The sequence below is a fragment of the Bradyrhizobium sp. USDA 10063 genome (assembly GCF_054063735.1).
Map to the genome: position 1 here is coordinate 5,224,790 of NZ_JBSSGP010000002.1, position 57,039 is coordinate 5,281,828.

A 57,039-nucleotide genomic window follows, 5' to 3' on the forward strand; every position below is an offset into this window, starting at 1 on the left:
CACGTCAGGCCGTGAGCACCACGTTCTGCGACACGAAGTTCGCGAGCCGCTGGATGTTCTCCACGAACAGCGCGCGCCACTCGGCCTCGTCGATCGACAGGGTCCCGGGTTTGTCGTTCATGCTGCCTCTCCTCAGTGGAATCGATGGACCATCCTGAACGGTTTTGAAGGCCCAACGACAGACCGCAGGAGCTACCGGGCTGCTCTCACCCCGCAGTGATTGGAGCCGACTGCAGGATTCGAACCAGCCACCTGGAACCTTGCAGAAGCCGCGCTGCTACCGCTGAGCTCAGTCGGCGGAAACTATGCCTTTTAGAGTGGCTTCTACTGCGGCCGATGTTCCAGCGCAGGGTTATGAGCAACTAACTGGTCTTCCGTTGCTTCAGTCGTGCGGGTCGCATTGAGACATCATCCTCGAACAGGTATTTGAGTTCGGCATGAGACGCAGCCGCCGACGCCCCGTGTTGTCGTGTTTAGTTAGCCTCGTCCGGTTCAAGACGTGCCTGTTCGAAACCCAACACTGAGGCCCAAGTATTCAGCCTGACGCAGTGGACGCGGACCGTTTTGCTCCGCTTCAAGCAAGAGCTGCATGCCATATTTTGCGGCATGTCGATTGCAGGGACACACGGTGACGGCGTGGGTGCCTGAGTTGATTCACGTCGCCAGGCGACACCGCCTTCGCAGGGTCACGTTAAGCAACTCGATGAGGCACAAAATGGGTATCTATATAATTGAATACAAACAAGATCCGAGCTTCGTGCTCGGGGCGAAGGATCAGCAGTTAGATTCTCCGGTCGTACTCCGGAAAAAAGGCGCGCCCAATCGCTACGTTCTCTGGGACGTCAGCTATGACACCAGCGCCATTACGCTGAACTCAAGCGCTGGCAAGCTCGCTATCGGACCACAAGGCGATCGCGTCGCTCCGGAAGTTCTGCTCTCACTTAAGGTTTACAACCCTGCCGACGCGAAGCAGCGATGGGAATTGCTCAAGAGCCCAGGCTTCATCCTCAACGACGTCAACGAACAGCTGTGCGTCGATAACAAGAACCGCGGAACAAGTGACGGCAACCCGACCTGGCTGTACCAGTTCAACGGTTCAGTTGCTCAGCAGTGGAATTTTGTACCCCTGTCGACTCTCAGGGTTGCGGAGTAATCCTTATCTCGGAAAAGCGAACCCACTTAGTCCGCTGATGAGAGCAGAACAGATTAATTGGCGGTCGAATCGAGCGATCCGCCTCTTCGCGGAGGTGGATCTCCGATACCACAGCAACCATTAGGGGCGTCGCTGTCGACAAGGAGCGTTCACAACTGGAGTACACTGCCTTGAATTGGGCATCCCCAAAACAGACGGCGGCGCTTTCGGCGCCGTTCATTTTGGTACCCATCTCGCACAAACGCCGAAACTTTTCGCTCGTTCCAAAAGCGGCTTATTGCTGGTGTAGGTAGACGTCGTTAAACTCGCCGATCTCCACGAGCTTCTCGACGTTCCGCAGTTTCACCATGTTCTTTTGAATGTCGAGGACGCCCTGGGCGCGAAAAGACCGAAGCACCCGGTTGACATGAACCGCGCTTAGCCCCAGCGCCTCTGCGAGCTTCGATTGGGTGATTGGAAATTCGAACTCGTCGTCGGCCTCAATCCCAATCGCGGTCAACCGCTGGCGTAGCTCGGCGATGAGATGGGCCATGCGGCCTTCCGCCGTTCCCGTGCCTAGCCTTACAATCCGCTCCCTGAAAACCGCCGCGTCCACGAGCGTTTCGCGCCAAAGAGCCTGCATGATCGACGGCCGCGCTTCGATGAGTTGTTTAACCGAGCGATGCTCGATGAACCCTACACGAGCGCGCGACAGCGTCACCAGATCATGGCCCATTCGATCGAGGTAGAGACCCTGCAGATCCGGCATATCCCCTACAGGGTGGAACGAGAGGATCTGTCGTTTGCCCTTCTCCGTCACCTTGGCGCGATAAGCAAAACCACTCAAGATCACACAGCAGTGGGTCGCGCGTTCACCCTGGCGAACGAACACCGTTTTCTTCGAGAATTCTTTGACGTGACTAGACACGGAGCAAAGGACCGCTGCATCATCCTCGTTAAATTTGGAATGGACACGCAGCCTACGGATGATCATCTCACCGGGCATTTTGCTTACTCACGGGGGTGCGGGGTTGTTGCCCAAACTCCTTGGCTTCCTTCACTGTCTGCACTCCCGCACGAGGCCACCAGCGTCACCGTGCCCTAGCGTGTTCGTGAAAGCGCGCCATCAGTTAGCCTCATGCGACGTTTTCAAGAGCTTTGATTTGCCCCGGCAATTCGCACTCCAGCCGAGCCTTGGGATCGCTACGGCCGCATACGGTCGAGCAGATGGTCACGCCACACGTAATGATGTCCGAAGGCCGCCAAGGCGTGAACTGCCGCAACCAACATTAGCGCATTGGCCACGAGTTCGTGCCACTCGTTGATGCTATGACGGGTCGCCGCATCGCCGCTGCCGAACTGCGGCACTGACCACAGTCCAAACACATCGAAGCCGCGATACGATGCATTAACGATGCCGGTGAGGACTACGAGGCCAAGCAGGACGTACAATGCCTGATGCGTCAGTTTTGCGATCATTTGGAGAGCGCCGCTTTCGGTAGGCGGCAGCACGCGTCCAAAATGCGCTCGCCAAGCAACCCGCGTCACAAGAACGAACGCGGTGAGAACGCCTAACAGCACATGCGTGGACCACACTCCGGTGCGGAACGCCCCACGCGGAAACAGGTCCCCGGCCTGACCGATCCCCCATAGGGCTACGACAAGAGTGACGGTGATCCAATGCAGCCATACCGTCGTAGGATCATAGCGTTCGGCGTTTTTGACCAAGTGGCTCATGGCCACTCTATTGCACGCGGACAGGTAGAAAGTCTTTGATCTCGATCAACCAAGTGCAGGGCGGTTGCCCGTTTTCGCCGGAACTAGCGCAAGATCTATGCGTCGTAGAGCGACTTTTCCTTCGGCCGGGCTATCATCTGCTCGCGTATCTCAGCCGCAACCTCGTGGCTGAACACATCAGCCCATGCTTGCGGAGCCATGTGACTGCCTGTGTCGTCGAGTCCACCAAGTCCTTCGGTATCGGGTGCCCAGATGAGCCCCGCGGCGAATGACGGTTCAGCCGTATGGGCACGAGCAACCTTGTCCCTTGTCGGGGACGACAGCTCAATCACCCAATTCAATGCGGGTGCTCTACCATTTGAGCTAAGACGGCGAATTGGCAGAAGAGGCAGGATTCGAACCTGCGACCGGAGCATTAACAGCGCCCTGCACTACCGCTGCGCCACTCTCCAAGAATGGTATCTGACGGGACTGGACCGCTCGCTTCCCATCACGGCTCTACGGGCCATAGCCTCGTCCGCCCGCCCGTCAGACCTATGCATCGACGGCATCACCTCGCCGATGCAACGCTCAAATTGTCGACCGGCGAGAGCGCCTTTCGCGGCACCTACCAGCACGCCGGATCAGCATCAGGTCGCCACCACTGATCCTGCTTTGCATCAGAGGCGACAATGCTGCCGGCGGTCCTGAATTCCGGATAGTGGCCGTTCATCAGGACGAAGATGCTGGCATCGGCATCATTGGGATAGATGAACAGGTGGCCTTTCTGATATTCAGTCGCGCGGACTTCCAATTTGTTGGCGAACAGTGGACAGCGCGCCTCCCGAAAGATCGCGCTTATGGCCCCCTAGCTTATATGAGGGTTGGGCGTGTCAAGAAGCTTTTTCGCCATCAACATTTCTTCTCTTCCTACGTTCCAAGAGGGGCTGGCTCATGCAAGCGCAGTTCTGCATTGATTGCACCGCAAGCCCCTTTGCTTGGCCGCGCTGAGCGCGCCGAGCTACAATTGGTGTCCGCGGCTATTACGCTGCAAACGTAACTAGGCGTTTCTGTTGATCCTTTCCTTCCCCCCATTTTGATTCCGATGACGTTTGTTTAATTGACCAAGGCCGGAGCCCTTTTGCTATGCGGCGCTCGCCGCATCAACTTATATCCGGTCGGGACGAGACCCGTACCAAAGTCCCTCATGCAACAGTGCGAGGGCACAGGGCTCCAAGGAGGATGGGACCATTCTACTTTGCGGCGTATTGCAGCCAGGCTAGGCTACCGGTCACACATCCGCCTTGGAATCGGTAATGTTCCTTTCGTCCTCTTTCAGTGAATCTCATCACAGCTTCAGAGCGGCGCCTTCAGGCACCAGACCTGTCTCGAGATAGCGCCAGAGCGCAATCAGCAGCTTGCGTGCGACGGCGACGATCGTAATCCGCCGGATGCGACCCTTGAGTTTGCCAACTCGATCGCGGAACCAGATACTCAAGGGGCTGTCAGGCTGATGACGCAACCACAGCCAGGCGAGCTCAATCATGACCGTGCGAGCCTTGGCGTTGCCAGCCTTGCTGATCCCTTGATCACGGCACATCGCGCCGCTCTGGAAATGCGCTGGCGTCAGACCGACATAGCTCGCCAATTGTTTGCGATTGTCAAATGAGCGGTAGAACACTTCGCCAACAAGTGTGCTCGCAAATTCGGGCCCGATGCACTTAATTATTGCCAGATCCTGGATCTTCTTTGCGCTCGTATGCTCCGCCTCGGTCTTGGCCGATGCAATGGCATCGCGCTCCGCCTCGATCGTTTTGATCATTCCGATGACAAGCTCCAACCGCTGCAGTTCGCGCAGGATTTCCGCCATGAGCCGCAGCGGCAACGACCGAGCATCAGTGGTGCGCAACCGTTCCAGCTGCTGCATCCGATCGCGGCGCAGGGGTTGGTACTCATAGATACCATGGATCGCGAGCAGTCCCTTGATCCGGTTGACATGTTGGATACGTTCGTTAATCAACCGACCACGCTCACGATGGAGCCGACGGTCGTCCTCTTCGGCGACACTTGGCACGCGCACAACGCTCCAAACCTTCGGCTCACCCCGCAGATACGCCATCAGTGATCGGAGTAATCGCTCGACATCGACGTGGTCAGTCTTCGCGCGACGCGCCCGACGATCAACCTGCAGACTTGCCGGATCAATGACGTAGTTGCGAATGCCGTGTGCTTCGAGCAGGCGGTGGAGCCAGAAGCCGTCGTAGCCAGCTTCGTAGCAAGAAACGATTTCCACGCGCTGCTTTGTTTCTCTGGCAACTCGCGTCCGGATCCGCTCACACAGATCCAACAGCTCCTTCCCATCGCAGGGCTTCAACGTGTGGCGACTGACCTTGTCCGACAAGGGTGTGTTGACGGCAACAATCCAACTTTTCTTGCTTAATTCGATTGCAAGAAGACAGCGTACGGCGTCATCATGGGTTGCGGCGGGCGGCAGGTTGTTCACTGTCCGGGCTTCCATCAGCGTCTCTCCTATGCACACCTGGTGGGAAGGTAGAAACCGAAGCGGTAACACAACCCTCCTGTCCGTCGCGCCTGCATAGGATCTACTTTCCGGCGCAAAAATAGCTCGGCTTGGAGGGGGCCCAGAGTCGCGTAGTGGAGCGAAAACTGCAAGGTCGGACGGATTGGCGTTGACTTGAGGCGGCAACATTGATTCATTCTTATGAATGATTCGTGATCGAGCCCTTCAAACGCGCGAGAAGCTTGTCGGCAAGCTGCCGGTAACCGGCGAGCTACTGCGTGGTTCGCTGCTGGAGCGCACCGTTCGTCACAAGAGCGGCTGCCCGAAGTGCGCACGCGGCGAAGGGCATCAGGTGCATGTCCTCACGGTAAGCTATGGGGGCGGTCGGGTGCGCCAGTTCAGCGTGCGCCGTGAGCGCGTTGCCGAGGTGCGCCGCTGGCTGGAGAATTACCAGAAGCTGAAAGACGCGATCGAGGCGATCTGCGAGCTCAATCACGACCTGTTGCGCCCTGATGCGGCGGTTGCGCGGGGCGGGAGGAAGAAACGTGATTGAGATGCGCAGAGCGCAACTGAGCTTCGGTGACGGCTTGATCGCGGGAGAAGTGAGCGATCTTCGCGAAGGCTGGATGACGCATGCTGACCGGGTTCTCGCGGATGAACAGATCGTGGGCGCAGTATACGAGGCGCTGGCGATGCGTCATCCCAAGAGCCGCAGTCGTGGCCGGCTGGGCGCGCCGGCCGAGGTGGTGTTGCGATTGTTGATCCTCAAGCACGTTCGCAACTGGAGCTATCAGGTGCTGGAGCGCGAAGTGCGCGCCAATCTGGTGTATCGCGACTTCACCCGGGTGGGCGGCGGCAAGACGCCGGACGCGAAGACGATGGGGCGCTGGGGCTTGGCTTTGGATCCGGAGACAGTCAAGCAGATCCACGACCGGATTGTGCAAATCGCGCAGGAACAAGGGGTGACGCAGGGACGCAGAATGCGCGTGGATACGACGGTGGTGGAGACCAACATCCACTACCCGACCGACAGCACGTTGCTGGGCGACGGGGTTAGGGTGTTGATCCGCACCATGAAGAAGGTCACCAAGATCGTGGGCACGGCCGGAACCAAACTGCGCGACCGAACGCGAAGCGTAAAACTGCGCCTGCTCGATATCTCGCGAACCGCACGTGCCAAAGGACCGCTCAATCACGAGAAGCTCAAGCAAGGCTACCGGCGGCTGTTGAACTCGACGAGCCGTGTGGTGGGGCAAGCGAAGCGCTTCTCCCATGAGATCTCCGCAGGCGTGAAGCGGGCCAGGGGCATCTTGAAACGGCTGGCGCTGCAAGGCTTGCGGCAGGAGCTGGAAACGATGATACCGCTCGTGCGGCAGGTGATGCGGCAGACCCGGAAACGCATCTTCCGCGGCAACACGCGGGCAGAGGACAAGCTCTTCAGCGTGTTCGAGCCCTCGACCGAGATCATTCGCAAGGGCAAGGCCGGCAAGCCCAACGAGTTCGGCAAGATGGTCAAGCTGCAGGAAGCCGAAAACCAGATCGTGATCGACTACGAAGTCTATGATCGGCGGCCGAGCGATTCGGACCTGTTGGTTCCCGCCATCGAAGTCCACCAAGCCAAGCTCGGTCGCACTCCACGTCTGATCGCGGCAGACGCCGGGTTCTACTCCGCCAGGAATGAAGCCGCGGCGAAGGCGAGCGGCGTCAAACGCGTCTGCATCCCCAATCGCTCCACCAAGAGCGTCGCGCGCAAGCGCGAGCAGAAGAAGCGGTGGTTCCGCAACGGCCAGAAATGGCGGACCGGATGCGAGGGGCGCATCAGCGTGGCCAAACGGCGGCACGGGCTCGATCGCTGCCGCTACAAAGGTCGCACCGGAATGAAGCGCTGGGTCGGGCTCGGCGTTGTTGCTGACAACCTCATGAGCATCGGTCGCGCGATGGAAGAACGGTCAACAAAAACGTAGTCCACTTCCAGAGCAATCTCCTGGCATCTCATCGCCCCGCCCCCAAGGCGGAGCTTCCCGTTGCCTGCGCGGTTGACCGCGCCCTTCACAACCGCGATTTTTGCGCTGGAAAGTAGCTAGAATGGAAGACAGGTCACCCCGCTCAATCCGAGACGTTTATATCTAAAAAGTCCAGGATAGCACTTTCCATTTGATCGATCGTCACAGAAAGAACGTCCCACTCGTAATGTTTCACGGAGTCGTCCCTTCGGTTTCCGACATTCAGGATGAGCGCGCCATTCGGAAAGACGCGGTACTCGCATTTTTTAGATTCGGAGTCGTGAGACCTTCCTTCGAATATTACGACCACCAGATCGAGCAGCGGTCCTTGTGGTTTAACCGGTCGTAAGCCCAATTTTCTGCCCGACATGGAGGCGTTTGTTGTGGCGATGAATTTTGAGATGCAGGGCTTTAGCTCTGCCCACTTTGCCGCAACTTCGTTCGCTCGTACCTCGGCGACCCGCTTATCAGCTTCCAATTTCGCTGCCGCTTCTTTCTTAGCTTGATCGGCCGCGGTCTGTTTCGCGAGAATTGCCTTCAATCGCTCTTCGTTGGACATTGCCAAAGTTCCTGAACCCTAATTGCGGAAACGCATGCATTAAATCAACCGGACAGGGTAATGCAACCGCAAAGCGAGGAGCGCTTTGCGGCAAGTGAGTCCAGCATTCGTTCTACCGCGCTCGCGGCTGCCGTACACCGCGATTTACCCCGGCGCGGCATCCGGTCACGCGGGGGCGTCACGCCCTCTAAACCGACCCCGGGCGGGCCATCGGTGATCAACCAGCGGCTGTCCAGGCCAACGAATAAATTATCCACTGACAATCAGGCATTATCGGGTGGACGATGTGGGAGAGACCAAGCCCGTTGATCCAAATCAATGACGTCGAGATCCTGCTGGGCCATACTTGGAGAATGGGAGCCAAACGAAAGCGCAATCGATCCAAACCGATCGGCTCACTTCGAGAGCGGCTGGCCAGCACAGCCCAATAGGCTCGCGCTCGCGCCAGACGTCTGTCATTGGGTCCCGAGCTGGAGAAGCTCCTCCAGCAAGCGCGGCAAGCCGACCGGGCTGCTGAGTTGCTCGAAGCTCTAAGTGTAGGCCCGCCGAAATGAAAGACATGCAGGCGCACTTGAAGAAGCTTCGAAATGAAGCCGAGGAGTGCGAATTGATCAGCAAGCTCCCGACTATAGGCCCAAGATAGTTTGGTCTGCTGAATTTTGAGGATGCACAGATGAAACACACCTTGGTGGCGTTCACTGCCGTACTTGCGAGCAGCACCTTCGCGTTTGCTGCCACGCCAGTGACGCCGGCAGAGGCCGATAAGATCAAAGCAACCTTAGAAGCCATTGGCTGCACGGGAGGCAAGATGGAGAAGGAAACCGAGAGCAGCGGATACTTTGAAGTCGATGACGCCAAGTGCGAGGACGGGCCGTATCACATCAAGCTCGACAAGAACTTCAAGGTGATCGCGATCGTCCGCGACTAGAACGGTTCAATAAACCGCCCTACAAGGAGATAAGCCGGCTACGCATGATAGAGCGGCTTTTTCTTCAATCGCGCGATTGTACCCCGGCGCGATCGTGAGCTCGACGCCGGGGCCCGCTCTCTCTCGGCTGACTGGGCTGGGGGGTGATCAGCGAGAGGTCGCGACCCAGGAGAGCACAATGATCGAAGTGGTGGTAGTCTTATCCCGCGGTTCCGAAAAACATCCCAATGCGTTTTTTGGCGTCGACCTAATCCCATCGCTCGGCCGGCTCGGCTGCCACTTCGAAAGCCACTAATTCCTGAACGCTGCGTTCAGATGGCGTTCACTGGCGCTCTCCTGCAGGAGCCGATCTATGAACATCGACACTATAGCCACCGCGGTAGATTGGCTTGACGCCTACCGATCCGGGGACCTTGAACACATTCTAGAGTTTTTCGCCGATCAAGCCGTCGTTGAATGCAACTGCGGCGACACCATGATAGTTGCCGGCAAAGAAGGGCTGCGAGCCTATTGGGTCCAGCGTCTCAGCGATTATCCTGCATCTGAGTTGCACCACCTCCAACCGGCAGGCGACCGGACGTCCATCTCCTATCTTACGGGCCGTGGCCTTGTGAAGGCGGTTCTGGAGTTCGATGCCGCCGGGAAGATCACGCTCCTACGTTGCTGGCAAATAGCTCGCTAAGCATCGTACAGCGGCTTTTCCTTCGATCGATGCGTCATCTGCTCTCGCAGCTCGGCAGCCACCTCATGGTTATGGGCGATCAGCCCATGTTTGCGAAGCCAGGTGACCGCTTGCGTCGTCGAGTCGACCAAGTCCTTGTACTTGGACTTGGGGAAGGTCTCGGCCTGCGCGATCACCTTCTCGGCCCATTCGGTGTCCGGTGCCCAGATCAGGCCCCGCGGCGAATGACGGCTCTGCGGTGTGCGCCCGCGCGACCTTGTCCCGATCCGGGTTCGGCAGCTCGATCGCCCAATCCTCTTCCTTGTAGAGGTGGCGCAGCTCTTGCGCGCAAGTGATGCCGGTAGCCTTGGCCTCGATCAACAGCTTGTCGACGCGGAAACGACGGTAGCTATATGCTACCCACTCGACCAATCCCCAGTGTGGCATTGAGCGCTGGTCGAAGGCTTTCTTGGTCTCGCCCGGCAGCTTCTCCAGCGGCTGTCCGTGCATCTCTAGATGCTTCATCCATGCCCAGATGAGCATGGCGCGCGGGCGATCGTTCTTGTCGCGCCAGATACCCCAGACCGTAAGCGCCGACGGGTCGTTCTCTTCCTTCTCGGTGTACGCTGTATCCGCGCTGGCGAGAAATGAACTCGAATGCAGGATACTTCTCCGCTTCTGTCGATGGCGTTCGAGAACCGCGCAAATCTGGCGACATGAGATGTTGACGACATTGATCGAGGGCGGAACGTGGGGCTCGATCGACGTCCAATTTTTTGCTTCATTCGAGTAAGGCGAGCCTGATGGTAGCGCTCGCGCGGTCGGAGCTGGTCGGGGTTGCGGAGACCGCGCGAGCGCGGGCCAAGGAGCGCGGACTCGCAGGGGGCACCATAAAAATATTGCCGAACCAGACAGGGTGCGAACCTTCGGCACGAATAGCACGCGGTCCCGCGTATACCGATGAAGCGTCTTGCCGGTTGTTTCTGTGTGCTCGCTGCCGCTGTCAGGTTCTTGTCTGCCGGCGGTGTGATCGCGGCCAGATCTATTGCGTTGGAACCTGTGCGCAAGAAGCACGTCGCGACCGACAAAGGGAGGCTCGGCGACGCTATCAGGCAACTCCGCGTGGTCGCGCTATGCATGCCGAGCGAAATCGCCGCTACCGTGCTCGACAGCGCCGCATGACGGATCATGGTTTGGTCAAGGTAGCCCACGGACGTCTTTCGTCCGGATTTGATGTCGACTTGGCGCCAGCATCCAGCAACAGACCATCAGAACCGCTGCTCTGCCACCACTGCGGGCACCCAGCTTTGCCGTTTCTGCGCCTGTCAGTCCTGCATCCTCGACGTCGCCGCGCACAAACACGTCCAACCTCCGTCGACAGCCGTCGACTCGGCCACCCACCCCGCCTGCATGTCACCATCTAGGCGCGCTTTTGCAAAGCCAGCAACAGCTTCTCACGGTTGCCAGTATTCTCGCTTGAGAATTTGGCCACCGCGAGGCATTGGCGTTTGCTGCATCTGGCCGGCGGTGGCGATCGGGCCAAGGACCGTTTCGTCCCGGTCGACAACCCATGCCGGGAAGCGTGCGGGGAATAGCAGCTCCCCCTCTTCCGTCCGCGGATCGACGAAGCCGATTGACGTTCGGCATCGCCTCTCCGGATCGAAGCGCATGGGGAGCATGAAATGCTCATACCCGTAGTTGCCGGACAGGATTACGCCCGAGGTGTCGTCCTCATGCAAGCGCTGCATGATCACGATGATGGCAGAGCGATCGGGATTGTTCAGGCGAGTCGGAAGTGCTTCCCTGAACGTAAAGTTAATGGCCTCGCGATCCGCGTCCGACTTGGCATCGTCAACTGACATCGGGTCGTCAAGGATCACGAAGTCGGCGCGCTCGCCGGTCATGCTCTTGAACGGCACGCCCTGACGGAACCCGGTCGCGGTGTTCTCAAACTTCGTCTTGGTGTCCTGATCAGGCGTAAGGATGACCTTGTCGCCCCATCGGCGTTGAAACCATCTCGATTTGACCAGACGGCGGCACTTCAGCGTATCGCGTACGGCGTTGCGCTCATTGTGCGAGGTAGCCAAAAAGCGCTTGCTCGGGCATTCCATTGGCCCCCACACCCATGCGGGGAAGAATACGCACGTCAGCAGGCTCTTCATCGTGCCAGGCGGGATGTTGCCCAGCAGCCGCGTCAGCTCGCCCTGCCCTTGCTCTGAGCAGAACACCTCTTCGAGATGATCGCACCACGCCTCGATGTGCCAATTGTCGACAAAGGTCTGGCCCGGTTCTACAACGTGCCAACCCTGCCGGACGAACTCAATGAGGCTTCCGCACTCGCGTTTGGACTGGCGGACGTTCCTTTCCTCGATCGCCTCCGCCCTGCGGATTCTCTCCGCCCGAGATAAATGCATCAAGTTCATCGTCAGTCATTCCCGCAAAGTCGCCCGGCTTACCGACTTCCTTGCGGTCGACCATGTGCCCCTCAATCCGCGCGATCAGCTCCAGCGCCTTGTTCACCACGTTGCCCTGATACTTGAACTCGCCGACTTCCTCGCCATCGTCATCCGTGGCACGGCTCTGTTGCGACGACTTCGCCGCGTTCTTCACCAGCTCGTTGATGATCCATTCCCGCGTTACAGCGGTTTTCTCGACCACGCGTTCAGCGACACGCGTTTGTAGCTCGTTAACCCTTGCCCGGATGCTTTCATTTGCTTTCAGGCGGGCAGCATTTCCCCGGTTCGGTTTGAAGCCGGCCAGCTGATAGGCTTCATCGGCTGTTTTGCCCTTTGCCAGCTCTTGAGCGAAGCGCTCGTGCTTAGGGTTTCTGAGGCTACGCATGGGATTGCCTGTCAAGTCGGCGGAACAAGCGTCCCTGCCGGGACGAGGTGTTGACAATCTCGAAGTCGTCCCTGCGGGCGGTGACGCACCGCGCTCTTTACATCGAGATGCCACATCTCTTGAACGCCATCACGCGGCGCTACCGCATGGAGACGACCTGCGGAAAGAACCATGAACCCCGGCAGAGGATCATTTTTGTCTATCGGGGTTGACACCGTGCCCGCGACTAAAAACGGACGACTACTGACCGCTGGCTTAAGGCGGGTTTCGAATAGCACGCGACCATCGGCATCAACCAGACCGATTTCGAGTTCTCGTTCCACTGAGCGTCAGACCCCGTTACCAAGAAGTAACCACTTTTGAATTTCCGCGAGGGGGGTTATGACCCAGGACATTGCTGCATGCGTCACACCCCCCTCTGAAGGACATGCAGGATATTTAAGGGAATATTTTCCGGCAGAATTTCCTTCGGCCCACATACAACCTTGTCGCGCAACATTCTTCAAAAGAACCGCCCCACTTTCCACCGGAATCAACTGCCACTTGGCTCTGTTGTGGTTACAATTTCCCATTATCGTATCTTCATTGGTTTCTGCATAAATGCACCACCCAGACACTGGGTGCCTAAAATTGACACTCCCTTTATCTTTATGCAGCTTTAGGAGCTACCGCGCGTAAAACTCCGCCGTTAAATATGTTAGTGATCGTCACATTCTGCGATATTTCCTCAGCCTTTTTTTCCTCCGCCTTTAGATTGGCAGCAGAGGGTCGTTAGCTACGAGTTGAGCTCAGTAATTTCGTCAACATCTGCCTGATGGGTTGACTGAAAAACGGCCTTACCATCCATCCAAAGGCGCCTACCGCAAAGACGCCAACCGCAAACACTCCAAGCGCACACCAAACAGCCATTTTCATTGTGGCTCCCTCCTCGCATTAGAGGAGAGTACGCGAAAAAGGATCTGCAAGACCACCTGCCAGAATTGGTGGCGTGTCTCAAAAGTTGCGCTACGGTCAATGCAAGAAGAGTTGTTGACGTCGTCGCTGATCAGGGCCGCGCCGCACTAGGCCTCTCGGTTGTGGTGACAAGCCGAGCGCATGTAGGCCGTCAGGTTGAGTTCGGCACGACCGGGAGCGCCATGCTCGATCGCCACCATGGGCCATATCCAAGCCGGCGCACCGGCGAGGTTGGGGTCGATCGCGATCCAGAGATTGCCGTTCTTGTCGAAGCGAGTGGTCATAGCGGCTCTCCACCGTTGCCGCCCATCTGCGGGTTCAGCGATGCCTCCAGATCGTTCAGATCATGCTCGGTCTGTTCGAGCTGTGCCTCGCTCGCATCGAGCAACTGATTGGCCTTGGTGTCGAGGTCGCTGCCGATCCTGAATTGCCGATTCGACTTCGAGCGCGAGTTGCTTGGGCTGCATGTTGATATCGAACAGCGTCGGGCGCTGTTGAGCCTGTAGAAGGTCCGAATACTTGTCGGACAGCTCCCAACTAATGAAGGCCTTGACGTTCGAGAACGACAGCACATCGCGGATGTACGGACGCGCGAACGCCGCCGCAAACGTGTCGATCACAGTCGGGTCGGTGACGCTGTGCGGCAACGCGCCATTGCTATCGCCGAATGGCAGCTACGACAGCCCGCGATATGCGAGCTAAATGGGTCGACAATTTTCAACGCGGAACAGCGCGCTCGCATCAAGGCGTTGCAGAACCTACCGGCCGCGCCGCGTGCTGCCTCCGAGTAGTCCCATCTGATCGAGCCAGCCCGTGGATGTTGGCAATCGCACACGATTGTCAGCTTTGCGTCCACTCTCGTCGATCGGACGCTCACCATCCTTGTAGGATCAGCATTTTCGATCCGGCATGCCGGTTGCTCCATTCTCGGCACTATCGCCAACCAGCGCACGGACTGGGCGCGGCAGCAAAGGAAGTGATCGTATGGCAACAGGTACTGTGAAGTGGTTTAATGGTCAAAGGGGGTACGGATTTATCGCCCCAGATGACGGCGGAAACGACATTTTCGTCCACATCAGCGCCGTAGAACGCCCTGGACTCTCTGGTCTGGCAGAAGGCCAAAAGATTTCCTACGAAATCAAAGTCGACCCCAAGCGTGGCAAAAGGTGCGCAGAACACCTGCGGGTCTGATCACGTCCGTTGGTGATCGATCTCCCGCAAAAAATTGCTAAGACGAACAGGCTGTGTCTTTTCAGAGATGATGCAGCGGATTAGAGGGTCCGACGGCGTCAACTTAATCGACCGCCGAGCCGAAGGAGGCGATTCTCGAAGGTTCGAGATTCGGCGATAGCGCTTGTCGTGGAGATCTCGCGCCAAGTCACAATGGCTCGCTCGCGCGAAGCACGACGGAAGTCGGCAGTAACGGCTCCGGGATAGGGGGTGTGGAAAAGGTTCGCGACCTGATCGTGAACTGATAGAAACCGTTGAGCTTGACGGGACGATTTGAAGCGCTTCATGATCCGCTCGCGTCGCCGCGTCGGCTGATGAGAATTCTCGGCCCGATTGTTGAGAGCTTTGCGCTGGCGATGTTCGACGTGAAAGCCCATCTTTGCCCTCGCAGGGCCGTACGAACGGAGCTTGTCCGTGATCATCACGCGCTGCACCGGGGGAAAGGAAGGGAAGTATAAAAATGGACAGCTTGAACGAAACCGCGCTTACGAAGGGCATCATGATGTTTGGCGCTGCGGCTGGGCCGCCGACGCTATCCGACATGAGCTACCGGTTAATTCGTCGAAGTGCCTGTGGTGATGCGCCAGCGCGTAGACCCTAGGGAGGCATCGCAATCGCTCAGGATGAGCCTGCAGATGCTACAGAAGACTTACGGGCACCATCATCCCGACTGGCAATCTGGAGCCGCAGAGGCTAAGTGAGAGGGCGAAAACCCGCGTAGGCTTACCGTAGACTTACCGGGAGTAACCCAACAGGCTGCAATATAAGAGGAATTTGACGGCAACGTACAAATCTTTGAGTCAGACTCTAAGATGGCTAATGCTCATGTACGGCTTTTTGGTTGATCTCGGGCTCCTCCGCGAGCAACCGTGCCTGCGCGACAATGTCGGCCGGCTGCGGCGGCCATGGCGTTTCGTCGCTTCGCAGCGGGCGCGCACGAAGCTGAAGCGATCGACGAGGAATACCAGGGCTTCCGGGCCTGCATCGGCATCGGAGGCGTCAGCATTGGAAAACGAGCGCCGATACAGCGACCAGCTCGAAACAATAGCGGCTGTGGCATCCGAAGGCTGCTTCAACGAGGCAAGGCGTATCGACGAGGCCGGTACGCTGCAGTCGCGGGGGTCGATGACGGCACGCACCAAAAGACCGTCACTGCCGCTCCAGGCGTCTGTGCCGCTCCACACGCGACGCAAGTCGTCGGCCGCCGTGCCACAGTCCGCGACAAGGGTCAGCAAGCGCGCCCGACCAGCGGTGGTGGCCAAGAAAGGTACGGAGGTCGCTCCGGCCGGGACCATGAATTCGATGGCATGAAGCCATGGCTGGCGCGGTACGATGTCCGGTCCGAGCACACGCGCCTGGTAGCCCAGCGAAACCGCCATCACATATGTGATAACGGACCAGCGTTCGTCGTCGCTTAACGATCCGGCGAAGCCGGGCATCGCAGCACCGGGATAGCCGTGCGTAACCCACCAATACATGTCGCCCATGGTGTGGAAGGTTGTGTGCGGCTTGGTGAGATCGGCTGGCGGCGGCTTCATGCCTGAAGCGGCGGGCCCATCAGCATGCCCCGCCGCGCCATGGCACACAGCGCAGTTGGCGGCGTAGATGCTCGCTCCCCGTGCGACCACGCCCGCGTCATAGGGAACATCGGGCGGGAGATAGGTTGTCGGATACGCAGGAACACTGATGGCCGGCACGCCCCAGACGAGCGCGACACCCAGGCCCAGGACACCGGCCATCGTAGCGAACGCGACCCGGCCTTTGCGGACCAGCACCGCCGCAGATACGCATAAGACAAGGTCGACTGCGATCGCGGCCACGAGCGTCGTGAGATTGGCGGGATCCGTTTGAACCGCTATGACCGGCGCAATTCGGAATGAATAGGGCCAAGAGATCGCCTGATGGGCGGCCGGTGTCTGCTGGGTGAGGATTCCCGCGGTAATCATGATCAACGTCGCGCCAGCGACTTCACGTGACAGCAGCAGATGGATCTCCACGGTATCGCCGGACGGCCCTGCAGCCAGCCTCCAGCGCAGGACAAATGCCGCGGCAAGCGCGGCCCCGATGCAGAAGAACTTCGTCAGCAGAACGGCCCCGTAGCCGGTGGCAAAAAGCCTCGGCCAGCTTCCGACGGTCTCGGAGGCCATCCAGATGCCGCTCGCCAGGACCACGCTCATCATAGGAAGGGCGAATCCCGAAAACCGGCGCAGCACCTTCCAAAACAAAGCCCGGTCGAGCCTCGACAGCAGCAGCAGCGCGGGCAAGCATCCAAACCATGCGGTGGCTAGCAGGATATGAACCGTCGTCGGCGCGAGGGCCGCAACATCGAACGCCTGCGTCAGCGCGTGACTAGCGGCGATCGCGGTAGCAACCGCGCCGAGGCCGAACAGGATGGTCGGCAGCTGGTAGCCGAACCCGCAGGCAATCGTGGCCGCGCCAGTCAAGACGAGCGCCGTCTCTATCGCATGCCCGAAGCGAGTCCCGAGCATCACGAGCCCGTCCGCCGTGCAAATGGCCGACAGCGGCAGGTCCAGCATCACGCGCGACCGCAAGACGTAAAGCAGGCCGAGCGCGGGAATCGCGGCGACCCCCGCGGCGACGGCCAGGCGCTTGAGGCTCTGTTCGACGCGTGAAGAGCCCTCGCGGTGCTGCAGGATCGAGATGATGCAGCAGCCCGTGAGGATCGCCTGCCCGAGCAGGACGAGACCCTGGACAAGCCCGATGAGCGTCTCCATCATCATCGGACCGTGAAATTGAACTCTCCGGTGCTCCGGTTTCCGTCGACCGAGACGGCATGCCAGCACACGGTGCAACTGCCTTTCGGCAATTCCGGGAGCGCTATCTCGACAACTGTGCCGTCCGGTGAAACCGCCGTCTCGCCAGCTGCAACCGACTCCGTCCCCAGGCATGTCACCGTGGCGCCTGTAAGCTGACGTTCCACCTTCTCGCCGAACGCGAGGCAGAGGTTCTGCGGTGATGCGACGATCGCGTTCGCGCCGGGCGTGAACGACAGCAACCGACGATGCGCGTGGCCTGGCCTACACATCGCCAGCAGTGCCGCACAGACGAATGGAAGCATCCGCATGGCAGGCACTCCCGGAGAGCCAGCAATCTGCATGCTCTTTCGGACCCAGAGAAATATCGCACCGGTGGCGACAACGAGGGCCGCGACAAAGATCGCCATCGACCTCCAGAAACTGTTCTGGCCGACAGAGAAGGGGAATACAGCAAGTGTTGGCGTCTCGGCCTCCACCATCACCACGCCGACATAGTCGCCGGGCTCCCTGAAGATCATGTCGGCCTTGATTGAGCCGTTGGGGTAAGTCCGTCGACCGAGCTTCACCACCACATCTTTCGGATTGACAGCATTGATGTCCTGCAACGTTGCGGTTCCGGAGGCTCTGACGATCTCGAACGTCGTCGGCAGATCCCGCAACTGCGCATCGACCATGTCGAGCACGATGATAGCGCGGCCAACCTCGGGAATGTCCTGACAGAATTCAGCCCGGCTGTTCTGGGGTTGATACCCCGTGAAGTGCATGAACATCTGCCCGATCTTCATCTTGCAGACGTCATTCTCCATCGTCACGGCTCCATGCGCCCTCGCCGATTCTGAAGCCAGCGTAAGGCCACATGCCAGAAAGAGAGCCATACGGCGGATCGTGACCATCAGCGGACCCTCAACCTCCGTTGCGGATCGTCGCTCACTTCTTCGTCGACGGCCACACTGGCTCCCAACTCCGTGAACGTCGGAACGATCGGCCCGCCAATTTCCGCAATGTGACGCTGACCCGCATCGTCGTAGAGGAAGATAAGACCTCCGAACTTCGAATCGACATCGGTCAGGAAGCTGACGAGGCGTTCGGTTTCCCACACGGCATCAGTTGCTTCGATCGATATCTGACGCGCCTCGCCTGGTTTCAGCGGCGCATTGTTGCTGACGATGAGATCGTTGCGAGCAACTAGCTCCGCTGGATAGGCCTTATCGACCTGCGCCATTTCGGCCTCGAGTTTCCGATTGACGAAGCGTATGTTCGCGGTCGACAGCTCGCCGATGAGGAGAGGCTTGTCGGACGTGTTGGTGACGCTCGCCGTCAGCCGCATCGACCGGCCGGGCACGTCGTAGGTGGCCTTTTCAACCTTGAACACGGCGCCCGGATCTGCGGCAGGCAGCGGAGCGATCTTCGAGGTGCCCGATTGCAGCGGCACGTTATAGGGGTACGATTCGGCTTCCCAGGCGTAGCCGCCGAAGACGAGCGCGAGCACAACCACCGTCAATCCCAGCGCAACCGCGACGTCAGTCATGCCGATTCCGAGGTCATCGCGCGCACCGTACCGAGTTGATGGCGCGCAGGGTTCCAAAATGATCGCGCAGCATTCCGAGCATTCTCCGCGCAGCATTCCGACTTGATCGCGCGCAGTTTCGGATGGTGTGAAGCCTGATCGTTGGTCCATTTCTCCGGCTGGAACCAGCTTGGAGAATTGGATGCCGACGAGGAGGGTTATCATGCGCCAGGTGCGCGAGATTGTGAGGTTGAGCCTTGAGACTGGGCTCTCGACGCGCGTGGTTGGCGAGCGTGTCGGCGTCGGGCCGACGACGGTACGTGACACGCTGAAGCGGTTTGCGCGCGCGGGTCTGGCATGGCCGGTCCCGGACGCGATAAGCGATGCCGAGCTGGAGCAACTGCTGTACGGGGTGCCTGGCGTGAAGCCGGGGCGCCGCAAGGTGGCCGAGCCTGACTGGTCGGTTGTTGCCCGCGAGCTCAAGCGCAAGCATGTGACCTTGCAGGTGCTGTGGGACGAGTACATTGCGGAGCATCCGGACGGGTATCGATACAGCCGTTATGTTGCGGCCAAATTTATGTTGTGCAAGGAGCTCTAATTGCGGGGAGCCTGAACACTGGGGGCATTGTTCACGCAACATAATTCGACGTCTGAGTAGCGAACCATTTGTCCAATGGAGCCTCGCTATGGATCAGACGATTTATTCCGTCCCCTTGACCGTGCCCCACCGTGATGACGCGCCATTCACCGACGAGCGGCACCGATACCTTCGCCACTGTGCAGAAGCCGGCGCGACCGCAGCTTCTCTCAGAGTCAAGCGGAACGAACTGTTGCGGATTGCCGCATATCTCGGTCCAGATGCTTCGGAGGGCATCGATATCGAGGCGCTCCAACGGATCGCGACCGAGCGTCTGCGCCTGACGGGGGCTGTCACCGCAGCACGAAGAGTGGTCGACATCGGACGACCTTGGCTTCGATTTCTCGGTTGGTGGCGTGAACAAACCGTCGTGTTTCAGTACCAGAGCCAACTCGACCAGTATGTGACATGGATGCGCAATGAGCGCGGTTTTACGCCATCGACGGTGGAGCAATGGAGCCGGATCATCGGTAGGTTCCTACGCTGGTGTGATCAGACAAGCCGGCAACTTAGGGACCTTCAGCCTGGGGACGTTGACGCCTATTTCGTTACCCAGGCGACGGGACGATGGTCCCGCGTTTCGGTAGCCAGCACAGCCTCTGCCTTGCGGGGATTTCTGCGCTACGCGGCAAAGCGGGGAATGTGTACGGATCGCTTAGCGGCCTCGATTTGCCGGCCTCGGCTCTATCGACAGGAGTCGCTGCCGTATGCCCCAGATTGGTGCGACGTGCAGCGCATGTTGGCCGACGCCGAGACTGACACCCCCCGGGACATCCGTGATCGTGCGATCCTGCTGTTGCTCGCGGTCTACGGGATGCGCAGCGGCGAAGTGGCGGCATTGCGCCTCGATCAGATCGACTGGCCGGGTGGGACGCTACGGCTTTTCCGCCTGAAGCGCCGTCAGCCGCAGATCTACCCGCTGGTTCCCTCTGCGGCTGAGGCGCTCGCCCGCTACATCGACACGATGCGGCCGCTATCATCGTGCCCGGAAGTGTTTCTCTGCATGCACGCGCCCCGTCGGCCGTTGAAGGCAGGGAGCATCTATGATGTCGCTAACCGCAGATTTGTTGCACTTGGAATCGACGCCGCCCACCGCGGTGGCCATGCGTTGCGCCACGCCTGCGCCTCCCGGCTTCTTGCCGAAGGTCTGTCGATAAAGGAGATCGGGGACCATTTGGGACATCGCAGCGCGGCGTCAACCAGCATCTACGCCAAGGTGAACATGCAGGCGCTTCGCGACGTCGGAGCGTTCGACCTGGGAGGCCTCCAATGATGCTGACCCATGTTGTCGACGCCTATCTGGCCAAGCAACGGTCACTGGGGCCGCGTTTCGAGTCCGCTGAGGTTCTGCTCCGCAGGTTCTGCCGAGCGATGGGCAATCGAGATATCGGCGAAGTCACCCCAGAGGCGGTAGCCGAGTTCCTCCAAGGCAAAGGATCGCTCAGTGCCACCTGGATGCTGCGATATAGAGTTTTGAGCGGCCTTTATAGATTCGCCATCAGTCGCGGGTACGTGGCATCCTCCCCACTGCCGACAACGTTTCCAAAGCTGCCGCCGCAACAAACGCCCTATGTTTATTCCACGGAAGAACTGCGCCGCCTGTTGGACGCGACCTCGATCCTGAAGATTGGGCATCGCCCTCACGTGCCAGCTATGTACCGTACGCTCCTCTTGTTGCTGTACGGAAGCGGCATGCGCATTGGCGAGGCGCTTCGTTTGGTCTTGCAAGACGTGGATCTGACTGATCAGGTCATCACCGTCCGTGACACGAAGTTCTTCAAAACGCGCCTCGTGCCAATCGGACCCAAGCTCAACCAGGAACTGGTCGAGTACGTCGAGCGCCGTCGCCGGCTCCCTCTGCCGCGCGGGCAAGAATCTCCATTATTCACTACGCGCGGCAGTCGACCATGGCACTATGTGCGGGTCATCTCCTGGTTTCAGCATGTCCGCCGAGCGGCCGGAATCAGTTGCCCTGTCGGTGAGCCTCGATCTCCACGGCTGCACGATATTCGCCACACAGCCGCGGTGCACCGGGTGATCGCATGGTATCGCTCCGGTCAAGACGTGCAGCGACTGCTTCCGCAACTGGCAACCTACCTTGGCCACATCGATATCCGTTCAACCCAGCGCTATTTGCAGATGACGCCGGATCTCCTCCAGGCAGCCAGCGAGCGCTTCGCTCTGTACGCGATGGAGGCCGACCATGAAGGATAAGAACCTGCTTGGTCCGTGGATCCGGCGGTTCTTGCTGGAACATCTGGTTGCCGAGCGCAATCTTTCCCGCAACACCCAAGCCAGCTACCGCGACACGCTGACATTGTTGCTGCCGTTTGCCAGCAAGCAGGGAGGCTGCGCCATCGATCGCATGACCGTGGAAGAGCTGACGCCGGAAGTCGTCCGCAAGTTCCTGGACCACCTGGAGCGCGATCGCCGGTGCAGCGAGGTCACCCGCAACCAACGGCTGGCGACCATCCATTCACTGGCGCGCTTTATCGGGACGAGTTCGCCGGTTCACCTGGCCTGGTGTTCCGAGATACGGGCAGTGCCGTTCAAAAAGACGGCCAGGTCCGCGATCGGATACCTCGAAAAGGCCGAGATGGACGCGTTGCTAAACCAACCTGACAGACGCACGAGTCTTGGGGTGCGCGACCATGTTCTGCTGCTTTTCCTATACAACAGCGGTGCTCGCGCCGATGAGGCAGCAAAATTGACGGTCGGCAATCTCCAACTGGGTGCGTCCCCGTCAGTGCGACTTCACGGCAAGGGAAACAAGATTAGAATCTGTCCATTGTGGTCAACGACGGCAACCTCATTGACTCGTCTTGTGGCCGACCGGAACGAAAGTGAAGCGGTCTTTCTCGGGCGGACGAACCAGCCTTTGACCCGCTTCGGAATACACCGTCTCGTGACGCAATATGCCGCAATGGCGAGCGAAACAGTGCCGACGTTGGCGGCGAAGCGTGTGAGCCCACATACGGTTCGGCACACAACGGCCGTGCACCTGCTGCGCGCCGGCGTCGACATCAACACAATCCGTGCTTGGCTGGGTCACGTGTCATTAGACACCACGCACATCTATGCTGAAGTCGACCTGGAGATGAAAGCAGAGGCGTTAGCCAGGGTCGATATCAGTAGCCTGAGGCCGCCGCCTCGGCAATCCTCTCTCCCGTCGTTGATGGCATTCCTGAAGGCCCTGTAGGCCGAAAGGTCACACTCTTATGTTGCGGAGCGAGCCGAGGAGGTTGGCGAAATCCTTGGCTCACTCCAGCAGCGACAACATAAATCTGGCCGCAACATAACGACTGTACCCGTAACCGTCCGGGTAGGCCGCGCGATGCTCCTCCCACAATAGCTGCAGCGTCACCCCTGGCCGGCGAAGCTCGCGGTGGACCGCCGCCCAGTCTGGCTGCGGTCGACGATTCTTTGCCCCGACCGTTGGAGGGCGGTAGAGCCGGGCCTCCAGCGCCTCGTCCGTCAGGCCTTCCGGTACCGGCCAGGCGAGGCCGGCGCGCCGGGCCCGCCGGATGCACTCTCCGGCGGCCGTCGCACTCACCCCCAGGCTGGCGGCGATCTTGCGTTTGGACATGCCGGCGGCGGACAGCCGCAGCACGTCGCGGATTTTGCGCATAGGTAATCTCGGTCCTGGCATTTGCCCCCGCTCCTCGTGGAAAGGAGCGAACGCCATGCTGATTCGCAGATCACCCAACGGTGCCGGTCACACCCGTCCACAGGCTGGTCGCGATCGCCCGGAATGGTGGTCGCGATCAATCGGAACGCCTGGTCGCAATCAATCGGTAGAGCCGGGCGTGATCAATCGGAACCTCCGGTCGCGATCGCCCGGTGTGCGCAGGAATGGGCTTCACAGGCCACCAGTAGCCGCCGAATGACTGTATGCTTTTAATCGCGGCCCACTCTGCGAGCGTACACCGGTACAAAGATCCGTCCGCGGAGCTACGCAGTGATCCGTTGGGCAATGTCGTAAACGGCGAGGCCGCCTGCTTTTATATCCCTAACGGCGCTCGCTTTGTCTTCAGTACGCATCCGGCGCAGCTTACGATTACCCACATTTCTGGGTTAGATTTCAACTCCGATTGCGATGTCGATGAGACGCGATAATCCGCGCCACATGACCAGGTTGCCGGGAGGCCGATCGTTAGCACGGGCGAGGTAACCGCCGAGTCTGGCAATCTTGATCAGATAGTGCGAGAGCGTCCTTCGTAACGGGCTCACCGGGTTTTTGTCTTTGACAAGCCGATCAAGCAATTTGATTTCGGCCTTGGTCAGAGCAAATTCTGGCGGTGCCTTTGATGCCGCTCGGTTGAGCATGGTCATCCAATATAGACGCCAGCTCACAATGCAGAGCAACGCAATCAAGTTTGTCAATCGTTGCGCGGTCCGCAGCTGCAAGTCCTCTGCCTTGCAACCAGACTTGAGGATCTTGTGGACGACTTCGATTTTCCACCTTAGAGAATACCACTCCAACTTCTCGATTGCATCCTTACGAGAGTGCACCGGAAGATCGGTCAAGAGCTTCCATTCGATCTTCTTTCTGTTCTTCGGAGTTCCCCTTTCGATCGCATGGATTACCGTCAAAGTCAGACCGGGATAGCGCGCCTTCTTGCCAATCGGCGGCAGAATGCGGATTTTGCGATATCTTACTTCAAGAACGGCCTTGTCCGGATTGCCCTTGTTGTCCCGCACCTCGAGCCGAGGCAGGCCTTTGACTGCGACTTCATCCATTGCTGCTGCAACAGTATGATCGCCGTCTCCTGCCAAACGATCGACACAGGTTCTTACCAAAAAGTGCGTTCCAACTTTCTGCGCCTCGCAAAACAATTCATAGATGTCGGCCTCGCGATCGCCGATATGGATGCATTGCGTGGGATCGTCGAAAAGCTCCGTGGATTGCTTGAGGTTTTCCAGCCATCGAATGCTTTCCTTGGTTTCGATGGGATCCGCGTCAGATTGACTTCGCGTCTGAGCGCCGCGACCCCTCGAAATTTCTTCCTGGTCCAGAATTTTACCGCACCGAGCCCCAGCGGAAGTCCGTCGAGCGTCACCGCAAGGCTCGAATGCATCAGTATTCCGCATGCCGCGTACGATTGAGGTTTGCCGTCCAGACCTCGTCGGCCATTCGGGATGCGCTTGGTCATCCCAATCAGCTCCGGATGCTCTCTCTTATAGGTGAATTCCGTCGTGTCATGCAGGATCAGAATCGGCGCCTTCACCGGCGCGATGCGCTCGCGTGTCGTTTTGAAGTGGCCGGACAAGATGTCGGCCTCGCTTACCCGTTCATTGGAGAAAAAGCGATAGGCCGCCTTGGTATTCGCCCAATCCTGACAAACCATCGGAATGCTCTGCCCGATGTCACCGCCAATCTGCTTCAGCAACACGCGAAATCTCTCACCAAGTCGCGCGTCCTTGAATTCACACATCGTAGCTTCGCGATCAAACCAAGTCTGCGCATCAGGCGTCGACCGGCATACCTTTCTGCTCGCACCGGCCCGTAAACGTAGTCCCATAGAGCACCCCTTCATCCCGAATCAGGTGCTCCACAAAGAATCACAAGTGATTCTTCCGATTCAAGTTTCTGGCTCAGGCGCGCGTCTCAAAATCAGTAAATTTTGTGGGTAATCATAAGCTGGCGCAGGCCGCGGGCCCGGTTGGATTATTCTGATGGCCAGCACTTAAGCAACTCCGAATTTCTTTATAAATTTGGATGAGCTCGATGAGGCGTTCGATGTGGAAGTCGGTGAACGCCTGGACTCTGTCTTCGCCAAGGCCATAGACCTATATGGCTCCGTCCTCGAACTCCATTTCATTGGTGACGTCTCCGCAGCCAATCTTCGTCTTCGCCGAGGTCCCCCGCGACCTTGGTGATGGTGGTGACGTGACCCGAGACGTTTCGGCGGCCAATGAGAAACCGTCGAGCATCACTCATCTCGAATGCTCAAGCGCTTCGGGGGTGTGAAGTATCGATATTTGCCGGTAAGCGTTCCATTGACGAACTGAAGGCCATGATCGCCATAGATCATATCCTCACGTACGTAGCCGTCCGCTATGGCCTCTTGATTGTTGCCGCCGACTGTCTTCCGGGTAGTCGTCACCCCATGGTTGGCTGGCGGCGAGCCGAGCATTTCAATTATGACATCGCGTGGTGTGCCCAGTTTCAAGGTATCAAACTGTTTGGCAGGAATCATCCCGGCTGCCTTGATGGGTTCAGCTGTGATTCGCGGGAGATCTTCAGATCCAATTGGGTTACGAACCACAACTTTCTCGATGCAGTGTGAATGGATTGGAATGCCAGGGTGCGAGTCCCATTTAATGTAATGATCGGAGCGCAAGATCTCCCAACCGGCTTCTGTATAGATGGCCTCCAGCTCTCCGCGCGAGAACGATTTCTTGTGACCAGATGCCAACCCCTCCTTAGGAATAGGATGGTCTGGTCGATCGAGCGTGTTGGTGAAGCAGTGAAATCCTCCAGGCCGCGTCCGATCGATTAAGGTCGTGACGAGCGGTTTCCAGACGGTCCGTTCCGTGAAATGCAATACGCAATGCGCTATAAAGACGTCGAGGTAAGCAGGCGGCTGGACGTCTTCAACACGAGCCACACCGCTCGTTATGTTCACGCCAAGATCGCCTGCCAGCCGGTTCAGCTTGGAGATGGCGGCTTCGGAGATGTCGGTCGCGATCACCTGATGATCAAAATGGGCCAAATAGAGGGCATTGCGCCCCTCGCCGCAACCCAGCTCGACAACCACGCTCTTCGCGCGGAGAGCTGGTGCTATCTCGAAGATTTCGGGGCTAGGACCACCCATACACGATACGTTGGGATCGGCGTAGCCCGAATCCCACCATAAGGGTGAATGCTTCGCTGCCTCTTGCATACTGCACCTCACGCTGCCTGATATTGCTCTTCGAGGGCCGCCACCGTCCTTGAGTAAAACACTCGCGCCACAATACTCGAATATTTGAATCCCGCGTGAGTCAGTTGATAAGTATCACCGTCTGCCAAGTCGACGAGTTGCAGACATTCGAGCGCCTTGAGCTCTTCGCTGAAATCGGCCGCCAGTTCGCGTCCGAATACTGAAGCGTAGTTCTTTCTGCTCAGTGCGGACAACGTGAGGCCAAGCAGGACGTAGCGACGCGCGAGATCTCCCGGCGTCAGTTTGATTCCGTGCGATGCTATCGCGTCAGGATCGAAGGAGCGAGTCGAGAACGCGTCGATAATTGACGAAGCGGCACGAGAATTGACGGCATAGTCCGTGCCATAGTGATATTGCCCGAAATAGCTTCTGGCGCCAACTCCCAATCCTAGCAGGGGCGTTCCCTCGAAATCCGAGGCCTCCTGCCGGTAGGCTCGGTCGCCAGCGATCTTGGTGAAACGCGTGAAGGATTCCTGACGGTAACCTTTGGACGCCATCAGAGCAACGTTCTGGTCGTAGACCTCATACTTTTCCGCTTCAGAGAGGAATAATTCGGGATTGTGCGCCTTCGAGGTCATGATGTTTGTCATCGGACGAACAACAACGGGGTAAAGAGAGAGTGTCTGCGGCTCATAGTCGAGCGCGCGGCCAAGCGAAAAGATCCAGGAGGCACGGGTTTGACCACGCAGGCCGTAGATCAGATCAAGATTGACATGGGAAAAACGGTCCATCAGCGCTTTGATTCTCGCTTCTGCAGTCTCGACCGAATATGGTCTACCAGAGTGCGCAAGCTCGCCGGGTACCATGCTTTGGATGCCCATGCTCATTCGGTTGACGCCAAAGGCCTTCAAGCAATCCAGAAGGTTGTTGTCGAAAGTGTCTGGCGCGCTCTCGACCGTAATCTCACATTTTCGGCTTCGTTTTGGAAATGCAGCGTCGAGGGCGGCGAAAAGCTTGCCGAATTGATGCTGAATCAGCAAGGTTGGCGTGCCGCCGCCGAAATAGATACTTACAACCTCTCGATCTCCGAAGTATTCTCCATATCGCGCGATGTGCTCTACCAATCGAACAACATAAGATTCCCTCGTCTCCGGTTTTTGACGCGTTGCAAGAAAGAGCGTGCAGTAAGTGCAGCGATAGCGGCAGAACGGGATATGGATATAGATGTTGATTTGCTTAGAACGGCGAGCCTGCTCAACGACATCAGTTATGCGGAGTGGCTGCGGAAAGGCCCGATACGCTCGCTTGGAGGGATAACCATAGACGTAGGTTGGCAGCTCCTTTTTCGCTATGCTTGTCCGAAGAAATTCCAGACAATCCATGACTTGACCCGTTGATTGCCAAACCCGGTGAATGCCTGAACGCCGTCGTTCGCCGAACGCCACAAGTTCATGCCTTGTGAAGTGGACCCTATGCTGAGGACCACTGGGTCCGGTTTCTTAAGTGGAGCTGCTGCCGTTCGTGCTTCCCAATAACCTTACGCTACTCTTGCTTGCTGCTGTTGTGGCTGTGGGCAACGGGCAGCGTTGTCCAAGCTTCTCGCTTGCGAGACGCGTCATATCCGCAGCCTCTTCGCCGAATGCGCCGGTGGATGCAAGAAGAATCTTTGGACTAGGTGTTGCGCGTAGTCGGGTGCTGACATCTGTCCGGCCTTTATTGCGACCGTCATATGTCGCAGGCCCGTATGGGAGTTCGCGGATCAGGTCGAAATCACAGCGGCGTGCTTGGAAGCACCTGGGCATGTACTGAAGATTGGGCCGTTTCAACCATCCCCTTACACGGGCCTCTCACAAAGAGGTAGATCGCGCGTTTGACCACACAGCAAAAGCCCCGCGCGAGCGGGGCTTTACAAGTGAACCGCCGGTACCGAATTAGTGCTTCGTCAGATCGGAAGCCTGATCGGTAAACCTGAGTTCTTCAACTCCGCTGACCGAGATCGTCTGGTTGTCGGTAAAATGCAGCGTCCAGGTCAACGTGCTCGCATCGAAATCGATCCCGGTGATATCATGCCAAGACCGATCCGCAAACTCGACTGCATCGTAGCCGTCGCCGCCAATGATGGTGGCGTTTCCGGCGTGCGTTTGGATATGGAAGGTATCGTCGCCGCTTCCACCCTGCAGCGTCGCATTTGCCCCGGGGGCGCCGCCATTGAGCCAGAACTCGTCGTTGCCCCTACCGCCCTGCAAGTAGTCGCCCTGCACGCCGACCAGCGTGTCGTTGCCGTCGCCGCCAGAAAGCGTGCTGCGTCCCGAGGCCACATCTATGAGGAAGTCATTACCTGCCCCGCCGACCAGCGATTGCGCGCCGGTTCCTGCCTGCAAATAGTCCTGTCCGGTACCGCCATCCAACGTGTCGTTGCCGGTGCCGCCATAGATGCTGTCATTGCCAGCGCCGCCGTACAGCGAGCTGTTACCGCTCGCACCACCAGCATTGATGACGTCGTTGCCTGAACCGGCGTAGACCGTATCGTTGCCGCTGTCGAACAAGTTTAGGGTGTCGGAGCCCTCGCCCATGGCAACGAACACGTCGTTGTCGCCACCGCTGACATTGAGCGTCTTGCCACCGGCGTCGTTTAGGATGATCGCTTTCAGAGCGGGATTCGTCTCTACCGTCGTGGACGACGCAACGTTCAGGATCTGGGTGCCAGGCGAGACCGCCCCTCCGGGAAACGGACCATACTGAACCTGTGCCGTGGTGCCATCGTGGAACACACCGCTACTCTCTAGCGAGTCGATCAGCGCCTTTCTGACACTCGGCTCGATGTAGTTGCCGGTGTGGTGAAGAAACTGGCCCAACTCGGTTTTTGTCAAGTACGTGATGGCCATGATACCTCCTGGCAAGCTCCATGGATGAGCTGACACGCTGTCAGCGGCAAAGCTCTGCTTGGACGAGAGGGAGAGCATCGCGCATCTGCGTACCCTCAGAGCTTGCCTCCGTGTCGCTGCATCTAGCAGCAACCCCTCATGCTACATGTTCCTCTCCTGCTTCCTCTCCTGCGAAGCAGCGGCTTCAATTTGCGCTAGAATAGGAAGAGAGTACAGCTACTAGAACTTGGAGGGATGCTGTCCTTGTATTTCGGATCGCTGGCGGCAGTTCCGCATCTCACGCGCGCGATCCGTTCGTTCATCCCACAACTAAGCCCACGCGAATGCACCAACTATTTCGCTCACGCAGGCTATGCTTCTAAATGACAGGAATCCGCTTTAGCCTGCCGCGCCTGTCATGGCGTCGTCCTCCAGCACGCTGCTCCCGAGCGACTGATTAGGGGAGGATTGCCCACCGAGCGGCTCGTCGCGCATGTGATCGACGCCAAGTATTATTGGCATTTGCCGCTTTACCGCCAGGCGCGGTACCGTCAAGTTAACGAATTGGAGCGGCCGAGGGGGTAGACGACGGGCATGCCGACCGCCCGGGACCCTCTTTATCGCCGCCATCGCTTCCCACCGGAAGTGATCAGCTATGCCGTTTGGTTGTATTTCCGGTTTCCCTTAAGCTTGCGCATGGTCGAGGAAATGCTGGCGGCGCGTGGCATTGGCGTGACCTATGAAACCGTGCGCCAGTGGGGGCGGAAATTCGGCAAGCCGTTCTCCGATCGGATCCGCCAGCGCGCACCCGCTCGCGGTGACAAATGGCATCTGGACGAAGTCGTTATCTCGATCGCGGGCGCACAACATTGGCTCTGGCGCGCTGTCGACCAGAATGGCTTCGTTCTCGACGTCTTGATCCAGCGCGGAAGAGACTCGCGCGCTGCGCAGCGGCTCATGAAGAAGCTCTCGAAATCCGCCGGCACGCCGCCGCGCGTGATGATCACGGACAAGCTCCGTTCGTACGGCGCTGCGAGGGCAAAGATGGGCTTTCACGTCGAACATCGCCAGCGCAAAGCTCTCAACAATCGGGCCGAGAATTCTCATCAGCCGACGCGGCGACGCGAGCGGATCATGACGCGTTTCAAATCGTCCCGTCAGGCTCAACGGTTTCTGTCAGTTCACGATCAGGTCGCGAACCTTTTCCACATCCCCTATCCCGGAGCCGTCACTGCCGACTTCCATCGTGCTTCGCGCGAACGAGCCTTGCGACTTGGCGCGAGATCTCCACGACAAGCGCTATCGCCGAATCTCGAACCTTTGAGAATCGCCTCCTTCGGCTCGGCGGTCGATTAAGTTGACGATGCCCTTTGAATGAATGGAGTGCCGCACCATGCGTGCCTTTGCTTTCGCAATCCTTCTCGCAACCGGCTCAACCGCCTTCGCGGACGAGATTGTCACTACGTCACGCACCGACGGGTTGGGGCGGACCGTCACCACCTCAACGTCCACAGCCGGCACCTATACGATGACCACGGGCCGCAACTATGATGGCAGCTACACTACGCGGTCGCAGTCGGCTCCGAACCGGCCTTGTAGCTACCAAGAACGCGCGATGGGCCGCTGCTAGGCGTCGCGCGTCGCGGCCTCGAACGGCATAATCAACGACATTTTGCGTAAAGCGGCGACGTGCGATTGGTACTCCTTGATGTCCACTTCGCGCGTCACATTCGAGAACGAATCTTCAAAGCTGGCGTGAACCTCGCCTTCTTCGATCCACGATTTACCGCCGTCCGCACTGACGCGATGGCCGACGAATACCTCACGTCGGCGCGTCCGGAGTGAATAGGCAGCGAATGCGCTGACCCCTGGGCTCCTGACGCTTGGCGGAATTTGACGCCGTCGTATCTACGCGGCCCCCCAATGATATTCATCAATGACATCCCTACCCCTGCACCGCAAGACGCGAAGGAATTGATCGAGCCGTCGCCGCGTTCGTTTGAGGGAGTCACGCGGTGAAATTGGACGCGGGGGAACGAGTCTCCCCGGGCGCTCTCCGTCAAGAGCCGGGCGTCCACTTCCAGACGATGTCGGACACGCCGATCGGCCTTGGGATCAGCCCAAGACGGGCGAAGCGGTCGGCGACGGCCCGCTGGCTCTTGATTACCTCGTCGTCGACTGGAACGACGTGGTAATTCGAGCGGTCGACGAAGCGCCTGATCGCTTCGATATCGACACCGGTCGCCTCAGCTTGAGCCTTCGCGACCTCCTCGTGATGGGTGTCGGCCCAGCGGCCTTCGGATGAGAAAATCATGGTGATCCGGGTCGAGCAGGGCAAAGGCGGCAGGGACCGTTACGTCATGCTCTCCCCACAGCTTCTGCGGATTCTGCGGGCCTATTGGCGGCTGACCCGACCGACGCACTGGCTGTTTCCTGGCCGCGATGGCGAGCGGCCGCTTGAGCCCACCGTGCTGCACGCCGCCTGCCGTTCAGCCCGCACTGCGGCCGGCCTGAGCAAGCACGTGACGGTGCACACGCTGCGGCACAGTTTTGCCACCCATCTTTTGGAGAACGGCGCCGATATCCGCGTCATCCAGGTGCTGCTCGGCCATGCCAGCCTGTCGAGCACAACGCGCTACACCCAGGTCGCCACCAAAACGATCAGCCAGACCCCGAGTCCGCTTGATCGACTGCGATTGGAGATCATTCCGCCCGGCTGATTGGGTGCCATGGGTCCGCCTTTGGAGGTGGCGGATGTATTCCGCCGCCACGGCGACGCCTTTCGGCAGGCGTATGCCGGTCATCTCGGCCGCGTCGAACGGCGCGTGATGGGCGCCATCACGGCGTGTCCGACGGCGCTGCTCGGTGGCCATGTCGAGCAATGCGACGACTGCGGTGCCACCCGCATCGCCACCGTGCCCGCGATTAAAGAACGGACGACGACAGAAGCGCGGACATAACCGTCGACGATTAGTTCAACCGCCGCATGAGACATCTGTCCCTCAATTAAGAAAAGCTTCAATGGCGCATGGATTACCATGTGGACGCGCCAGCGTTCAGAGCCGCGACTTTGAAACCTTAGGCAAGCCTGAGGAGCGAAGCTTCTTGTCGCAAAAGAGCAGCCGCGCACATCCTGACGGCAACGACCAAGGCGCTGATGTCTCGCGTAACCGCCGCCTTCGCGACGAGGGGCCGCCGCAGACGCGGCGGCCCAGCCATGAGCAAGTCACAGTAGGTGCGGCGCACCTCTTGAGGGCTTCGTTGACTGTACAACATCCACGGTACCATAGTCACTCGACGCTATCGCCCTTAAGTAAATATAGGCAAGTAAATATAGGCGGGGCGATCAAATAGCTCCTGAGTAATCCTATCTTTTCCCCAATCAGGCGGCTCCAACACGAGCATCACCTGCAAGTTCTTGTAGTTGATCAGCGACCAATTAAACCTGTAAGGAAGCCAATTAAACCTGTAAGGAAGAAAGACTGATTTGTCGTCGAGAGACGCGAAGTGAAAAATGCAAGAAGTCCGTTAGCTCGACCGGTTACAACGTTCTGGCGGATCTCTTGGGCGCGGCTCCGTGCGGATCTGTTGTGAGGAGTTGTGATGCACGTGTATCGACTGCAAATCGTAGCCTTAAGCGTTGCACCGCTAATAGTCGTCGCTCAATGGTCTGCTGGCGCACAAGCTCAACAGGTCCAGTCCGAGCCGATTGCGGTTCAGGACCGGCTACCCTTGGGCCCTCTGACCCGTTTGATCGGCGTATGGACCGGCACTGGCATCGACACGGTGCCGGACAGCAAGGGCGGATCGACCCGTACCCCATTCCTTCAGCAGTTGACCTTCGAGGCGATCCCGCGACTGACCTACGGGGCTCAAACGGTGCGGGCCTTGCGGTATAGCTGCCTCGATTGGGCAACCGATGACACCTCCAAGTTGGCCACGATGTTTCCGGTGTTCGAAGAAAACGGATACTTCATCTGGATTCCGGAGAAGAATTCCATCGTCTTGCAGGTTTCCAATCCACGCGGCCTGTCGATGCTGGCGAGCGGACCGCCCAAGCCAGATGGCTCCTTTGCGGTCACGACCGAGGGCGGCAATGGCGGGGTTTTGGTGACCAGCTATCTGCAAGGCTTCGCCAACGCCATCGGCTATGAGACATCGGTCAAGTTCGAGAACCCCGAGACACTGCGCTACGCCAACGACACGCTGCTGAAGCAACCCGATGGCTCGATCTTTCACCAAACCGACATCACCACGCTGAAGCGCTATTGACAACATCGCGATCCCCGTTGGCTCCGGCCGATCCGAGGCTTGCCCAACGAGACGCATAGCCGACAAAAGCGGCTTCCGGTGCGGCCCCTCGGGTCGCCGTACGGCCTAGGGCGGAGTCTCCGATGTTATTTGAGACGCGGCTTGTCCTGATCTACGTTACATCATTGTTGGCGTTTTTAACGACAGCTGACGCGCAATCGTCATTTCCAAATTATCCGGAGCCGGATTTGCCCTCGATGGGCGCGTGTGTGAACAGTGCTCCTCAGCCCCTTCCTGAGCGGTGGCAGGCGACGACCTTGATGGCGCCGTATCTCTACACGGGCAAATCCAACGATCTGGACAATCTCTCGAGCCGGGCCGAGCTTCAGGTCGGCCGGCTCGTCTATGACGGCGAGAACGGGCTGATGCGCAGCACGCTACGTGGCGCAAAGCTCGGCGGCGTCATCGACTTGCTGATTTCGGAGAAGGCCACCTACGTCCTCACCGGCAGCTACGAGAACCCTCAGTGCCTAGCAACTCTGGCGAAGCCGTACAAGGTTCCCTCACGCACTTGGCAGGACCAGAAGTTCAAGCCGGTCTGTGTCGGCAATCACGCAGTCGCGCCGACGATCGATTCCGGGCCCAAGGTCGATTGGTGGAAGCAGCAATCGCCGGTGATGGAGCCCGGCGCGTTGGGTGAAGCGGCCGACTGGTTCTGGTTTGACGAGAAGGGTTATCCGACCCGGACCATGTTCTGGTACAAGCACGATGGCCTGCCGGCCATCTTGGGCGACTACGCTTTCACCAATTTCTATCAATTCGGTTCGGGCAACGATATCGACGTGAATAAGATCCTCGCGACCTGCGAGAGTGCAAAATTGCCGGTCTGGAATGATGACAAGGCACACGAGCAGCAGACCAAAAGAGTGACTGCCGCCCGGCAGGAAGATTCCGCGGGCAAGCTCATTCCCGGCCTGAGTTACAAGGCGTGCTCGGCATTGAAGGCCAAGCCGCCGACCTGGCCGGTCAGCTTCTATATGAGCAGTTTTTCGACCGCGGCGAAGTACAGCACACCAAAACCGCTGGTCACGTCGGTCTACTTCAAGCCCGATGAGCCGATGCTGCGGACACGACTGCACGAGGTTGCGAGCCCCGCACCTTACTTCGTCAGTGCCAGCTCCAATCGGAACGGTCGCAATGCCGGACCCGATTGGTCCGACGCGCTACTGATCAGGCATGACAGCTATGGTGTCGATTTCAGCGCCACACCGCCCTATTCCCAAAAGAGTTGCGCGAGGGGCCCGCATACCTCGCTGCCGGGGTCACCCCACAAGAACTGGGGCGTCGCTGGCCGCTGTCAATGTATGAGCGTGATCGAGAATAATCCCGTGCTCAGCCCCGGGCGCAATACCGAGATCATCGGCTGCCCGCTGCCCCTCGTTGCGACCAAGCCAGGCGAGCAGAGCGGCAATACCATGTTCTGGATGTGGTACACGATCACGGACCCGATGCAGCCGATCGTCTTCCTGCAGTCGAAGCCGGATGTGACGATCGGCACCGGCCTGTCGCTGGCCGACTATGCGCACTGGCAGCCGAAATCCGTGCCCAACGACATTTTCACGAGGCCGCCCGCCGACAGCTGCCCGCCACCGCCTGCATCGGCCCCGGCCGCACCGATGCCTTGCATGGGGTGTCACAATTTATCGACCAACAATTGAGGAACGCTGCGCGCGCGTCCATAGGCACACTTCTCGACCGTTGGAACGTAGCAATGACGAATGGCATCGATCTTGGTGTTTCGAAATGGACCTTACCGAGCCTGCAAAGCCTTCTGCAGGATGCGATCGATTTGGAGTTCTGGACGATCCCCTACTATCTCTCGGCGATGTATTCCATCCGCGACCCTGCCTCCAACGCCTATCAGCTGATCCAGTCAGCTGTCTATCAGGAGATGCTGCATGCGCAGCTTGTCTGCAACTTGACCAATGCTTTCGGCGGCTTGCCCACCTTCACGGCTCCAGTCTATGGCGGCCCGAAGATCCCGCATCTGGATTTCAAGCTTGATACCCCCGACCCCACGCGGTTCTTCACGCCCTATAGCACCGACATCGGTCCGCTCGACCTTGAGCGTATCAACACCATGTGCCTAATCGAATATCCGCAATGGCCGAGCCCACCATCGCAGCTCAACGTGCTGAAGGACCGGACTAAATACGGATCGATCGGCGCATTGTACGCCGCCATCCGCAGCGGCGTCACCGCGCTCCGGGACGACTTGCGCGGCGGCGTGCGACAGGTGGATTATTTCGGTTCCTACTACAACAACCTGCCGACAACCACGATCACCAGCGACGGACTCGAAGGCTATCGGCAGGCGATAGAACTGCTCGATGCCATCGTCGAGCAAGGCGAAGGCAAAACCCAGGGCGATTCCGACGTGCGTGTGGAATATCAAAACACGGCCGACGGCTTTAACGACGGCTGGCCGCATTATCGCAAGTTTGTCCACATCCGCGGCATGACGCCGTACCCCGCGACGTTCCTGCCGGACCGCAAGCTGAATGCGGCCGGCCTAAAGGCGCAGCAGATTCTGGTGCGTGATTTCGTGAGCTTCATAGGCATGCTGAATGAGATGTTTCAGGGTAAACCGTATCAGGGGTTTGGCCCCCTGATGGCCAAACTCGGCGGCGAGGTGCTCAATTGCTGGCAGCACAACGCCGTGCCCAAGTTCTCATAATCTTCGGAAGCGCTGATATGGCAGGGTCCGATCACGTGTTCCGTGTCCATCCCGCCATCGGCTTTGCCCGCGTCGGGAACAGCGAAGACTATTACTTCGCCCCGGAGACGATGGCGGGACTTCCCGTGGCGGGCCATTCCACGACCATGGGCGGGCTTCCGATCCGGCCCGGCACGGAATCCGACACCATTACCAGCAGCGAACTGCGCGATCGCAAAGGTGCGCTCAAGCGTCAGGCGGCGCGCTTCCGGATTTTTCAGTATCCGCGCACGGACGCCGGCAAATATCCCTGCCCCGGTGGAACGGAAATCAGATTGGGCTCCGTGGTCGACGGAAAGTGCGTCGTCGACATCATCTGGACCGTTCACATCGCCAGCAAAAAAGGCGAACTCCTACGCGTTCAACGGCGATCTCGGCATTGCCGTCTATGACAAGAAAAATGCCGGCAAACTCAAGGTCAGGAATCTGGCGGAAGGCTCGGAGCTCAGCGAAGCCGCCCGGCTGAGGCGGCTGATCATCGATCCCGGGCCGCGCGCGATCCGCGCGACGGATCCCACAACCGTCAAGTTCGACGAACTGACCACGGCTTCCTGCTGGGACGGCGGCGCGCAGATCAAGCCTCTGCCCCAGTATCCGCGATCATTCCCCGACACCAGCTTTGCTCGGCTCTACAGCCCTACCGGCAAGCTCGACAACCTCGGCGAGATCACCACCGACCGCGAAGGCCGGCTGATCGTGGCCGGCGGCTATGGCAGGACCTGTGCGTGGTATCAGGCCGACGGAACCCCCTATCCGCTGCTGCACGGCGAAGTTTCACCAGGCGTCCTGGCGGACATCAACGAGGACGGCTGGTTCGATGACAGCGGGGATGGCCCGGTGTCGGCGGTGCTGGTATTCGACGATGGCCATATCCAGACGGTGCACGGAGCCTGGGTCGTGACGGCGCCTCCGAGCTTCTCGCCGCAGTGCCTCAACGTGGTCAGCCTCTGGGACGACGTCTACGACACTTGGATTCGCAAGCTCGGACTTTGCCCGGAGATATTCGCGGACGGGTTCCGCGAGACCTACCAACCCTGCTTCGATCTGGACATATTTCCGATCTTTCGCGCCGCTGCGCTGCAACGCTGGAACGTCAACTTGCCGGACCGGGCGATCGACGCGCACGACGCCGTCGGCGGCATCAAGGCCTCCGACGATCCCGGCGACACAGTGCTCGCGGGACTAGCCTATATCCGCGACCCCAACAATCCGAACCAGTTTTCAAACGGCGCCCCCTTCATGCCGCTTTCTGCCGGCGACGTCGGCAAAGCGTTTCTCGCGGTGACATTGACGCAATATTTCTTGCTGGCCCAGTGGAACAAGGGCCGCTACCGGAAAGCGGCCGCCGCGCCGCTTGGTTCGGGCGAGCAGCTGGACAAGACCTCCTTGGTGAACTGCATGGGCGGCGGCTTCGGACCAGGGATCGAATTGACGTTTATCGTGAGGGATCCCGGACTCTACCAGTCCGACTGGCACAAGACCGGAGCGGGCCCGTTTCGCATTCGCACCCGGCATCTCGATTACAACGCGGCCAGGTCGGACCAGCCATTCTTGACCGTGGGCTACGTGCCGTTCCATCCGGGCCCGGACGGCGTCGTGCCAGCGCCGCTCGAACCGGGCGACGCAGGTAAGTTTATGGCGCTGCCGTGGCATACCGACTTCAACGCCTGCGCTACCCACAACACCGATCCCAATCCGCGCAACAGCACGACGCTCTACTGGGCCTGGCCGGCTCAACGGCCCATGCAGATCCATTGCGCCGACGACGTGCACGAGGGCAAGCTCGGCTCGCTACGATATTCGGTGCGCGGCAAGGGCACCCACTCTGACGACCTCGGCACCGCCGGTCGCTATCCGTATGAGCACGCGATCGAGTTCATCCTGAATTGGTGGAGAATCGGCACGGTGATGCAGGGAAGCGCCATTGCCGGACACACAGCCTACAGCCCGGAGCAGTACCTCGAAGTCGAAAGCCAGCTGGACGCGGTGGAGGAGCCCGAGATTAAGTCCTGGCCAATGAATTCCAATTCGCCCAAGGAATAGTGTGTCTCCCGTCCGCCCGACACAGCGATCCCCGGCCCCGATGCATGCAGCCGTCATCCTCGGCGGCGGAATTGCAGGTTGCGCAACCGCACTGGCGCTTCGCCAGCGCGGGCTCGACGACATCCTGATCGTCGAAGCCGGCAGCTACGATACTTTCCAGATCGGCGAGACGATCCCGCCGGACACCCGACTGCTGCTGGAACGCTTGCATATCTGGAACGGCTTCATTGAAGACCGGCATGAACCGTGCCTGGGGAGCCGCTCAGCCTGGGGTACGGACGACATCGGCTACAACGACTTCCTGCTCAACCCGCGCGGCGCAGGCTGGCATCTGGATCGGCGAAAATTCGGGGCGTTCATGGCACGGGAGGCAAGAGAGCGCGGCGCAGAATTGAGGAGCGGCGCCAGGTTCGTTTCCGCCGAGCGCGTCGCAACCGACGTCTTTGAGTTGCGGCTCGAGACTGCCGAAGGGCCGCAGCGCCTTCACGCGCGCTTCGTCATTGATGCGACAGGCCCCCGTCGTCGCTTCGCAAGGATCATGGGCGCAACGCCGCTTCTTCACGACCGGCTGCTCTGGTTCGGCGCCGTGCTGGATCGTCCCGCCTCGCCGGATTTCTCCCGATTGACGATGTTGGAGGCGGTCGAGAACGGTTGGTGGTATGCGGCAAACCTGCCGGGCGAGCGCGTTGTGGTGGCCGGGATCACCGATGCGGAGACCAACAGGCGCGCGATGGCGCATCGGCCGGATCGGTGGTTGTCCGCCCTCGCGAGCACTAAGCATATGGCGGGATGGCTAGCGGATTGCAATTTTGGCGATCACCGCCGCACGATCATCCGGTTCGCCCCGTGCTTCCTGCTTGACCGCGTTTGCGGCGATAGCTGGCTGGCCGTCGGGGATTCGGCCTCCGCCTATGACCCAATCGCGTCGCAGGGCATCCACAAGGCACTGCTCGACGGCCTGCAGTCGGCGGCTGCGATCGCCGATCATCTCGCCGGCGGCTCTGCAGCGCTCGAGCAATACCAAGCCTCTGTCATTGCGCGCTTCGCCGATTATCTGACGACCCGCGATTACTTCTACGGGCTAGAGCGCCGTTGGCCCGCATCGCCGTTCTGGCGAAATCGCAGAACGCAATCGGCCCGTCTGATGCCAGGTGCAGGCGTGCATGCGAGAGCCGCCGGAGCTATGCGAGATTTGGGTGACTAGAGAGCGTTTTTAGATTGGCGGCGCGTGGTTCGGTACCCAACACGAGCACTCGCGAGGGGCGCCGGTAAACTAAAAACGTGTTGGACGAAGCCGCGGGCACGCCGCTGCAGCTATGGGTGTTGAATCCCTGCGCCGTTATTTGTAGACGTCGTGATCTGGATTGGAGACAAGTCCCAAGGGGACATTATCACGAAAGTACTGAGTGGAAGAGACATCTGGGAAGCGAAGTAGCCGAAGAATGCGAAGCGCCGGAGGTTTGACGTCGGAAGGACGACAACAGGGCATCTATCGGCTGCCACGGCGGCCGAAAGAATTGCGAAATGGAAGGTGGCGGTTTGATCGAGGTCTCGCATCAAGAAGTGTCCGGTGAACGAGCGGCGCTGAACGAACCTGGCTGCAAGACCTCGACGCATACCATTCGGCCTTGATGACAGGATGGACATTGACGCAAGCAAGCGGCAGTGCAGTGCTCAGCCTTCTCGGGGCAATCGGATGGCTCTTCCGGCTCCGAATGAGCGCCGGCGATATCATTCCGAGCAGTTCACGGCAGCGAGCGAGCTTTTGCTTGCGGTAGCGGTTACCCAGAAAACCGTAGTAGCGAATACGCTTGAAGCCTTCGGGCAGGATATGGATGAGGAAACGCCGGATGAATTCCCCGGCGTCCAGCGTCATTACTTTCTGCTGGCTTCCGTGGCGGTAATCCTTCCATCGAAAGCGCACTCTGCCGTCTTCGATATCGACGATACGGCTGTTGCTGATCGCCACCCGATGGGTATAGCGGCCGACATAGTGCACAACCTGTTCGGCGCTGCCAAATGGCGGCCCGGCGTAGACCACCCAATTGATTCTGCGGACCTTGTTCAGATAACGCTGAAACGCAACCGGATCACGCAACGGTTCCAGCGACGAGAAGAATTGTAGCTCGCCGGTATCGAACGACTTTTGCAAGGCGCTGAGAAATAGCTGCCGGAACAGACGGGAAAGCACGGCCACGGGAAGAAAGAAGCCGGGCCGGCACGCGATCCAGCGGCTGCCATCCGGGGATGGTCCTCCTCCAGGAACGACGCAATGGAGGTGGGGATGGTGGCACCCACGCCCACAATACCCTGAGCGCCGATAATACAGATGTTCAGGTCTTCTACCCCTTTCACCCACTTCATGGTGTTACCCTGCGGATTCTTCGCAGACCGAAGCAAGGAGATGGGGCGGTCTGTGTCATAGATCCAGCCGGGAGGCGACTGAAGATTCCCATCTGGATGCTGTTGCCGGAGTGTGCCGAGATCACGATCTCGCAACGACCGCACCTCGGTAAGCAAGCCCTCCTATCTCTCGCTTCATTGATCACCTCACAACTCGACCTCACCCGGTCCACGATAACCTTCGGCGACCGCGCGTTAGCGGAAGCCCCAGGGAGGTCGTCTTGGTGCAACTTCAACTTTTAGATTTGATGATCTCAAGGGAATGCGGCGCCGTGCCAATGGACGCAGCGACACGCGCCGATCTGATCGATCTCATGGCCCGCGCTATAGCAGCGGTGTTTCACGAAGAGGGGAGAAGAGGAAATGACAGAGCTCTTGCACAATCCAAAAATCAAACCGGAGCATCTGGCTCGCAAGGCGATCGTCTACCTTCGGCAATCCAGCGAACGGCAAGTACGGCAGAATAAGGAAAGTCAACTCCTCCAGTATGCGATGGCCGAACGGGTGCGTGCGCTGGGCTGGCAGCAGGTCGAGATCATCAATAGTGACCTGGGATCGAGCGCGAGTCTTGCCGCCGCCCAGCGGGAAGGCTTTGAGCGCGTCCTCAGCTCGGTAGCACTGGGAGAGGTCGGAATCGTCGGCAGCCGAGAGGTATCACGGCTATCCCGAACGGACAAAGATTGGTGTCGGCTGTTGGAGGTATGCCAGATCTTTGGAACGCTAATCGCTGACGAGCAACAGGTCTACGATTTGAATAATCTAGACGATCAGTTGGTGTTGGGCATCAAAGGGACACTCAGCGTCGTCGAGCTCAAGGTTATACGCCAACGAATGCTGGCGGGGCAGGAAGCCAAAGCGCGCCGCGGCGAACTGTTCAAAAGACTTCCGATCGGGTATGCCCGCGACCCCGTGGGTAAGATCATGTTTCATCCCGACAGACGGGTCTGCGAAGCGATACAGCTCGTGTTCGCCAAGTTTCGAGAACTGTGGAGCGTGCGTCAGACATTCCAATGGTTCCGTGATCACGACCTGGAGCTACCGGTCAATCCCATACAGGGAACGCGGCTGATCTCGAAGCTTCCTTCGCAGAGCCTAATCCGCGACATTTTACGCAATCCCTCCTACGCCGGTGCCTATGTTTGGGGACGGCGTCCAGTAACGACCCTGCTGGTAGGGGGCCGGCTCGAGAAACGTCAGAGCGCGATGCGCCCCGCCGAAGAGTGCCGCGTCTTCATCCGCGATCATCATGTAGGTTATATTGACTGGGCAGCCTACGAAGAGAATCAGCGAATGATACGGCGCAATTCGGTGAACTGGGAGGGGGACGAATCGATGGCGGCGATTCGCGCAGGCCAGGGTCTTCTGGTCGGACTCCTGCGCTGCGGACATTGTGGGCGCAAGCTGCATGTACGGTATTGGGGCGGCCGTGGCACCCATGCGCGCGACCTTTGCAAGGGCGACTACGATGATGGCGGGCAGTATTGCATCGGCTTCGGCGGCAGCTCGGTAGACCGGTGCGTAGGACAAGAACTATTAAAGGCGATCGCGCCATTGGGGGTGGAAGCCAGTCTGCGAGCTCTCGAAGAACTGAGTGCCGGCGGCACCGCTCAATGTACCGCCCTGTCCCGCAAGCTCGAGCAACTGGTGTATGAGGCGAGGAAGGCCTTCGAACAGTACGACGCGGTGGATGCCCGGAATCGACTTGCAGCCAGCGAGTTGGAACGGCGGTGGAACGGAAAGCTGGAAGAGATTGAGGCAGTCAAGCAGCGGCTTTCCAGTCTCGAAACCGAGCGCTGCTCGTTATCGCCTGAAGAGGAAATCAGAATACGTTCGATGGGTGATCATTTTGCTGGAGTCTGGCAGAGCAACCACTGTCCCCCGACACTTACAGTAAGAAGATGATCTTCCGCACCGCCATCGAAGAGATCATTGTGCGCACTGACCAGGATAAAAAAAGCCTTGAGTTGCTGATTCACTGGAAGGGAGGTGCGCATACGCAACTCGCGATGGACCGACCACGTTCCGTAACGGAAACGGCCACGCCCATGGAGGCGCTGGAGATCATTCGTCGCATGGCTGTTCGATACGGCGACGACCAGATTGCCTCTGTGTTGAACCGACGCGGCTATTCCACGGGCAAAGGGAAGCGGTGGAATCAGACCCGTGTAGCGACAGCCCGGCGTAACCATTCGATTGCCGGTCAAAAACGAGCTCTGCACGATCCGGAGAGAGTGAGTTTGAGCGAAGCTGCGCGAATATGCGGCGTCAGCCACCACACCATCCAAAGGCTGGTTGAAGCCGGCCTGTTGAAGCGCGAACAAATAACTCCTCGTGCACCTTGGGAAGTCAGCCGCCGTGATTTGGATGCCGAACCCATTCGCAGCGTTATTGAGCGCCTCCACCGCACCGGCAAGCTAATTCTGCAGGGGGGTTGCGCGGAAGACCAACTTGCGTTGTTCACTGAAAATCAAGGGAGATGATAATGCCCGGTATCTTGAGTGAGGGTTCTGAAGGAGGTTTTGGCTCCAAGTATGAAGGACAGAAAAGAACCCGATCTCGGCACCGAGGTGCCTGGGGTCGGCAGCGATGGTCCGCAAAGTCTCTGCAGCTGTGCGGAAGAGAATATCGTACACGGTGCCGGCATTCTGGAACGCGATCGCTGCGATTTGGTCGGGTATGGTGAAAACAACGTGAAAATACTGCGTATCGAGAAGCTCCGCTTGTCGGGCTTCGATCCATTCTGTCCGCGCGAGCGATTGGCACTTGGGGCAGTTGCGCGAGCGGCAGCTATTGTAGGAGATCCACCGCTCTCCGCAGTGATCGCACTGCTCGACATGGCCACCGAGCGCGGCCGTTCGGCAGCGCTCGATCGCCGTCATTGCTGCACGTCGTTCGGTCGATAGAGACCTTCAGTGCTGCTCGCGCCAGGCAGCACCATAGCGGCGGAAGATATCCGCCACTTCCGGACCTGAGCGTCCCATGGGGCTGCCGTCAGAAATGTTCAGGCGGCGGCGATGGTGGTGCCTTAGGGATTGGGCGCGGCAGCAGCTCCAGCGGGCTGGTCGCCGCACAGACTTTGTTGGTGGCTATCCGGAGATATTGCGCGGTTGTGGACAGGCTGCGATGGCCAAGCAAGAGCTGGATGGTGCGAAGATCGGTGCCGGCCTCGAGTAGATGGACGGCGAAGGCATGCCGTAGCGAATGCGGCGTCACGGGCTTGGCAAGGCCCGATAGCCGATGCGCCTTGCTGCATGCGTCCTGCACCGCGTTGGTCGATATCGGCTCGTTGGGGATACCTCCGGGAAACATCCACGTCTTCGGCCGGACGGCGCGCCAATAGTCGGTCAGTGTCTCCAGCAACCGTGCCGAGAGCATGACGTAACGGTCCTTCTTCCCCTTGCCTTGATCGACGCGCAGCACCATCCGCTGTCGGTCGATGGCTTCCGGCTTCAGGCGTACCGCTTCGGAAATGCGCAGACCGGCGGCGTAGCATGTCGTCAGGATCACTTGATGCTTGAGGCTCTCCACGCAGCCGAGGAAGTGCAGCACCTCTTCGGGACTGAGGATGACGGCGAGCGTCTTGGGCACCTTTGGACACGGAATGATGAGGTCGAAATCCCATTCGAAGCCGAGCGTGACACGGTAGAAGAAGCGGAGCGCTGAGACGGTCACGTGGATCGACTTCGGCGCCAGCTTCTTCTCGTTCGTTAGATAGACTTGGTAGGCGCGGACATCCTCCGGCCCAAGCAAAGCCGGCGACTTGGCAAAATGGCGGGCGAACTGCGAAATCTGCAGCAGATAGCAATCCTGCGTATGCGGTGACAGATTGCGGATCTGCATGTCGTTTATCATGCGTAACCGAAGCGGGGTCATTGAAGGCTCCTTGGCAAAACAACGAAAACTGCCCAGGGGCAGCAACGCCATCTTGCTTGAAGCCAAGTCTATGAACGCAGCAAATTACGTCTCACCACGGCAATTCAAAGCAGCTCCAGTTGCTTCAACCGCATTCCTTCATTTGAGATTGGGTACTCTTGCCGAGCGTTCTGCCGCGGAGCGGCTTCGTCCAACAATTATTATTATGACTCATACTGAACGTCGTTGAGTCATTCCGTTGCGCCGACAGTTATGCCAACGCAGGTTTGCTCTCCTCGGAAACGCCGGTCGTTGCCGCAGCGGCGACCTCCTCCAGCGCCTGTTTCTTCAAGACCGCCTTCTGCAACTTGCCAGACCCAGTCCGCGGCAAGGTCTCGGCTGCGCGAAACTCTTTGGGAATCTTGTAGCGTGCCAGCCTTTCACCGCAGTACGCGGCAAGGTCCACGACATTGGGCCGCGTGTCGCTTCCGCTCTTGAACACAAGATAGGCGCGCCCCACCTCGCCCCACCGTTCATCCGGAACACCGATCACGGCCGCTTCGGCGATCTGTGGATGCTCGAGCAGCACCGCTTCCACCTCGACCGGATAGACGTTCTCGCCACCGGTGATGAAGATGTCCTTGCGACGATCGACGATGGTAAAGAAGCCGTCTTCATCCTTGATGCCAATGTCGCCGGTCCAGAGCCAGCCATCGGTGGTAAAGACGTGAGCGCACTCGGCGGCGCACTTCCAGTATCCGGGCGTGACGCCTGGCCCGGCGATGAGGATCTCGCCCGGACGGCCGTCGGGAACGTCTTTGCCGGCCTCGTCGACGAGACGGACCATCGTGCCGGGACCGGGAAGGCCGACAGAGCCCGCTTTTGAGGCGATTAGCGCGGGGTCTAGGGACATGCCAAGCGCAGTCCCAGTCTCCGTCATGCCGAAGCCGTCTACCATGCAAACGCCGCGTTCCAGCCACCACAGGATGTTGGCGCGAGAGTTTGGCGCGCCGCCGGTGAACAGCGCTCTCAGCGACCAACTCTTAGGTCTGAAGTTTTGTGCCTGCCGCAACGCGGACGCCATCTGCGGCACGCAGAAATAGTGGGTAATGCTCAGGTCAGAATTGGCCAGCCGCTCATTGGTGAGGATAGGATCGAACCCGCTTGAGATGAGGATGGCGGCGCCACGTGCAATCGCGGGCCAAATACTCGTCACCAGTCCGATGACGTGAAACATCGGAGACTCGCACAGGAATACCGAGCCGCTTCCGACATCACCCAGGATTCCGAAATTGATGGCGGTAAAGAACATCATCTGCGCGGTAAGCACCACGCCCTTTGGCTGGCCGGATGTACCCGACGTGTAGAGAATGACGCAAGGATCTGATGCTTCTGGCCGGAGTTTTTTGACCGCCGGCGCCGCTGCTTCGCGCATTGCGATGAGATCAACGACCGTCATGACCGTGCAATCTGCCGGAACATCCACCGCCGCTGTACCGTCACTGACGAGCATAAACGGCGTGCAATCAGCAAGGATCGGCGCAAGCTCGGCTCGCGAAAGCCGCCAGTTCAGGGGGACGAAGATCGCACCTGCCCGCATTGTCGCCTGTTGAAGAATTAGGAGATCGCCGCTGTTGCGGGCCAGGGCAGCGATCCGCTCGCCGCGCCCCATGCCCGGCAGGGCGGCGAGCGCACCGACCATTTGATCGATCGCACGGTCGAGCTGTGCGTAGGTCCAGCGCCGGTCTGTCGCTAGATCGACGCAGGCAAGCTGGTCCGGGCGTATCCGAGCGTGGAGCGCGACGGGATCGGGTGCATACCATTGCTGCATCGAGGTTCTTCCTCCACCCTGCAGTCAGTTCAGACGGTACGGGTTCGATCGTAAGCGCTCAGTCCCGGCCGATAAGTCTTCTCGTCGATGAACTGGCGGATGCCTTCCTTTCTGCCGTGATCGTCATAAAAGTTCGCCGCTTCTTGCGCCCGCACGAGATAGTCCTCGGCATTGTCGTAGGTCATTTCCATGACACGGCGCAGGGCATCCTTCGTCGCCTTGAGGGCGACCGGATTTTTGGCAAGCAGCATGTTCGCTACCTCAACCACCCGTTCTTTCAGGCGGTCCAGAGGTAGACTTTCGTTGACGAGCTTCCATTCCGCAGCCTTGCGGCCGTTGATCGTCTCGCCCGTCAGCGCCTGATACATTGCATCGCGCATCGACAGCAGGTCAGCAACAACCTTAGTCGCTCCGCCACCCGGAAGAATGCCCCAATTGATTTCGGAAAGCCCGAAATGCGCCTCGTCGGCCGCGAAGGCCAGGTCGCAGGCAAAGAGCGGGCCGTATCCCCCTCCGAAGCACCAGCCGTTCACCATGGCAATGGTGGGTTTCTGATACCAGCGTAGCTTGCGCCACCAACCATAGGATTCCGACTGAGCCTTGCGGATCGCGCCGAGCCCCTTGGCCTCGGTTTCGCGGAAATATTCCTTGAGGTCCATACCCGCCGACCACGACGACCCCTCACCCGAAAGCACGAGAACGCCGACATCGTCGCGGAATTCAAGCTCACACAGAACCTCCATCATGCGCCGGTTGAGCGCGGGGTTCATGCAATTGCGCTTTTCGGGGCGGTTGAACCGCACCCAGGCGATTCCCTTTTCGACATTGAAGATGGCAACATCTTTGCTCATTATGGTCTCCAGTTGGATGTTGGGTGGATGTGCGCCCACACCCGTCACTCGCAGGATGAGGAACGGGGCTCGCTATCAGATCGGATATCTGCCGGGCGCGGTCTCCAGCGTGATCCAGCGCAGGTCGGGTGAATTCAGCAATGCCGGCCTTGCCGCCGAAGCGGCCGTAGCCAGAAGCCCCCATGCCACCGAACGGCATTTGGGCTTCGTCGTGGACCGTTGGTCCATTGATGTGGCAGATGCCGGAGCGTATACGGCGCGCTACTTTCAACCCGCGTGCGCCATCTCCCGTGAAGACCGAAGCCGAAAGTCCGTAATCACTGTCGTTGGCAAGCCGCACCGCATCGTCTTCGTTGCGGGCACGAATGATCGCCACGAGAGGACCAAAGCTTTCCTGCGCGTAGACGTGCATTTTTTCCGTCACACAGTCGAGCATATGCGCCGACATCAACACGCCGCGCGTGGGGCCGGCCGAAACGACCCGCGCGCCCTTTTCGAGGGCATCGGCAATCAGAGCTTCGACCTTCGCGACTGTCGCGGGATCGACCATGGCGCCGAGCGGGGCATCGCCCTCGCGCGGATCGCTAGCGGCCAGCGAGCGCACTTTGGCTGCAAACTTCTCGACGAAGGTGTCGGCGATCTCCTCCACGACGATGATGCGCTCGGTGGACATACAAATCTGACCCTGGTTAAAGAACGCGCCGAAAGCAGCGGCCTTGACTGCCTCATCGAGATCGGCGTCCTCCAGGATGATCATCGGCGCTTTACCGCCGAGTTCGAGCAACGCGGGTTTGAGGTTGCGCGCTGCGCGCTCCGCGATGATCCGGCCGACGGCAGTGGAGCCGGTGAAGTTCACCCGTCGTATTGCCGGATGGTCGATCAATGCACCGACGACCGCAGCCGCATCCTCCGGCGCATTGGTGACGAGGCCAACAGCGCCCTTCGGCAATCCGCCCTCCTCCAGCGCGTTGACAATGAGACCATGGGTGCGCGGGCAAATTTCCGATGCCTTGAAGACTGCCGTATTTCCGCAGGCAAGAGCCGTCGCCAGCGCCCGCACGCCCAGGATTACTGGCGCATTCCACGGCGCGATACCCAGCACGACGCCAACCGGCTGGCGCACTGACATCGCCAGGCAACCGGGCTTGTCGGAGGGTATTGTCTCACCCGCAACCTGCGTCGCGAGCGAAGCCGCCTCGCGCAGCATGTCCGCTGCCAGCCCAACATTGAATCGCGCCCACGCTTGTGTTGCGCCGATTTCGGCGGCCATGGCCTCGACAAAGAGGTCAGCCTTGGAAGCCAACGAGTCCGCTGCCCTGAGAAGCACTGTACGGCAGGCTGTCGGCCCGAGCGCAGTCCAGGCGGGAAAGGCGGACGCGGCCGTGTCGGCAATCGCAATTGCGTCGTGGACCGCGATCGCCGGAGCTTCGCTTGCCACCTCTCCGGTCACCGGATTGAGCCGACGGAAAATCCGCTGAGCTGCTCCCTTCCCCGATACGCTCTCCGGGATAGCCTGATCCTGCACGTCTTTCCTCCCAACCTGCGGCTGCGACGTGAGCGCAGCGAGTAGTTATGGTGCATAATGATTATATGTCATCACTATCATGGTTGGCAAGGGTATTGTTGTCGCAGAGCGTGTCGGTATCCCATCGTCCCGACCGGTGCAGGGGTTCAGTACGGGAGACGAGATAGCGGAAAGAAAGCCTGCCCATCGATCTCGACGCCTTTGTTGAGTTCGTTGCGCGAGCTCGCCGCCCGGTACTCCGGTAACCAACGCGACGCATTCAGCCGATGAGTGCGGACTTCACGCCGACGGGCGATAAAGAACCGGATGCCCAGTGGCGAGAGCGGAAAATCGCGTGAATTCACCTTGGAATGACAGATTGACAGTGCCAGTCGGCCCGTGGCGCTGCTTCCCAATAATGATCTCGGCCTTCCCGCGAGACGCCTCGAGCTCCTCCGCCCATGTGATATGAGCATCGGTCCCGGCCGACGGTTCCTGACCGTTCAGGTAATACTCCTCGCGGAAGACAAAAAGCACGACGGCAGCATCCTGTTCGATCGAGCCGGACTCCCGCAGATCCGACAGTTGCGGACGCTTCTCTTCTCGATTCTCGACCTGCCGCGACAATTGCAACAAGGCGATGATCGGCACGTTGAGCTCCTCGGTGAGGGCCTTCAAGCCAGTCGTAATCTCGGTCACCTCCCGCACGCGGTTCGGCGCGGTCCGATGGGTTGTGCCTTGCATGAGCTGAATATAGTCGACGACGATTAAGTGGAGGCCACGCTGTCGCTTCAAGCGACGGACGCGCGCCGCAACTGGCCGACGGTCAAGGCACCGGTCGAATCTATGTACAGCGGAATAAGGCGAATCTCTTGCCGGCGTTGCACGAGGAGCGCGTCGAAATGATTCTCGAAGATATCCCCCGCCTGATGTTCGAAGACGAGATCTCCGACTGCTCGGCTATGACACGCGTCGCGAGTTGCTCGCTGGACATCTCGAGCGAGAAGAAGGCGACAATGCCGCCTGACATCTCCGGCGTCGAACTACTGCCTTCCTGCGGCGCTTGGTAGGCTCGCGCCACGTTGAACGCGATATTCGTAGCGAGCGACGTCTTGCCCATGCCAGGCCGCCCGGCAATGACGATGAGGTCGGACGGCTGAAGGCCTCCCATCTTGGCGTCGAGATCTTTAAGGCGGTAGGAAGGCCTGAGAGCTTTCCACCGCGCTGATAGGCGAGCGCCGCCTTGTCGTCGCCAACATTTTACATCAACAAGAATCAAGTTTGTGCTGGAGAGTTTACTGTCGCCGCGCGCGGCGATCGCCACCTGCGTCTTTACAAGGTCAACCGAAAACGCGTATTGCACAACGCCCCGAATCGCCCGGTGGCGTCGTGCTCGGAGGTGACGCCCTGCTTCATTCGAGCCGATTTCTAGCATATCGCGAGGTTGCAGGCTTTCCCGCTATCAAGCCATCGTGAACGCTCAGGCGAACACATGTTGACGTGCCGCCTCGTCTCCGGGCATCCCAGTCGGTAGATCGTACGATGGCTTACGACAGGAGTGGGCTTTGACGTAATGGGAAGACTGAATGACAAAGGCGTTTTGGTGACCGGCGGCTCGCGCGGCATTGGGGCAGCGATTGCTCGGCGGCGTCGGTGCGCGCTCGCTAAACATCGAACTGCAGACGGCTCTGAACCCCGCCGGCGAGCGCAAGGTCAAGCGCTTTGGTTGGACGTTCGCGCCCGGCGACAGAGTGATGCAGATCGAATACGATTACGACAAGGAGGTCTATAACGGCGACATCGGCTATATCGACGATATTAGTTCGAAGACCGCGAACTCACCGCAAGCTTCGACGGCGCACGGTCATTTATGGGTTTGGCGAGCTCAACACGCTGGTGCCGGCCTACGCAGCAACCATCCATAAGAGCCAGGGTTCCTCGCCGTTGTGATGCCGGTGATGACGCAGCATTACACCATGCTGCAGCGAAACCTGCTCTATACCGGCGTCACCAGGGGCAAGAAGCTTGTCGTGCTGATCGGCCAGAAGAAGGCCGTCGCCATCGCGGTTCGGAACGTTTCGGGGCGAAGGCGGTGGTCGAAATTGAACGAGTGGCAGGCATCAAGAACATTGTCGATGCCGATAAGATGAGGGCCGACTATGAATGTACGCAAAGCGCATAATATTTGGATCGAACAGTGCGAAGCGGCTCAAACGATCAAGGTTCGATTCGGGCTCACGGCGGCCTTCGACTACCTGGTCGGTGAGAAGTTGATGAGCTTTGCCAGTGCGGCCTCCAGACATCCCGACTTCGCTCGGGAACTGCCGCGGTTTGTTTCCGAGGTGAGACGCATGTTTACGCCGGATGAGATTGGCGCACAGTTAGCGCACATCGAGCGTTCGCGTAACGAAAGGAACGTTGATGTTTTGGAGGAGGATGATCTTCTCCGTGAGGGTCCTGCCGCAGTCGCGGAGTGCGTTCAGCAGTTCATGCTGGTCAAGGAATTGCTGACCGCGCCCATGCTCGGTACTTCGTGACAGAATGACGAAATTACTTCTCGATGTGGCGCCCGGCTCACCCCCAAAATCGTGGACATTTCCGGTGGGATCGTAAGGTCTCACCGTCATGATGACGCTAGAACCCGTTCTTACCCCACATGGTTTGCTGACGCTGCGCCAAACGGCGCAAGCTCCTGCGTTGGAGCCCGATCAGGGCTCGCAGCTGGAGAAAGCATTTCTACGGGGCTCAGGGCACGGGTTGTTGTGGCTCGGCGCCGACGAAGTCGCGACGGTTCTCCCACCGGTGCTGTCGTATTGGCGAGAGCTTGGAATGCGCTACATGACTGCACTGTGCGCTCTTCCGGGTGTTGGAGACGGTCGCACCAAGCCACCTGTGCCGATCCCCACCGATGGCGAGTTGGACACGATGGCATCGGCCGTGCCGCCTATGACCGGCGCGGAATACCTGACGACGTCTGTCCTGGCCAATCTTTGGCGTGGTTTGGATGCGGCCTTTGATGCCGAGTTGGTGCAAGCCAAGCTCTCCGTGCAGGAGTTCCTCAAGAGCCGTCATCCGGCATGGAATTTGGTTGGGCGCGTTCATTTCAACCTCGCGGAGAACCGGAAGGACGAAGAAGCCCCGTTCGCGTTTCTCGCGACCTACACGACCCGACTCTCGGTTGAGGCCAAGCATCTGCCGCTCGGCAAAGCCTTGCAGGAGTATTCAGGTGCGAGGAACCGCCAACGCCTGCTCTCGCTGCTGATGCCCGTCCAGCGCGCCGCCGAGAGTTGCCCTTGGTTGAAGACGATGGTCAATGCCGGCGATATCTTTCACCCGCTGCGCTGGAGCCCACAACAGGCTCTGCAATTCCTGAAGGATGTTCCCGCGCTCGAAAGCGCCGGGGTGGTCGTGCGAATGCCCGCGAGTTGGCGTATGAACCACCCCGCACGCCCGCAAGTGAAAGCAACGGTCGGGGGCAATGCGCCATCACAGTTGGGGATGGACGCGCTGCTCGACTTCCGAATGGAGGTGACGCTCGAGGGCGAAAGCCTCTCGAAGGCCGAGATCAAGCGACTCCTGGCGCATGCCGATGGATTGCTCTTAATCCGTGGCAAGTGGGTCGAGGTCGATCATGAACGACTGAATCGCACACTCGAGCAATTTGAGGCCATCGAGCGCCGCGCCGCTGCTGATGGTCTTTCGTTCGGTGAGGCGATGCGAATGCTGGCTGGGGCTGGCATTGCCGGAGATAAAACTGCCGCACCAGCCGACATCGATTGGAGCCAGACCGTTGCCGGCCCCTGGCTGGCGGAGACGCTGGCGACCTTGCGCCATCCCGATTGGCTCATGCGGGTCGACCCCGGTCAATATTTTCAGGGTACGCTGCGACCCTATCAGCAGTCGGGTGTGCAATGGCTCTATCTGCTAACGCAGCTCAAGCTTGGGGCTTGCCTTGCCGACGATATGGGGCTCGGCAAAACCATCCAGGTGTTGTCGCTGCTGCTGCTGGTAGTCAAGAATGAGGACAGGGCAAATCGGAAACCTTGCCTGCTCGTAGCCCCCCGCCTCGTTGTTAGCCAATTGGGCCGCCGAGATTTCCCGATTTGCGCCAAGCCTGAAAACAGTCGTGGTCCATCCATCAGCTGCGCCGTCCGAGAAATTGAACGCATACAGTGCGGACAAATTCTCAGACGTCGATCTCGTAACCACGAGCTACGGATTTCTGACGCGTACGCCTTGGCTAGAAACTACTTCATGGCGGTTTGTGGTGCTCGATGAAGCACAGGCCATCAAGAACCCGGCTGCCAAGCAGACAAAATCGGTCAAGAGGCTCAAGGCAGAAATGCGCATTGCGCTGACCGGCACACCCATCGAGAATCGGCTCGGTGACCTTTGGTCGATCTTCGACTTCATTAATCCTGGTCTGTTGGGATCGTCGAAGGAATTTTCGGCATTGGTCAAACGCCTCGCCGACCGGCCACATAACCCTTACGGTCCGCTCCGCGACCTGGTGCGCCCCTATATCCTGCGACGGCTGAAGACCGACAAGAGCATCATTGCCGACCTGCCCGACAAGACCGAGGTGAAAACCTTCTGCCCCTTGAGTCGCAAGCAGGCGGCGCTCTATCAGCAAGCAGTGGCAGAGCTAGCCGGCCATCTCGAAGAGGTCGATGGAATAAAACGGAGAGGCATCATCCTAGCTTTTCTCATGCGTTTGAAGCAAATCTGCAACCATCCATCGCAGTGGCTCGGCGACGGCGCGTGGAACGAGGAGGATAGCGGTAAGCTTGGGCGTCTGCGCGACATCGCGGAAGTGGTTGCCGCCCGGCAGGAGAAGGCACTTGTCTTCACCCAGTTCAAGGAGACAACGGCGCCACTAGTGGCGTTCCTGGGCTCCATATTCGGCAGGCCCGGCCTCGTCCTGCATGGCGAGACAGAAGTTAAGAAGCGCAAGGACCTGGTGCGCCAATTTCAGGAAGACGAAGACGTCCCGTTCTTCGTGCTCTCGGTCAAAGCAGGCGGCACCGGGCTCAATCTCACAGCGGCCTCGCATGTCATTCATTTCGATAGGTGGTGGAATCCGGCTGTCGAAAACCAAGCCACCGACCGTGCCTTCCGAATCGGACAGACCAAGAATGTACTTGTGCACAAGTTCCTTTGTCGCGGCACCGTAGAGGAAAAGATCGACCATATGATCGAGTCGAAGAAACAATTGGCTGGGGATTTTCTCAGCGGCGGAGCTGACATCCTGTTGACTGAGATGAAAGATGAGGAGTTGCTTAAACTCGTGACTCTCGATTTGGGTGCGGCGATGAAGGAAGGGGAATGAATGAGCTACTACGGGTGGCACGCCTACGTGCCGGTAGCTGAGAAGCGGCGGCAGGCAGAACGCAAGTTGGCCAAGCTCAAGAAGCAGGGACGATCCGTTGCGCCCGTGACGATCGAGGGACGCAAAATTACCAAGAGCTTCTGGGGCAACTCTTGGTGCGTCAACCTCGAACGATACAGCGACTATGAGAACCGCTTGCCGCGCGGTCGGACCTATGTCCGAAACGGCTCCGTTGTCGACCTGCAAATTGCCAAGGGCGAGATCTCGGCAATGGTCGCCGGGTCTGAACTCTACCAAATCAAGATTGCCATTGCACCGGTTACGCGGGCACGCTGGAAATCCATCTGCCGGGACTGCGCCGGGACCGTCGATTCGCTAGTTGAGCTCCTGCAGGGCCGCTTGGCGAAAGGCGTGATGGACCGGGTCTGTCGAGAGGGTGACGGCCTCTTTCCGTCGCCGACGGAAATCAAGCTGTTCTGCAGCTGTCCAGATTGGGCAGACATGTGCAAGCACGTTGCGGCAGCGCTGTATGGTGTCGGCGCCAGGCTAGATGAAAAGCCTCAGCTTCTTTTCGTGCTGCGTGATGTGGATGAAACTGAAATGCTCGCCAGCGCTGGACAGGGTTCTCCGCTAACAACGGCGCCAGGCGCGGCGAAGGTGCTTGATGAAAACGATGTCGCCGCTCTATTTGGGCTGGAGATGGCCGAAACTCCCGATACCCCAAATCCTGCCTTCACAGTCCCAAAGCGACCCCAACACTCCAAGGCGCCAAAAGTCAAGATATCTGCCGGAAAGACCAAGCCAGCAGCGAAGACCGATGTCGCCTTGCATCGTGCGACTCGGGCCAGTGCGGGAACGAAAAAGACAACCCGAGCAAGTGCCAGGAAACGGCGCACTCGGCGGCGAGCGGATCGGCGATCAACGCGGCCGCCTTTGTGGCTCATGACCGCTATTTCTTATGCGTGCGTTCTCTGCGTATAATTTCTTGAAGGTCCAGCACGTCGACCTGACGATTATTTGCTGAACCAGCCCTGCCGGGAGCTGCCATGTCGTCGATCGGTACCGCGTTGCTTAACAGCCTTCGTTCCGTCGAGCGTCCGGGTGACTTTTGCGTCGGCGGGACTCGGGAGATCTTCATGCCGACGATCGATGTCGACGGCGTGGGCAGGATCGCCTTTCCGGTCCAGCCCATCCAGGCCCAGCGGCTCGTCGCGAGCGCCGAGGCAGCCCCCTATGGGCGCGGCGAGGCGACGGTGATCGATCGCGAGGTCCGGAGAACTTGGCAGGTCGATTCCGCCAAGGTCCGGATCGGAGGGCGTCACTGGGACAAGACCTTGGCCGGACTGGTCGCGGATGTCGCACTCGGGCTCGGTGTGAGCGAGCCGGTTGCGGCGGACTTCTATAAGCTTCTTGTCTACGATGCCGGCAGCTTCTTCGTCGACCATCGCGATACCGAGAAGGTCCCCGGCATGTTTGCGACGATGGTGCTCGTGCTGCCCTCGATCCATAGCGGTGGCGAATTGGTCGTCAAGCACCTTGGCCGCGAGATGGTGCTTGACCCGCGTCCCGAGGAACCGTCGGAGGTAGGCCTCGCGGCCTTCTATGCCGACTGCGTGCATGAAGTGCGGCCTGTTCAAACGGGATGTCGCCTGACCCTCGTCTATAATTTGCGTTTCGTCGGCAAGAGGCGTCCGCTGAAGGCGCCCGATTATCGCGCAGAGCACGGGCGGGTGGTGGAGTTACTGCGGGGCTGGACGAGCGCCGAAGACGAGCCTGACAAGCTGATCCTGTCCTTGGAGCATGTCTATACGCCGGCGGAGCTGTCGTTCAGTGCACTCAAGGGTGCCGATGCAGGCGTGGCGTCCGTGCTGGTCAAGGCCGCCGCGGAAGCGGACTGCGATCTCCACCTCGCTCTGGTGTCGATCGAGGAAAGCGGCAGCGCCGAACATACAGGCTATTACAGCCGTCGCCGCTGGAGTCGAGACGAGGAGGATGACGAAGAATTTGAGGTTGCCGACGTCATCGACCGGGCGCTGTTCCTCTCCGAGTGGCGGCGACCGGATGGCAGCGAGGCTGGGTTCGACGATTTTCCATTCGATGAGGACGAGCTGTGCCCGTCTGACGCTTTCGAGGATCTGACGCCGGACGAGCAGCATTTTCACGAGGCGACGGGCAATGAAGGGGCGTCCTTCGAGCGCACCTATCGCCGAGCAGGTTTCGTGTTGTGGCCGACCGCGCGGAGGCTCGCGGTGCTGAATCAGGCCGGCCTCCGCACGACGCTGCCGTATCTCGAAGATCTGACGGCGCGCTGGGAAGCAAGCAAGGCATCGATCCGGTCGCCCTTGTGGCGTGAGGGAGATGAGCTTTCACGGCACATGCTGCGCTCCTGGCCCCGCTCGTCCTGGCGGGAAGACGAAGACGCCGAAGTCGGCCGGATGCTCGATTTGCAGATCCGGCTGCGGAACGTGGAGTGCATCGATGCGTTTCTCGGCGGCGTGTCCGCCGAAGGCCATTACGCCGCGCCCGACAACGAAGCGATCCTGCGTGCTGCCGCCTTGCTTCCAGCCCCGCGTGTAACGGAGCTGCTGGTCCGGATTCTCCGACGTAACGCTCCGGCCCATCTGGCCGCTTGCGGAGATCTGGTGCTGCGCTGCACAGCGGCGCCCGCCGGTCGGACGTGTGACCTCATGCAGATCGGCACAGCCTTGATCGAGGCCCTGCCGGGCCCCCCGACGAGGCAACAGGAGCGCGACCCCTGGACCCGGCCGGCGCCCGTGAAACCGGCCTTCGTCGCCGATCTGCTGACGGCGACAAGCCGAGTCAACGAAGGGCTCGCGGCGCGCGCGATCGAGCACCTGCTGGCCTGGCCGAAAACATACAAGCCGGACGACGTGCTCGTCCCCGCTGCTCGCGCGTTTGCCAAGCTGGCGGAAAGCACGGCATGGCCGGCGGTGGGGCGGCTCAGAGAGGCGTCGCTTGATCACCTGCGCAAGCGCATCGCCC

At 59.3% G+C, this 57,039-nt stretch carries 45 protein-coding genes and 14 pseudogenes (1 of these 59 running past the window's edge); 29 read left to right on the forward strand and 30 right to left on the reverse strand.

All coding sequences use genetic code 11. The features are described from left to right. The first annotated feature begins 715 nt into the window (after positions 1 to 715). Positions 716 to 1,153 (forward strand): RICIN domain-containing protein, encoded by a 438-nt coding sequence (locus ACVJGD_RS26770; RefSeq protein ID WP_456637075.1) that lies wholly within the window; start codon positions 716 to 718, stop codon positions 1,151 to 1,153. Between the two features lie 274 nt (positions 1,154 to 1,427). On the opposite strand, the gene ACVJGD_RS26775 is transcribed toward ACVJGD_RS26770, so the two are convergent. The 4 genes from ACVJGD_RS26775 to ACVJGD_RS26790 all read right to left on the reverse strand — a co-directional run bounded on the left by ACVJGD_RS26775 (position 1,428) and on the right by ACVJGD_RS26790 (position 5,366). Continuing rightward, positions 1,428 to 2,138, reverse strand: a complete 711-nt coding sequence (locus ACVJGD_RS26775; protein WP_456637076.1) for a Crp/Fnr family transcriptional regulator — start codon at positions 2,136 to 2,138, stop codon at positions 1,428 to 1,430. A 197-nt stretch (positions 2,139 to 2,335) separates the two neighbouring features. Next, positions 2,336 to 2,869, reverse strand: a complete 534-nt coding sequence (locus ACVJGD_RS26780) for a cytochrome b (RefSeq protein WP_456637077.1) — start codon at positions 2,867 to 2,869, stop codon at positions 2,336 to 2,338. Between the two features lie 607 nt (positions 2,870 to 3,476). Continuing rightward, positions 3,477 to 3,662 (reverse strand): hypothetical protein, encoded by a 186-nt coding sequence (locus tag ACVJGD_RS26785; protein WP_456637078.1) that lies wholly within the window; start codon positions 3,660 to 3,662, stop codon positions 3,477 to 3,479. A 534-nt stretch (positions 3,663 to 4,196) separates the two neighbouring features. Further along, the gene (locus ACVJGD_RS26790) at positions 4,197 to 5,366 is read right to left on the reverse strand and encodes an IS110 family RNA-guided transposase (RefSeq protein WP_456637079.1); all 1,170 of its coding nucleotides are present in this window, start codon (positions 5,364 to 5,366) and stop codon (positions 4,197 to 4,199) included. A 208-nt stretch (positions 5,367 to 5,574) separates the two neighbouring features. On the opposite strand from ACVJGD_RS26790, the gene ACVJGD_RS26795 reads away from it, so the two are divergent. Then, positions 5,575 to 5,922 (forward strand): DUF6788 family protein, encoded by a 348-nt coding sequence (locus ACVJGD_RS26795; protein ID WP_456637080.1) that lies wholly within the window; start codon positions 5,575 to 5,577, stop codon positions 5,920 to 5,922. A gap of 1 nt (position 5,923) precedes the next feature. Then, positions 5,924 to 7,333: an ISNCY family transposase gene (locus tag ACVJGD_RS26800; RefSeq protein WP_456640385.1), complete on the forward strand. Its 1,410-nt coding sequence runs from the start codon at positions 5,924 to 5,926 to the stop codon at positions 7,331 to 7,333. A 142-nt stretch (positions 7,334 to 7,475) separates the two neighbouring features. Here ACVJGD_RS26800 and ACVJGD_RS26805 read toward each other — a convergent pair whose 3' ends face one another. Then, positions 7,476 to 7,931 (reverse strand): hypothetical protein, encoded by a 456-nt coding sequence (locus ACVJGD_RS26805; protein WP_456637081.1) that lies wholly within the window; start codon positions 7,929 to 7,931, stop codon positions 7,476 to 7,478. Between the two features lie 673 nt (positions 7,932 to 8,604). Between ACVJGD_RS26805 and ACVJGD_RS26810 the strand changes: the two genes are divergently transcribed. Both ACVJGD_RS26810 and ACVJGD_RS26815 read left to right on the forward strand, forming a co-directional pair. Further along, the gene (locus ACVJGD_RS26810) at positions 8,605 to 8,859 is read left to right on the forward strand and encodes a hypothetical protein (protein ID WP_456637082.1); all 255 of its coding nucleotides are present in this window, start codon (positions 8,605 to 8,607) and stop codon (positions 8,857 to 8,859) included. A 352-nt stretch (positions 8,860 to 9,211) separates the two neighbouring features. Then, the gene (locus ACVJGD_RS26815; RefSeq protein WP_456637083.1) at positions 9,212 to 9,541 is read left to right on the forward strand and encodes a nuclear transport factor 2 family protein; all 330 of its coding nucleotides are present in this window, start codon (positions 9,212 to 9,214) and stop codon (positions 9,539 to 9,541) included. Between the two features lie 69 nt (positions 9,542 to 9,610). On the opposite strand, the gene ACVJGD_RS26820 is transcribed toward ACVJGD_RS26815, so the two are convergent. Next, positions 9,611 to 10,063 carry a hypothetical protein gene (locus ACVJGD_RS26820; protein WP_456637084.1) on the reverse strand — a complete coding sequence of 151 codons (453 nt, stop codon included), beginning with the start codon at positions 10,061 to 10,063 and terminating at the stop codon, positions 9,611 to 9,613. A gap of 417 nt (positions 10,064 to 10,480) precedes the next feature. On the opposite strand from ACVJGD_RS26820, the gene ACVJGD_RS26825 reads away from it, so the two are divergent. Then, positions 10,481 to 10,702, forward strand: coding sequence for a hypothetical protein (locus tag ACVJGD_RS26825; protein WP_456637085.1), 222 nt, complete (start codon positions 10,481 to 10,483; stop codon positions 10,700 to 10,702). A 272-nt stretch (positions 10,703 to 10,974) separates the two neighbouring features. Here ACVJGD_RS26825 and ACVJGD_RS26830 read toward each other — a convergent pair whose 3' ends face one another. From ACVJGD_RS26830 to ACVJGD_RS26850, 5 genes are all read right to left on the reverse strand, one after another. After that, entirely contained in the window at positions 10,975 to 11,943 is a 969-nt protein-coding gene (locus ACVJGD_RS26830) for a hypothetical protein (protein WP_456637086.1), read from the reverse strand. Beyond that, entirely contained in the window at positions 11,840 to 12,361 is a 522-nt protein-coding gene (locus tag ACVJGD_RS26835) for a hypothetical protein (protein ID WP_456637087.1), read from the reverse strand. Before ACVJGD_RS26835 ends, ACVJGD_RS26830 begins: the two co-directional genes overlap by 104 nt. A 329-nt stretch (positions 12,362 to 12,690) precedes the next feature. After that, positions 12,691 to 13,017: a hypothetical protein gene (locus ACVJGD_RS26840; RefSeq protein WP_456640386.1), complete on the reverse strand. Its 327-nt coding sequence runs from the start codon at positions 13,015 to 13,017 to the stop codon at positions 12,691 to 12,693. 405 nt (positions 13,018 to 13,422) lie between these two features. Further along, on the reverse strand, positions 13,423 to 13,599 hold the full coding sequence (locus ACVJGD_RS26845) for a hypothetical protein (protein ID WP_456637088.1): 177 nt from the start codon (positions 13,597 to 13,599) through the stop codon (positions 13,423 to 13,425). A 60-nt stretch (positions 13,600 to 13,659) separates the two neighbouring features. Beyond that, the gene (locus ACVJGD_RS26850) at positions 13,660 to 13,962 is read right to left on the reverse strand and encodes a hypothetical protein (RefSeq protein WP_456637089.1); all 303 of its coding nucleotides are present in this window, start codon (positions 13,960 to 13,962) and stop codon (positions 13,660 to 13,662) included. A 337-nt stretch (positions 13,963 to 14,299) separates the two neighbouring features. Between ACVJGD_RS26850 and ACVJGD_RS26855 the strand changes: the two genes are divergently transcribed. After that, entirely contained in the window at positions 14,300 to 14,506 is a 207-nt protein-coding gene (locus tag ACVJGD_RS26855; protein ID WP_456637090.1) for a cold-shock protein, read from the forward strand. Between the two features lie 103 nt (positions 14,507 to 14,609). Here the strand turns inward: ACVJGD_RS26855 and ACVJGD_RS26860 are convergent. From ACVJGD_RS26860 to ACVJGD_RS26875, 4 genes and pseudogenes are all read right to left on the reverse strand, one after another. Further along, a pseudogene (locus ACVJGD_RS26860) lies at positions 14,610 to 14,973 on the reverse strand (DDE-type integrase/transposase/recombinase); the annotation flags it as partial. A gap of 372 nt (positions 14,974 to 15,345) precedes the next feature. Then, on the reverse strand, positions 15,346 to 17,286 hold the full coding sequence (locus ACVJGD_RS26865; protein WP_456637091.1) for a c-type cytochrome: 1,941 nt from the start codon (positions 17,284 to 17,286) through the stop codon (positions 15,346 to 15,348). Then, positions 17,283 to 18,128: a copper resistance protein CopC gene (locus ACVJGD_RS26870; protein WP_456637092.1), complete on the reverse strand. Its 846-nt coding sequence runs from the start codon at positions 18,126 to 18,128 to the stop codon at positions 17,283 to 17,285. Before ACVJGD_RS26870 ends, ACVJGD_RS26865 begins: the two co-directional genes overlap by 4 nt. Positions 18,129 to 18,214: 86 nt before the next feature. Continuing rightward, entirely contained in the window at positions 18,215 to 18,946 is a 732-nt protein-coding gene (locus tag ACVJGD_RS26875) for a methane monooxygenase/ammonia monooxygenase subunit B (protein WP_456637093.1), read from the reverse strand. Between the two features lie 106 nt (positions 18,947 to 19,052). On the opposite strand from ACVJGD_RS26875, the pseudogene ACVJGD_RS26880 reads away from it, so the two are divergent. The 4 genes and pseudogenes from ACVJGD_RS26880 to ACVJGD_RS26895 all read left to right on the forward strand — a co-directional run. Next, positions 19,053 to 19,391, forward strand: a pseudogene (locus tag ACVJGD_RS26880) (helix-turn-helix domain-containing protein); the annotation flags it as partial. A 124-nt stretch (positions 19,392 to 19,515) separates the two neighbouring features. Then, positions 19,516 to 20,739: a tyrosine-type recombinase/integrase gene (locus tag ACVJGD_RS26885; RefSeq protein WP_456632546.1), complete on the forward strand. Its 1,224-nt coding sequence runs from the start codon at positions 19,516 to 19,518 to the stop codon at positions 20,737 to 20,739. Further along, on the forward strand, positions 20,736 to 21,680 hold the full coding sequence (locus ACVJGD_RS26890; RefSeq protein ID WP_456637094.1) for a tyrosine-type recombinase/integrase: 945 nt from the start codon (positions 20,736 to 20,738) through the stop codon (positions 21,678 to 21,680). Before ACVJGD_RS26885 ends, ACVJGD_RS26890 begins: the two co-directional genes overlap by 4 nt. Continuing rightward, the gene (locus ACVJGD_RS26895) at positions 21,670 to 22,665 is read left to right on the forward strand and encodes a tyrosine-type recombinase/integrase (protein WP_456637095.1); all 996 of its coding nucleotides are present in this window, start codon (positions 21,670 to 21,672) and stop codon (positions 22,663 to 22,665) included. The genes ACVJGD_RS26890 and ACVJGD_RS26895 overlap by 11 nt, the downstream gene beginning before the upstream one ends. A gap of 60 nt (positions 22,666 to 22,725) precedes the next feature. Here the strand turns inward: ACVJGD_RS26895 and ACVJGD_RS26900 are convergent, their stop codons facing one another. From ACVJGD_RS26900 to ACVJGD_RS26925, 6 genes and pseudogenes are all read right to left on the reverse strand, one after another. Further along, complete coding sequence (locus ACVJGD_RS26900) at positions 22,726 to 23,115, reverse strand: hypothetical protein (RefSeq protein WP_456637096.1); 390 nt, start codon at positions 23,113 to 23,115, stop codon at positions 22,726 to 22,728. A 425-nt stretch (positions 23,116 to 23,540) separates the two neighbouring features. Continuing rightward, positions 23,541 to 24,557 (reverse strand): IS4 family transposase, encoded by a 1,017-nt coding sequence (locus tag ACVJGD_RS26905; RefSeq protein WP_456637097.1) that lies wholly within the window; start codon positions 24,555 to 24,557, stop codon positions 23,541 to 23,543. 254 nt (positions 24,558 to 24,811) lie between these two features. After that, a pseudogene (locus ACVJGD_RS26910) lies at positions 24,812 to 25,003 on the reverse strand (transposase DNA-binding-containing protein); the annotation flags it as partial. A gap of 396 nt (positions 25,004 to 25,399) precedes the next feature. Continuing rightward, a complete protein-coding gene (locus ACVJGD_RS26915) occupies positions 25,400 to 26,353 on the reverse strand; it encodes a class I SAM-dependent methyltransferase (protein ID WP_456637098.1) in 954 nt (317 codons plus the stop codon). Between the two features lie 8 nt (positions 26,354 to 26,361). Then, positions 26,362 to 27,714 carry a coproporphyrinogen-III oxidase family protein gene (locus tag ACVJGD_RS26920; protein WP_456637099.1) on the reverse strand — a complete coding sequence of 451 codons (1,353 nt, stop codon included), beginning with the start codon at positions 27,712 to 27,714 and terminating at the stop codon, positions 26,362 to 26,364. Between the two features lie 549 nt (positions 27,715 to 28,263). Next, entirely contained in the window at positions 28,264 to 29,217 is a 954-nt protein-coding gene (locus ACVJGD_RS26925) for a calcium-binding protein (RefSeq protein ID WP_456637100.1), read from the reverse strand. Positions 29,218 to 29,598: 381 nt separating this feature from the next. On the opposite strand from ACVJGD_RS26925, the pseudogene ACVJGD_RS26930 reads away from it, so the two are divergent. Then, positions 29,599 to 29,742 (forward strand): annotated as a pseudogene (locus ACVJGD_RS26930) (IS66 family transposase); the annotation flags it as partial. 48 nt (positions 29,743 to 29,790) lie between these two features. Beyond that, a pseudogene (locus ACVJGD_RS26935) lies at positions 29,791 to 30,552 on the forward strand (IS6 family transposase). A gap of 703 nt (positions 30,553 to 31,255) precedes the next feature. Here the strand turns inward: ACVJGD_RS26935 and ACVJGD_RS26940 are convergent. Then, positions 31,256 to 31,504: pseudogene (locus tag ACVJGD_RS26940) on the reverse strand (sulfonate ABC transporter substrate-binding protein); the annotation flags it as partial. Between the two features lie 7 nt (positions 31,505 to 31,511). Between ACVJGD_RS26940 and ACVJGD_RS26945 the strand changes: the two are divergent. The 8 genes and pseudogenes from ACVJGD_RS26945 to ACVJGD_RS26980 all read left to right on the forward strand — a co-directional run. Beyond that, positions 31,512 to 31,916 (forward strand): annotated as a pseudogene (locus ACVJGD_RS26945) (tyrosine-type recombinase/integrase); the annotation flags it as partial. A 9-nt stretch (positions 31,917 to 31,925) separates the two neighbouring features. Further along, positions 31,926 to 32,108 (forward strand): annotated as a pseudogene (locus ACVJGD_RS26950) (transposase zinc-binding domain-containing protein); the annotation flags it as partial. An 820-nt stretch (positions 32,109 to 32,928) separates the two neighbouring features. Further along, positions 32,929 to 33,468 (forward strand): heme-binding beta-barrel domain-containing protein, encoded by a 540-nt coding sequence (locus ACVJGD_RS26955; RefSeq protein ID WP_456637101.1) that lies wholly within the window; start codon positions 32,929 to 32,931, stop codon positions 33,466 to 33,468. 299 nt (positions 33,469 to 33,767) lie between these two features. After that, positions 33,768 to 35,165: a hypothetical protein gene (locus ACVJGD_RS26960; protein ID WP_456637102.1), complete on the forward strand. Its 1,398-nt coding sequence runs from the start codon at positions 33,768 to 33,770 to the stop codon at positions 35,163 to 35,165. A gap of 53 nt (positions 35,166 to 35,218) precedes the next feature. After that, a complete protein-coding gene (locus tag ACVJGD_RS26965; RefSeq protein WP_456637103.1) occupies positions 35,219 to 36,184 on the forward strand; it encodes a ferritin-like domain-containing protein in 966 nt (321 codons plus the stop codon). Continuing rightward, complete coding sequence (locus tag ACVJGD_RS26970; protein WP_456637104.1) at positions 36,148 to 36,615, forward strand: LodA/GoxA family CTQ-dependent oxidase; 468 nt, start codon at positions 36,148 to 36,150, stop codon at positions 36,613 to 36,615. Before ACVJGD_RS26965 ends, ACVJGD_RS26970 begins: the two co-directional genes overlap by 37 nt. Then, entirely contained in the window at positions 36,602 to 38,266 is a 1,665-nt protein-coding gene (locus ACVJGD_RS26975) for a LodA/GoxA family CTQ-dependent oxidase (RefSeq protein ID WP_456640387.1), read from the forward strand. Before ACVJGD_RS26970 ends, ACVJGD_RS26975 begins: the two co-directional genes overlap by 14 nt. A gap of 40 nt (positions 38,267 to 38,306) precedes the next feature. Beyond that, on the forward strand, positions 38,307 to 39,470 hold the full coding sequence (locus ACVJGD_RS26980) for a tryptophan 7-halogenase (protein WP_456637105.1): 1,164 nt from the start codon (positions 38,307 to 38,309) through the stop codon (positions 39,468 to 39,470). Positions 39,471 to 39,822: 352 nt separating this feature from the next. Here the strand turns inward: ACVJGD_RS26980 and ACVJGD_RS26985 are convergent. Beyond that, positions 39,823 to 40,556 (reverse strand): annotated as a pseudogene (locus tag ACVJGD_RS26985) (IS91 family transposase); the annotation flags it as partial. Between the two features lie 476 nt (positions 40,557 to 41,032). Here ACVJGD_RS26985 and ACVJGD_RS26990 point away from each other — a divergent pair. Both ACVJGD_RS26990 and ACVJGD_RS26995 read left to right on the forward strand, forming a co-directional pair. After that, entirely contained in the window at positions 41,033 to 42,571 is a 1,539-nt protein-coding gene (locus ACVJGD_RS26990; protein ID WP_456637106.1) for a recombinase family protein, read from the forward strand. Further along, the gene (locus ACVJGD_RS26995; RefSeq protein ID WP_456637107.1) at positions 42,568 to 43,149 is read left to right on the forward strand and encodes a recombinase family protein; all 582 of its coding nucleotides are present in this window, start codon (positions 42,568 to 42,570) and stop codon (positions 43,147 to 43,149) included. The genes ACVJGD_RS26990 and ACVJGD_RS26995 overlap by 4 nt, the downstream gene beginning before the upstream one ends. Before the next feature lie 18 nt (positions 43,150 to 43,167). Here ACVJGD_RS26995 and ACVJGD_RS27000 read toward each other — a convergent pair. The 6 genes and pseudogenes from ACVJGD_RS27000 to ACVJGD_RS27025 form a co-directional block, all read right to left on the reverse strand. Continuing rightward, a pseudogene (locus ACVJGD_RS27000) lies at positions 43,168 to 43,650 on the reverse strand (IS91 family transposase); the annotation flags it as partial. A 10-nt stretch (positions 43,651 to 43,660) separates the two neighbouring features. After that, entirely contained in the window at positions 43,661 to 44,542 is an 882-nt protein-coding gene (locus ACVJGD_RS27005; RefSeq protein ID WP_456637108.1) for a site-specific integrase, read from the reverse strand. Positions 44,543 to 44,792: 250 nt separating this feature from the next. Then, complete coding sequence (locus ACVJGD_RS27010) at positions 44,793 to 46,352, reverse strand: AMP-binding protein (protein ID WP_456637109.1); 1,560 nt, start codon at positions 46,350 to 46,352, stop codon at positions 44,793 to 44,795. 29 nt (positions 46,353 to 46,381) lie between these two features. Continuing rightward, complete coding sequence (locus tag ACVJGD_RS27015; protein ID WP_456637110.1) at positions 46,382 to 47,203, reverse strand: p-hydroxycinnamoyl CoA hydratase/lyase; 822 nt, start codon at positions 47,201 to 47,203, stop codon at positions 46,382 to 46,384. A gap of 75 nt (positions 47,204 to 47,278) precedes the next feature. Further along, a pseudogene (locus tag ACVJGD_RS27020) lies at positions 47,279 to 48,713 on the reverse strand (aldehyde dehydrogenase). 294 nt (positions 48,714 to 49,007) lie between these two features. Beyond that, a pseudogene (locus tag ACVJGD_RS27025) lies at positions 49,008 to 49,955 on the reverse strand (DnaB-like helicase C-terminal domain-containing protein); the annotation flags it as partial. Between the two features lie 395 nt (positions 49,956 to 50,350). Between ACVJGD_RS27025 and ACVJGD_RS27030 the strand changes: the two are divergent. The 5 genes and pseudogenes from ACVJGD_RS27030 to ACVJGD_RS27050 form a co-directional block, all read left to right on the forward strand. Further along, positions 50,351 to 50,857: pseudogene (locus ACVJGD_RS27030) on the forward strand (ATP-dependent DNA helicase); the annotation flags it as partial. Between the two features lie 9 nt (positions 50,858 to 50,866). Then, positions 50,867 to 51,244, forward strand: coding sequence for a hypothetical protein (locus ACVJGD_RS27035; protein ID WP_456637111.1), 378 nt, complete (start codon positions 50,867 to 50,869; stop codon positions 51,242 to 51,244). Positions 51,245 to 52,013: 769 nt separating this feature from the next. Next, positions 52,014 to 52,706: pseudogene (locus ACVJGD_RS27040) on the forward strand (SNF2 helicase-associated domain-containing protein); the annotation flags it as partial. 70 nt (positions 52,707 to 52,776) lie between these two features. Beyond that, the gene (locus tag ACVJGD_RS27045; protein ID WP_456637112.1) at positions 52,777 to 54,036 is read left to right on the forward strand and encodes a DEAD/DEAH box helicase; all 1,260 of its coding nucleotides are present in this window, start codon (positions 52,777 to 52,779) and stop codon (positions 54,034 to 54,036) included. Further along, positions 54,037 to 55,017, forward strand: coding sequence for an SWIM zinc finger family protein (locus ACVJGD_RS27050; RefSeq protein WP_456637113.1), 981 nt, complete (start codon positions 54,037 to 54,039; stop codon positions 55,015 to 55,017). A 32-nt stretch (positions 55,018 to 55,049) separates the two neighbouring features. On the opposite strand, the gene ACVJGD_RS27055 is transcribed toward ACVJGD_RS27050, so the two are convergent. Next, complete coding sequence (locus tag ACVJGD_RS27055) at positions 55,050 to 55,481, reverse strand: hypothetical protein (protein ID WP_456640603.1); 432 nt, start codon at positions 55,479 to 55,481, stop codon at positions 55,050 to 55,052. Here ACVJGD_RS27055 and ACVJGD_RS27060 point away from each other — a divergent pair. Further along, on the forward strand, positions 55,410 to 57,039 hold the 5' portion of the coding sequence (locus ACVJGD_RS27060; RefSeq protein WP_456640388.1) for a 2OG-Fe(II) oxygenase. It continues 305 nt past the right edge of the window; 1,630 of the gene's 1,935 nt are visible here — the first part of the coding sequence; its start codon is at positions 55,410 to 55,412; its stop codon lies beyond the right edge, outside the window. The genes ACVJGD_RS27055 and ACVJGD_RS27060 overlap by 72 nt on opposite strands.

Excerpts from the sequence above, each read along its gene's own strand:
- ACVJGD_RS26965 (WP_456637103.1), top strand. The coding sequence starts at position 35,219 with ATGACGAATGGCATCGATCTTGGTGTTTCGAAATGGACCTTACCGAGC.
- ACVJGD_RS26845 (WP_456637088.1), bottom strand. The coding sequence starts at position 13,599 with ATGACCACTCGCTTCGACAAGAACGGCAATCTCTGGATCGCGATCGAC.
- ACVJGD_RS26875 (WP_456637093.1), bottom strand. The coding sequence starts at position 18,946 with ATGCTGCGCGGAGAATGCTCGGAATGCTGCGCGATCATTTTGGAACCC.
- ACVJGD_RS26980 (WP_456637105.1), top strand. The coding sequence starts at position 38,307 with ATGCATGCAGCCGTCATCCTCGGCGGCGGAATTGCAGGTTGCGCAACC.
- ACVJGD_RS26825 (WP_456637085.1), top strand. The coding sequence starts at position 10,481 with ATGAAGCGTCTTGCCGGTTGTTTCTGTGTGCTCGCTGCCGCTGTCAGG.
- ACVJGD_RS26865 (WP_456637091.1), bottom strand. The coding sequence starts at position 17,286 with ATGATGATGGAGACGCTCATCGGGCTTGTCCAGGGTCTCGTCCTGCTC.
- ACVJGD_RS27035 (WP_456637111.1), top strand. The coding sequence starts at position 50,867 with ATGAATGTACGCAAAGCGCATAATATTTGGATCGAACAGTGCGAAGCG.
- ACVJGD_RS26780 (WP_456637077.1), bottom strand. The coding sequence starts at position 2,869 with ATGAGCCACTTGGTCAAAAACGCCGAACGCTATGATCCTACGACGGTA.
- ACVJGD_RS26870 (WP_456637092.1), bottom strand. The coding sequence starts at position 18,128 with ATGGAGAATGACGTCTGCAAGATGAAGATCGGGCAGATGTTCATGCAC.
- ACVJGD_RS26820 (WP_456637084.1), bottom strand. The coding sequence starts at position 10,063 with ATGCTCATCTGGGCATGGATGAAGCATCTAGAGATGCACGGACAGCCG.
- ACVJGD_RS26815 (WP_456637083.1), top strand. The coding sequence starts at position 9,212 with ATGAACATCGACACTATAGCCACCGCGGTAGATTGGCTTGACGCCTAC.
- ACVJGD_RS26835 (WP_456637087.1), bottom strand. The coding sequence starts at position 12,361 with ATGCGTAGCCTCAGAAACCCTAAGCACGAGCGCTTCGCTCAAGAGCTG.
- ACVJGD_RS26800 (WP_456640385.1), top strand. The coding sequence starts at position 5,924 with ATGCGCAGAGCGCAACTGAGCTTCGGTGACGGCTTGATCGCGGGAGAA.
- ACVJGD_RS27010 (WP_456637109.1), bottom strand. The coding sequence starts at position 46,352 with ATGCAGCAATGGTATGCACCCGATCCCGTCGCGCTCCACGCTCGGATA.
- ACVJGD_RS26810 (WP_456637082.1), top strand. The coding sequence starts at position 8,605 with ATGAAACACACCTTGGTGGCGTTCACTGCCGTACTTGCGAGCAGCACC.
- ACVJGD_RS26830 (WP_456637086.1), bottom strand. The coding sequence starts at position 11,943 with ATGAACTTGATGCATTTATCTCGGGCGGAGAGAATCCGCAGGGCGGAG.
- ACVJGD_RS26885 (WP_456632546.1), top strand. The coding sequence starts at position 19,516 with ATGGATCAGACGATTTATTCCGTCCCCTTGACCGTGCCCCACCGTGAT.
- ACVJGD_RS26920 (WP_456637099.1), bottom strand. The coding sequence starts at position 27,714 with ATGGATTGTCTGGAATTTCTTCGGACAAGCATAGCGAAAAAGGAGCTG.
- ACVJGD_RS26890 (WP_456637094.1), top strand. The coding sequence starts at position 20,736 with ATGATGCTGACCCATGTTGTCGACGCCTATCTGGCCAAGCAACGGTCA.
- ACVJGD_RS26995 (WP_456637107.1), top strand. The coding sequence starts at position 42,568 with ATGATCTTCCGCACCGCCATCGAAGAGATCATTGTGCGCACTGACCAG.
- ACVJGD_RS26895 (WP_456637095.1), top strand. The coding sequence starts at position 21,670 with ATGAAGGATAAGAACCTGCTTGGTCCGTGGATCCGGCGGTTCTTGCTG.
- ACVJGD_RS26795 (WP_456637080.1), top strand. The coding sequence starts at position 5,575 with ATGATTCGTGATCGAGCCCTTCAAACGCGCGAGAAGCTTGTCGGCAAG.
- ACVJGD_RS26960 (WP_456637102.1), top strand. The coding sequence starts at position 33,768 with ATGGCGCCGTATCTCTACACGGGCAAATCCAACGATCTGGACAATCTC.
- ACVJGD_RS27015 (WP_456637110.1), bottom strand. The coding sequence starts at position 47,203 with ATGAGCAAAGATGTTGCCATCTTCAATGTCGAAAAGGGAATCGCCTGG.
- ACVJGD_RS26905 (WP_456637097.1), bottom strand. The coding sequence starts at position 24,557 with ATGCGGAATACTGATGCATTCGAGCCTTGCGGTGACGCTCGACGGACT.
- ACVJGD_RS26805 (WP_456637081.1), bottom strand. The coding sequence starts at position 7,931 with ATGTCCAACGAAGAGCGATTGAAGGCAATTCTCGCGAAACAGACCGCG.
- ACVJGD_RS27050 (WP_456637113.1), top strand. The coding sequence starts at position 54,037 with ATGAGCTACTACGGGTGGCACGCCTACGTGCCGGTAGCTGAGAAGCGG.
- ACVJGD_RS26915 (WP_456637098.1), bottom strand. The coding sequence starts at position 26,353 with ATGCAAGAGGCAGCGAAGCATTCACCCTTATGGTGGGATTCGGGCTAC.
- ACVJGD_RS26900 (WP_456637096.1), bottom strand. The coding sequence starts at position 23,115 with ATGCCAGGACCGAGATTACCTATGCGCAAAATCCGCGACGTGCTGCGG.
- ACVJGD_RS26770 (WP_456637075.1), top strand. The coding sequence starts at position 716 with ATGGGTATCTATATAATTGAATACAAACAAGATCCGAGCTTCGTGCTC.
- ACVJGD_RS26775 (WP_456637076.1), bottom strand. The coding sequence starts at position 2,138 with ATGCCCGGTGAGATGATCATCCGTAGGCTGCGTGTCCATTCCAAATTT.
- ACVJGD_RS27055 (WP_456640603.1), bottom strand. The coding sequence starts at position 55,481 with ATGGTCGACGAAGAAGCTGCCGGCATCGTAGACAAGAAGCTTATAGAA.
- ACVJGD_RS26855 (WP_456637090.1), top strand. The coding sequence starts at position 14,300 with ATGGCAACAGGTACTGTGAAGTGGTTTAATGGTCAAAGGGGGTACGGA.
- ACVJGD_RS26790 (WP_456637079.1), bottom strand. The coding sequence starts at position 5,366 with ATGGAAGCCCGGACAGTGAACAACCTGCCGCCCGCCGCAACCCATGAT.
- ACVJGD_RS27005 (WP_456637108.1), bottom strand. The coding sequence starts at position 44,542 with ATGACCCCGCTTCGGTTACGCATGATAAACGACATGCAGATCCGCAAT.
- ACVJGD_RS26990 (WP_456637106.1), top strand. The coding sequence starts at position 41,033 with ATGACAGAGCTCTTGCACAATCCAAAAATCAAACCGGAGCATCTGGCT.
- ACVJGD_RS26925 (WP_456637100.1), bottom strand. The coding sequence starts at position 29,217 with ATGGCCATCACGTACTTGACAAAAACCGAGTTGGGCCAGTTTCTTCAC.